49 protein-coding genes and 1 pseudogene (2 of these 50 only partly in view) are annotated in these 56,765 nt (G+C 67.7%); 17 read left to right on the top strand and 33 right to left on the bottom strand.

Annotation, left to right across the window (positions count from 1 at the left end; all coding sequences use genetic code 11):
* The 3 genes from AC06FA_RS10445 to AC06FA_RS10435 all read right to left on the bottom strand — a co-directional run.
* A protein-coding gene (locus AC06FA_RS10445) for an ATP-binding cassette domain-containing protein (protein ID WP_478068226.1) crosses the window boundary here: on the bottom strand, positions 1 to 1,015 show its 5' portion. Its footprint begins 869 nt before the window's first position; 1,015 of the gene's 1,884 nt are visible here — the first part of the coding sequence; its start codon is at positions 1,013 to 1,015; its stop codon lies off the left edge, out of view.
* A 174-nt stretch (positions 1,016 to 1,189) separates the two neighbouring features.
* A complete protein-coding gene (locus AC06FA_RS10440) occupies positions 1,190 to 1,567 on the bottom strand; it encodes a hypothetical protein (protein WP_478068225.1) in 378 nt (125 codons plus the stop codon).
* Positions 1,555 to 2,472, bottom strand: a complete 918-nt coding sequence (locus tag AC06FA_RS10435; protein WP_478068224.1) for a LysR family transcriptional regulator — start codon at positions 2,470 to 2,472, stop codon at positions 1,555 to 1,557. Before AC06FA_RS10435 ends, AC06FA_RS10440 begins: the two co-directional genes overlap by 13 nt.
* A gap of 100 nt (positions 2,473 to 2,572) precedes the next feature.
* On the opposite strand from AC06FA_RS10435, the gene AC06FA_RS10430 reads away from it, so the two are divergent.
* Both AC06FA_RS10430 and dbpA read left to right on the top strand, forming a co-directional pair.
* Positions 2,573 to 3,652 (top strand): YeiH family protein, encoded by a 1,080-nt coding sequence (locus tag AC06FA_RS10430; RefSeq protein ID WP_478068223.1) that lies wholly within the window; start codon positions 2,573 to 2,575, stop codon positions 3,650 to 3,652.
* Between the two features lie 134 nt (positions 3,653 to 3,786).
* Positions 3,787 to 5,163, top strand: a complete 1,377-nt coding sequence (dbpA, locus tag AC06FA_RS10425) for an ATP-dependent RNA helicase DbpA (protein ID WP_478068222.1) — start codon at positions 3,787 to 3,789, stop codon at positions 5,161 to 5,163.
* Positions 5,164 to 5,580: 417 nt separating this feature from the next.
* Here the strand turns inward: dbpA and AC06FA_RS10420 are convergent, their stop codons facing one another.
* Positions 5,581 to 6,120: an adenine phosphoribosyltransferase gene (locus AC06FA_RS10420; protein ID WP_478068221.1), complete on the bottom strand. Its 540-nt coding sequence runs from the start codon at positions 6,118 to 6,120 to the stop codon at positions 5,581 to 5,583.
* A 298-nt stretch (positions 6,121 to 6,418) separates the two neighbouring features.
* Between AC06FA_RS10420 and AC06FA_RS10415 the strand changes: the two genes are divergently transcribed.
* Together AC06FA_RS10415 and AC06FA_RS10410 are read left to right on the top strand one after the other, a co-directional pair.
* Positions 6,419 to 8,842 carry a membrane-bound PQQ-dependent dehydrogenase, glucose/quinate/shikimate family gene (locus AC06FA_RS10415; RefSeq protein WP_478068220.1) on the top strand — a complete coding sequence of 808 codons (2,424 nt, stop codon included), beginning with the start codon at positions 6,419 to 6,421 and terminating at the stop codon, positions 8,840 to 8,842.
* Between the two features lie 101 nt (positions 8,843 to 8,943).
* Entirely contained in the window at positions 8,944 to 9,798 is an 855-nt protein-coding gene (locus AC06FA_RS10410; protein WP_478068219.1) for an IclR family transcriptional regulator domain-containing protein, read from the top strand.
* Positions 9,799 to 9,906: 108 nt separating this feature from the next.
* Here AC06FA_RS10410 and pcaC read toward each other — a convergent pair whose 3' ends face one another.
* The 15 genes from pcaC to AC06FA_RS10335 form a co-directional block, all read right to left on the bottom strand.
* Positions 9,907 to 10,290: a 4-carboxymuconolactone decarboxylase gene (gene pcaC, locus AC06FA_RS10405; protein WP_478068218.1), complete on the bottom strand. Its 384-nt coding sequence runs from the start codon at positions 10,288 to 10,290 to the stop codon at positions 9,907 to 9,909.
* A gap of 22 nt (positions 10,291 to 10,312) precedes the next feature.
* Complete coding sequence (gene pcaD / locus AC06FA_RS10400; protein WP_478068217.1) at positions 10,313 to 11,101, bottom strand: 3-oxoadipate enol-lactonase; 789 nt, start codon at positions 11,099 to 11,101, stop codon at positions 10,313 to 10,315.
* A 25-nt stretch (positions 11,102 to 11,126) separates the two neighbouring features.
* A complete protein-coding gene (locus tag AC06FA_RS10395; RefSeq protein WP_478068216.1) occupies positions 11,127 to 12,470 on the bottom strand; it encodes a 3-carboxy-cis,cis-muconate cycloisomerase in 1,344 nt (447 codons plus the stop codon).
* A gap of 78 nt (positions 12,471 to 12,548) precedes the next feature.
* Positions 12,549 to 13,112 (bottom strand): protocatechuate 3,4-dioxygenase subunit alpha, encoded by a 564-nt coding sequence (gene pcaG, locus AC06FA_RS10390; protein WP_478068215.1) that lies wholly within the window; start codon positions 13,110 to 13,112, stop codon positions 12,549 to 12,551.
* Between the two features lie 4 nt (positions 13,113 to 13,116).
* The gene (pcaH, locus tag AC06FA_RS10385) at positions 13,117 to 13,827 is read right to left on the bottom strand and encodes a protocatechuate 3,4-dioxygenase subunit beta (protein ID WP_478068214.1); all 711 of its coding nucleotides are present in this window, start codon (positions 13,825 to 13,827) and stop codon (positions 13,117 to 13,119) included.
* A gap of 78 nt (positions 13,828 to 13,905) precedes the next feature.
* Positions 13,906 to 15,120, bottom strand: a complete 1,215-nt coding sequence (pcaF, locus tag AC06FA_RS10380) for a 3-oxoadipyl-CoA thiolase (protein ID WP_478068213.1) — start codon at positions 15,118 to 15,120, stop codon at positions 13,906 to 13,908.
* Between the two features lies 1 nt (position 15,121).
* Positions 15,122 to 15,769, bottom strand: coding sequence for a 3-oxoacid CoA-transferase subunit B (locus AC06FA_RS10375; RefSeq protein ID WP_478068212.1), 648 nt, complete (start codon positions 15,767 to 15,769; stop codon positions 15,122 to 15,124).
* Positions 15,766 to 16,446 carry a 3-oxoacid CoA-transferase subunit A gene (locus tag AC06FA_RS10370; RefSeq protein ID WP_478068211.1) on the bottom strand — a complete coding sequence of 227 codons (681 nt, stop codon included), beginning with the start codon at positions 16,444 to 16,446 and terminating at the stop codon, positions 15,766 to 15,768. The genes AC06FA_RS10375 and AC06FA_RS10370 overlap by 4 nt, the downstream gene beginning before the upstream one ends.
* A 171-nt stretch (positions 16,447 to 16,617) precedes the next feature.
* Positions 16,618 to 17,937 (bottom strand): MFS transporter, encoded by a 1,320-nt coding sequence (locus AC06FA_RS10365; RefSeq protein ID WP_478068210.1) that lies wholly within the window; start codon positions 17,935 to 17,937, stop codon positions 16,618 to 16,620.
* A 52-nt stretch (positions 17,938 to 17,989) separates the two neighbouring features.
* A complete protein-coding gene (gene aroD / locus AC06FA_RS10360; protein ID WP_478068209.1) occupies positions 17,990 to 18,877 on the bottom strand; it encodes a type I 3-dehydroquinate dehydratase in 888 nt (295 codons plus the stop codon).
* Positions 18,877 to 20,169, bottom strand: a complete 1,293-nt coding sequence (locus AC06FA_RS10355) for a carbohydrate porin (RefSeq protein ID WP_478068208.1) — start codon at positions 20,167 to 20,169, stop codon at positions 18,877 to 18,879. The genes aroD and AC06FA_RS10355 overlap by 1 nt, the downstream gene beginning before the upstream one ends.
* 22 nt (positions 20,170 to 20,191) lie before the next feature.
* Positions 20,192 to 21,703 (bottom strand): right-handed parallel beta-helix repeat-containing protein, encoded by a 1,512-nt coding sequence (locus AC06FA_RS10350; RefSeq protein WP_478068207.1) that lies wholly within the window; start codon positions 21,701 to 21,703, stop codon positions 20,192 to 20,194.
* Positions 21,704 to 22,557: 854 nt separating this feature from the next.
* On the bottom strand, positions 22,558 to 24,123 hold the full coding sequence (locus AC06FA_RS10345; RefSeq protein ID WP_478068206.1) for a protein adenylyltransferase SelO: 1,566 nt from the start codon (positions 24,121 to 24,123) through the stop codon (positions 22,558 to 22,560).
* Between the two features lie 31 nt (positions 24,124 to 24,154).
* Entirely contained in the window at positions 24,155 to 24,844 is a 690-nt protein-coding gene (locus AC06FA_RS10340) for a glutathione S-transferase family protein (RefSeq protein ID WP_478068205.1), read from the bottom strand.
* A gap of 156 nt (positions 24,845 to 25,000) precedes the next feature.
* Positions 25,001 to 25,210 (bottom strand): cold-shock protein, encoded by a 210-nt coding sequence (locus AC06FA_RS10335; RefSeq protein WP_004153307.1) that lies wholly within the window; start codon positions 25,208 to 25,210, stop codon positions 25,001 to 25,003.
* Between the two features lie 303 nt (positions 25,211 to 25,513).
* Between AC06FA_RS10335 and AC06FA_RS10330 the strand changes: the two genes are divergently transcribed.
* A complete protein-coding gene (locus tag AC06FA_RS10330) occupies positions 25,514 to 26,002 on the top strand; it encodes a YaiI/YqxD family protein (RefSeq protein WP_478068204.1) in 489 nt (162 codons plus the stop codon).
* A gap of 14 nt (positions 26,003 to 26,016) precedes the next feature.
* On the opposite strand, the gene AC06FA_RS10325 is transcribed toward AC06FA_RS10330, so the two are convergent.
* A complete protein-coding gene (locus AC06FA_RS10325) occupies positions 26,017 to 26,895 on the bottom strand; it encodes a pseudouridine synthase (protein ID WP_478068202.1) in 879 nt (292 codons plus the stop codon).
* Between the two features lie 121 nt (positions 26,896 to 27,016).
* Between AC06FA_RS10325 and AC06FA_RS10320 the strand changes: the two genes are divergently transcribed.
* The 3 genes from AC06FA_RS10320 to AC06FA_RS10310 all read left to right on the top strand — a co-directional run bounded on the left by AC06FA_RS10320 (position 27,017) and on the right by AC06FA_RS10310 (position 30,907).
* Entirely contained in the window at positions 27,017 to 27,565 is a 549-nt protein-coding gene (locus tag AC06FA_RS10320) for a YaeQ family protein (protein ID WP_312710344.1), read from the top strand.
* Positions 27,562 to 28,746: a BaiN/RdsA family NAD(P)/FAD-dependent oxidoreductase gene (locus AC06FA_RS10315; RefSeq protein ID WP_478068201.1), complete on the top strand. Its 1,185-nt coding sequence runs from the start codon at positions 27,562 to 27,564 to the stop codon at positions 28,744 to 28,746. The genes AC06FA_RS10320 and AC06FA_RS10315 overlap by 4 nt, the downstream gene beginning before the upstream one ends.
* Positions 28,747 to 28,837: 91 nt before the next feature.
* Positions 28,838 to 30,907 (top strand): EAL domain-containing response regulator, encoded by a 2,070-nt coding sequence (locus AC06FA_RS10310; RefSeq protein ID WP_478068200.1) that lies wholly within the window; start codon positions 28,838 to 28,840, stop codon positions 30,905 to 30,907.
* A 38-nt stretch (positions 30,908 to 30,945) separates the two neighbouring features.
* Here AC06FA_RS10310 and fabV read toward each other — a convergent pair whose 3' ends face one another.
* The 6 genes from fabV to queA form a co-directional block, all read right to left on the bottom strand.
* Positions 30,946 to 32,205 (bottom strand): enoyl-ACP reductase FabV, encoded by a 1,260-nt coding sequence (fabV, locus tag AC06FA_RS10305; RefSeq protein WP_478068199.1) that lies wholly within the window; start codon positions 32,203 to 32,205, stop codon positions 30,946 to 30,948.
* Positions 32,206 to 32,991: 786 nt separating this feature from the next.
* Positions 32,992 to 33,972: a protein translocase subunit SecF gene (gene secF, locus AC06FA_RS10300; RefSeq protein WP_108749354.1), complete on the bottom strand. Its 981-nt coding sequence runs from the start codon at positions 33,970 to 33,972 to the stop codon at positions 32,992 to 32,994.
* 16 nt (positions 33,973 to 33,988) lie between these two features.
* On the bottom strand, positions 33,989 to 35,845 hold the full coding sequence (gene secD, locus AC06FA_RS10295) for a protein translocase subunit SecD (protein WP_478068198.1): 1,857 nt from the start codon (positions 35,843 to 35,845) through the stop codon (positions 33,989 to 33,991).
* 61 nt (positions 35,846 to 35,906) lie between these two features.
* Positions 35,907 to 36,251 carry a preprotein translocase subunit YajC gene (gene yajC / locus AC06FA_RS10290; protein ID WP_108749352.1) on the bottom strand — a complete coding sequence of 115 codons (345 nt, stop codon included), beginning with the start codon at positions 36,249 to 36,251 and terminating at the stop codon, positions 35,907 to 35,909.
* A gap of 134 nt (positions 36,252 to 36,385) precedes the next feature.
* Positions 36,386 to 37,516, bottom strand: a complete 1,131-nt coding sequence (gene tgt, locus AC06FA_RS10285; protein WP_478068197.1) for a tRNA guanosine(34) transglycosylase Tgt — start codon at positions 37,514 to 37,516, stop codon at positions 36,386 to 36,388.
* Positions 37,517 to 37,639: 123 nt separating this feature from the next.
* Positions 37,640 to 38,671 (bottom strand): tRNA preQ1(34) S-adenosylmethionine ribosyltransferase-isomerase QueA, encoded by a 1,032-nt coding sequence (gene queA, locus AC06FA_RS10280; protein WP_478068196.1) that lies wholly within the window; start codon positions 38,669 to 38,671, stop codon positions 37,640 to 37,642.
* A gap of 246 nt (positions 38,672 to 38,917) precedes the next feature.
* On the opposite strand from queA, the gene AC06FA_RS10275 reads away from it, so the two are divergent.
* Together AC06FA_RS10275 and AC06FA_RS10270 are read left to right on the top strand one after the other, a co-directional pair.
* Positions 38,918 to 40,414: an aminotransferase class III-fold pyridoxal phosphate-dependent enzyme gene (locus AC06FA_RS10275; RefSeq protein ID WP_478068195.1), complete on the top strand. Its 1,497-nt coding sequence runs from the start codon at positions 38,918 to 38,920 to the stop codon at positions 40,412 to 40,414.
* A gap of 241 nt (positions 40,415 to 40,655) precedes the next feature.
* On the top strand, positions 40,656 to 41,249 hold the full coding sequence (locus AC06FA_RS10270) for an LOG family protein (protein ID WP_108749348.1): 594 nt from the start codon (positions 40,656 to 40,658) through the stop codon (positions 41,247 to 41,249).
* Positions 41,250 to 41,268: 19 nt separating this feature from the next.
* On the opposite strand, the gene AC06FA_RS10265 is transcribed toward AC06FA_RS10270, so the two are convergent.
* On the bottom strand, positions 41,269 to 44,115 hold the full coding sequence (locus tag AC06FA_RS10265; protein WP_478068194.1) for a bifunctional diguanylate cyclase/phosphodiesterase: 2,847 nt from the start codon (positions 44,113 to 44,115) through the stop codon (positions 41,269 to 41,271).
* Positions 44,116 to 44,333: 218 nt separating this feature from the next.
* On the opposite strand from AC06FA_RS10265, the gene AC06FA_RS10260 reads away from it, so the two are divergent.
* The 5 genes from AC06FA_RS10260 to AC06FA_RS10240 all read left to right on the top strand — a co-directional run bounded on the left by AC06FA_RS10260 (position 44,334) and on the right by AC06FA_RS10240 (position 48,514).
* Positions 44,334 to 44,888, top strand: coding sequence for an RNA polymerase sigma factor (locus AC06FA_RS10260; RefSeq protein WP_478068238.1), 555 nt, complete (start codon positions 44,334 to 44,336; stop codon positions 44,886 to 44,888).
* A complete protein-coding gene (locus AC06FA_RS10255; RefSeq protein ID WP_478068193.1) occupies positions 44,885 to 45,853 on the top strand; it encodes a hypothetical protein in 969 nt (322 codons plus the stop codon). Before AC06FA_RS10260 ends, AC06FA_RS10255 begins: the two co-directional genes overlap by 4 nt.
* A 34-nt stretch (positions 45,854 to 45,887) precedes the next feature.
* Complete coding sequence (locus AC06FA_RS10250) at positions 45,888 to 46,484, top strand: IMPACT family protein (RefSeq protein WP_108761790.1); 597 nt, start codon at positions 45,888 to 45,890, stop codon at positions 46,482 to 46,484.
* Positions 46,477 to 48,249: an ABC transporter transmembrane domain-containing protein gene (locus tag AC06FA_RS10245; RefSeq protein WP_478068192.1), complete on the top strand. Its 1,773-nt coding sequence runs from the start codon at positions 46,477 to 46,479 to the stop codon at positions 48,247 to 48,249. Before AC06FA_RS10250 ends, AC06FA_RS10245 begins: the two co-directional genes overlap by 8 nt.
* Before the next feature lie 70 nt (positions 48,250 to 48,319).
* Positions 48,320 to 48,514, top strand: coding sequence for a hypothetical protein (locus AC06FA_RS10240; RefSeq protein WP_108761788.1), 195 nt, complete (start codon positions 48,320 to 48,322; stop codon positions 48,512 to 48,514).
* 206 nt (positions 48,515 to 48,720) lie between these two features.
* Here AC06FA_RS10240 and AC06FA_RS10235 read toward each other — a convergent pair whose 3' ends face one another.
* From AC06FA_RS10235 to AC06FA_RS10225, 3 genes are all read right to left on the bottom strand, one after another.
* Positions 48,721 to 49,845 carry a prephenate dehydrogenase gene (locus AC06FA_RS10235; RefSeq protein ID WP_478068191.1) on the bottom strand — a complete coding sequence of 375 codons (1,125 nt, stop codon included), beginning with the start codon at positions 49,843 to 49,845 and terminating at the stop codon, positions 48,721 to 48,723.
* Positions 49,842 to 50,750: a pyridoxal kinase gene (gene pdxY / locus AC06FA_RS10230; RefSeq protein ID WP_478068190.1), complete on the bottom strand. Its 909-nt coding sequence runs from the start codon at positions 50,748 to 50,750 to the stop codon at positions 49,842 to 49,844. Before pdxY ends, AC06FA_RS10235 begins: the two co-directional genes overlap by 4 nt.
* 731 nt (positions 50,751 to 51,481) lie before the next feature.
* The gene (locus tag AC06FA_RS10225) at positions 51,482 to 52,681 is read right to left on the bottom strand and encodes an MFS transporter (RefSeq protein WP_478068189.1); all 1,200 of its coding nucleotides are present in this window, start codon (positions 52,679 to 52,681) and stop codon (positions 51,482 to 51,484) included.
* A gap of 73 nt (positions 52,682 to 52,754) precedes the next feature.
* Between AC06FA_RS10225 and AC06FA_RS10220 the strand changes: the two genes are divergently transcribed.
* A complete protein-coding gene (locus AC06FA_RS10220; protein WP_478068188.1) occupies positions 52,755 to 53,552 on the top strand; it encodes an AraC family transcriptional regulator in 798 nt (265 codons plus the stop codon).
* 32 nt (positions 53,553 to 53,584) lie between these two features.
* Here AC06FA_RS10220 and AC06FA_RS10215 read toward each other — a convergent pair whose 3' ends face one another.
* Complete coding sequence (locus AC06FA_RS10215) at positions 53,585 to 54,472, bottom strand: hypothetical protein (RefSeq protein WP_478068187.1); 888 nt, start codon at positions 54,470 to 54,472, stop codon at positions 53,585 to 53,587.
* A gap of 48 nt (positions 54,473 to 54,520) precedes the next feature.
* On the opposite strand from AC06FA_RS10215, the pseudogene AC06FA_RS10210 reads away from it, so the two are divergent.
* Positions 54,521 to 54,676, top strand: a pseudogene (locus tag AC06FA_RS10210) (helix-turn-helix domain-containing protein); the annotation flags it as partial.
* A gap of 151 nt (positions 54,677 to 54,827) precedes the next feature.
* Here the strand turns inward: AC06FA_RS10210 and dnaJ are convergent.
* Complete coding sequence (dnaJ, locus tag AC06FA_RS10205) at positions 54,828 to 55,955, bottom strand: molecular chaperone DnaJ (RefSeq protein WP_478068186.1); 1,128 nt, start codon at positions 55,953 to 55,955, stop codon at positions 54,828 to 54,830.
* 154 nt (positions 55,956 to 56,109) lie between these two features.
* A protein-coding gene (dnaK, locus tag AC06FA_RS10200; RefSeq protein ID WP_478068185.1) for a molecular chaperone DnaK crosses the window boundary here: on the bottom strand, positions 56,110 to 56,765 show its 3' end. The gene runs 1,267 nt beyond the window's last position; the window shows 656 of its 1,923 coding nt (coding positions 1,268–1,923); the start codon falls outside the window, past its right edge; it ends in the stop codon at positions 56,110 to 56,112.

Raw genomic sequence — 56,765 nt, 5'->3', positions numbered from 1 at the left:
GCAGGATGGTGGTGGTGAAGTCGCGGACCATGGTGCGCTCGCCGAAGGCGAACGAAATGTCCTTGACGTCGATGACCTTCTTGCCGGAGCTGACGCCCTGCGCCGCTTCCATCTTGACGTTGCCGCTGAGGTCGCGGCGCTGCGAACGCTCGGTGCGCATCGCCTTCAAGCGGCGCACGCGGCCCTCGTCGCGGGTGCGGCGGGCCTTGATGCCCTGGCGGATCCAGACTTCTTCCTGCGCCAGCAGCTTGTCGAAGCGGGCGTTTTCCTGCGCCTGCGCGTTCAGGCGCTCTTCGCGGCGGCGCTCGTAGTTGGCCCAGTCGCCCGGCCAGCTGGTGACCTGGCCACGGTCGATCTCGACGATGCGGGTGGCCAGCGCGCGCAGGAAGCGGCGGTCATGGGTGACGAACACCACGCTGCCGCTCCAGCCCTTCAGGAAGGCTTCCAGCCAGTCGATGGCTTCGATGTCCAGGTGGTTGGTCGGTTCGTCCAGCAGCAGCACGTCCGGGCTGGATACCAGCGCGCGCGCCAGCAGCACGCGGCGCTTCATGCCGCCGGACAGGCGGCCGAATTCGGCCTCGCCGTCCAGGTCGAGCTTGGTCAGGGTTTCGCTGACGCGCTGGTCCAGGCCCCAGCCGTTGGCGGCGTCGATCTTGGCCTGCACGTTGCCCAGCGCTTCGCCGTCGAATTCCTCGGCATGGCTGAGGTGGTGGAACTCGGCCAGCCACTGGCCCAGTTCGCCCAGGCCGTCGGCCACGACGTCGAACACCGAACCGGCGGCGCCGTGCGGCACTTCCTGTTCCAGGCGGGTGACGCGCACGCCCTGCTGCACGCGCACTTCGCCGTCATCGGGCTTGTGGTCGCCGGACAGCAGCTTGAGCAGGGTGGATTTGCCGGCGCCGTTGCGGCCGATCAGGGCGATGCGTTCGCCCGGCTCGATCGACAGTTCGGCCTTTTCCAGCAACAACGGGCCGCCGACGCTGAAGTCGACGTTCTGCAGAGTAATCAGAGGCATCCCTATAGTGTAAGGGTTGGGGAGGTCAGCCGGAATCTCGGCGGGTAGAGTCGACGGGTAGAGTCGACTGTCAGTCGACTGCTCTCTGACGCCCGCGCTGCCCGCGATAGTCGACCAACGGTCGACTCTACCGCCCCGGCGCCGGCAGCGTCCGGCGCCCGGTCGGGGCGGGGCTCAGCGTGCAGCCTTGATCTTTCTGACCTCAGGGGTCAAGGCAAAGCAGTCGTCGAATGGTTCCCCCTCCAGCGCCCAGTACTCGATCAGGGCGTGGTGCTCGTGACGATCCTGACGCAGCGCGGCGAGTACGGCGGCAATGCTGCGATCATCCGGCCTGGCACCCGCGCCAAGCAGATCATTGCTTACATCCAGGGCCAGGGTCATCAGCGCATGCCTGACGTCAGGGGGATAGCCGCTGTCGTGATATGCCGCTATGTACCGGTCCAGCCAGGCGTCGGTCCGATACGGGTCGGGCAGTTCGTAGGCCCAGTCCTGGCTATGGCTGTCAGCAGGTGGCAGGCCCAGGTCGCGGCTGAGTTTCTCTATCGCTCGCATGATCCGTTCGGGTTGCCAACACGCGGTGGCAGGGTTGCATCCCCCAGCAACGCCTGCAACCCCGGCAGCCAGCGCTTGCCGGGATGGCGTACCAGCCACAGCGTGCGCTGCAGGGCCGGCAGCGGGGTGGCCAGCACCTGCAGGCGGCCCAGGGCCAGAGGCTCTTCCACCGCGTGGCGCGACAGGCACGCCACGCCCAGCCCGGCGATGGCGGCCTGCTTGATCGCTTCGGTGTTGCCCAGCTGCAGGGTCTGCGCAAAGCCGTGCAGGTGCGGCAACAGGGCCTGTTCAACGGCCTCTCGGGTGCCGGAGCCCGGTTCGCGCAGCAGCCAGCGGGCAGCACGCAGCGCGGCCAGCGACCAGCGCGCCGGGGCGTCGGCGGCGGCCACGATCACCAGCGGGTCCTGCTGCCAGGGGGTGACCTGCAGACCGCGTTCGTGGCACGGGCCTTCGATCAGCCCGGCATCCACGTCCAGCCGCTGCACTGCGGCCACCACCCCGGCGCTGTTGTCGATGCGCAGGTCGACTTCGGCCTGCGGGGCCTGCCGCAGCAATGCCGCGATGCGCGCCGGCAGCAGGTAGTTGCCGATGGTGGTGCTGGCCGCCAGCACCAGGCGCAACGGCGCGCCCTGCCCCGGCGTGCCGCCCGCCGCCAGGTGGCGCTCCAGATCGGCGGCGTTGACCAGCAGGGCCCGGGCCGGTTCCAGCAAGGCGCGGCCGTGCCCGTTCAGCACCAGGCGGCGGCCGATGCGGTCGAACAACGGCGTGCCGAAGTGGGCTTCCAGCTCCTGCAGGGCCGCGCTGCTGGCCGATTGCGACAGGGCAATGGCCTGCCCGGCCGCCGTGGTGCTGCCGTGGTCGGCAACAGCAACGAAGACCTGCAGCTGGCGAAGGGTCAGGCGCATGGATCTACCTGCTTTATGGGTACGTTTCACCCATACTATTCGTTTTACAGGTAATCAGCGCGGGCGCAGGCTGGGCCCACCTTCTCAGTGCCCACCCACCATGAACGCCCCTGCCCTGTCTCCCTGGTCCCTGCCCGCCCTGCGCCAACGCTGGCAGCCACGCCTGCCCGGCCTGCTGCTGGTCGGCCTGGTGGCGGCACTGTCGATGTACCTGGCCGAGCTGCCCTGGCTGCAGGCACACGGGCTGAGTGCACTGACCGTGGCCATCGTCGCCGGCATCGTGGTCGGCAACACGTTCTACCCGCAGCTGGCGCCCCGCAGCGGAACCGGCGTCGGCTTTTCCAAGCACTGGCTGCTGCGCGCCGGCATCGTGCTGTACGGCCTTCGCCTGACCTTCCAGGATATCGGCCAGGTGGGCGTGGCGGGCGTGCTGATGGATGCGCTGGTGGTGGCCAGCACCTTCGGCCTGGCCTGCTGGCTGGGCGTGCGCGTGTTCAGGATGGAGCGCGAGGCGGCAATGCTGATCGGCGCCGGCAGCGCGATCTGCGGCGCGGCAGCGGTGATGGCCGCCGAGCCGGTGGTGCGTGGTCGGCCCGCGCAGGTCACCGTGGCGGTATCGACCGTGGTGGTGTTCGGCACGCTGGCAATGTTCCTGTACCCGGCGCTGTTTGCGCTGGCGCAGTCGCACGGTTGGCTGGCCATGGACGCACGCCAGTACGGGCTGTTCACCGGCGCCACTGTGCACGAGGTGGCGCAGGTGGTGGCCGCGGGGCGCGCGGTAAGTGAAGCAGCCGCCGATACTGCCGTCATCACCAAGATGGTGCGGGTGATGCTGCTGGCACCGTTCCTGGTCGCGCTGTCGCTGTGGCTGGCGCGCGGCGGCAAGGCCGCCGGTGAAAGTACGGCCCCGCGCATCGTGGTGCCGTGGTTTGCGTTCGGGTTCGTGGCGGTGGCCGGATTCAACTCGCTGCACCTGCTGCCGGCGGGCCTGCAGGCCGCGCTGGTGCAACTGGATACGGTGCTGCTGGCGATGGCGATGGCCGCGCTGGGCCTGACCACTCACGTCTCGGCGCTGCGCCAGGCTGGGCTGAAGCCGCTGCTGCTGGCCCTGATTCTGTTTGTCTGGCTGCTGCTGGGTGGCCTGGCGATCCACCAGGGTGTGCTGGCGGTCCTGGGCTGAGGGGAGTGCCGACCAACGGTCGGCACCCGCCAGTGGATGGCGGCTCCCATTGGGGGTCAGAGCCCTTTCCTGCGGAAAGGGATCCGACCCCGCCCATCAGGCGGGCGCTGCCGCGCAGACAGGTACAATGCGCCATGACTGACTTCTCGACCCTGCCGCTGAGCCCGGCCCTGCAGCCCGGCCTGGACGCCCTCGGCTACACCACGCTTACGCCCATCCAGGCGCAGAGCCTGCCCGCCATTCTGGACCGCCGCGATGTGATCGCGCAGGCACCGACCGGCAGCGGCAAGACCGCGGCCTTCGGCCTGGGCCTGCTGCAGGCCATCGATCCCAGCCTGATCCGCGTGCAGGCGCTGGTGCTGTGCCCGACCCGCGAACTGGCCGACCAGGTCGGCAAGCAGATCCGCAAGCTGGCCACCGGCATTCCCAACCTGAAACTGCTGACGCTGGTCGGCGGTGTGCCGCTGGGCCCGCAGCTGGCCTCGCTGGAAGGCCACGACCCGCACGTGGTGGTGGGCACGCCCGGCCGCGTGCAGGAACTGGCCCGCAAGCGTGCACTGAATCTGGGCGCGGTGCGCACGCTGGTGCTGGACGAAGCCGACCGCATGCTGGACATGGGTTTTGAAGAGCCGATCCGCGAGATCGCCGGCCGCACCCACAAGGACCGCCAGAGCCTGCTGTTCTCGGCCACCTTCCCCGACAGCATCCGCGCCATCGCCCGCGACCTGCTGCGCGATGCGGTGGAAGTCACCGTGGAAGGCGCCGACCAGGCCCCGGCCATCCGCCACCTGTTCTGCGAAGTGGAACCGGCGCACCGGCAGAAGGCGCTGGCCGGCCTGCTGCTGAAGTACACGCCGGAATCGGCGGTGGTGTTCTGCAACACCCGCAAGGACGTGGACGAAGTGGCCAACTCGCTGCAGCAGTTCGGCTTCTCTGCACTTGCCCTGCATGGCGACATGGAACAGCGCGACCGCGAGGAAGTGCTGCTGCGCCTGGCCAACCGCAGTTGCAACGTGCTGGTGGCCAGCGACGTGGCCGCACGTGGCCTGGACGTGGAAGAACTGGCGGCGGTGATCAACTACGAACTGCCGACCGACGTGGAGAGCTACCAGCACCGCGTGGGCCGTACCGGCCGTGCCGGTGCCAGCGGCCTGGCGATCAGCCTGGTGGCGGGCCGTGAAAAGCACCGCGCCGAGGCGATCGAAGCACAGATGGGTCAGCCACTGGATTGGCAGAAGACCCCGTTGGCGACCTCGCGCCCGGCCGAACTGCCGCAGGCGGCCATGCGCACGCTGCGCATCGATGGCGGCAAGACCGACAAGCTGCGCCCGGGTGACATCCTCGGTGCACTGACCGGCGATGCCGGGCTGTCGGGCAAGTACATCGGCAAGATCGCGATCTTCCCCACCCGTTCGTACGTGGCGATTGCCCGCGAACAGGTGAACAAGGCCGTGGCGAAGCTGGAAGCCGGCAAGATCAAGGGCCGCCGGTTCCGCGTGCGGATGATGTGATCGGGTAGGCGCCAACCGGCGCCCACCAAAGCGAAGCACCGCGATCTGGTAGTCGCCAACCTTGGTTGGCGCTCCACAGGTCGCGCGAACAGCAGTGCCAACCAAGGTTGGCACCTACCACAGCAGATCACCGCGATCTGGTGATCGCCGACCGGTGTCAACCAGAGCAGATCGCCACGATCTGGTAGTCGCCAACCTTGGTTGGCGCTCCGTAGGACGCGCGAACAGCAGTGCCAACCAAGGTTGGCACCTACCACAGCAGATCACCGTGATCTGGTGATCGCTAGCCGGTGCCAACCAGAGCAAATCGCCGCAATCTGGTAGTCGCCAACCTTGGTTGGCGCTCCACAGGTCGCGCGAACAGCAGTGCCAACCAAGGTTGGCACCTACCAAAGCCTACCGGCTCAGGCTCCCCGCTCAGAACACCAGTTCGGTGTGCAGCGGCAGATCCGCTTCCCAGCGGGCGCGACCGCCCAGGCCGTCCAGTTCCACCAGCACGCCGGCGCCAACCACGTCCACGCCCAGGCGGCGCACCAGCGACAGCGCAGCCACCAGGGTGCCGCCGGTGGCCAGCACGTCATCGATGATGGCCACGCGCGCACCGGCCTGCAGCGCATCGGCGTGCACTTCAATGCAGTCGCTGCGGTACTCCAGCGTGTATTCCTCGCGCAGCACCTTGCCCGGCAGCTTGCCCGGCTTGCGCACCGGCACGAAACCCACGCCCAGCTCCAGCGCCATGGCCGCGCCCAGGATGAAACCACGCGACTCGATGCCGACCACCGCATCCAGCTTCTGGTCGCGCCAACGGTCGGCCATGGCGGTGATCGCGCCGCGGAAGTCTTCGCCGTGCGCAAGCAGCGGCATGATGTCCTTGAACAGGATACCGGGCTTGGGGAAATCAGCGATATCGCGCAGGCGCGAAGCCCAGGCGGGGACGGCCACGGTGGCGTCGGTCATTGCAGCTACCAGCTTGTATGGCGGCATAGGGTAACCGGTTCGCCTGAACGCTGCCCGTTCCCGGCACTGGCGCGCCGCAATGTTCCATTGGTGACCCGCCCAAGCTCACGCCAAAATCGCACACACGTGCGATAATCGCCCTAACCGGCCATTCACTCCGCCTGCGCCATAAGCAGGTCACTGCCTGCCCGCCCGCTGGACGGCCCGCAGCCAGGGATGCCGAACGGTCCCCGCCACGCCTGGCGCGCGCGGGCCTTCCCCACGGCCGTGGGGTTTTTCGATACGAGGTTCATGCAACGTGGACGAGACGACGAAAGTTCCGGCTCTGTGCCGGGTGCTGCTGGTCCTGCTCGGCATTCTGGTGGCACTGTTCGGCCTGGCTCTGCTGGTCGGTGGTGTGCGCCTGGCCCAGCTGGGAGGCAGTTGGTATTTCCTGCTGATGGGTCTGGCATCGGCATTGGCCGGTGCCCTGCTGCTGGCACGCCGCCCGGCCGGTGCGCTGCTGTACGGCGCCGCCTTCGTGGCCACCCTGGCATGGGCGCTGGTCGATGCCGGCTGGAATTTCTGGCCGCTGGTTTCGCGCCTTGTGATGCCAGCCGTGCTGGCCCTGCTGGTGGCGCTGGCCTGGCCGCTGCTGCGGCGCAGCCGTGGCGCGACGGCGGGCCGCGGCGCCTACGGCGTTGCAGCCGTGCTGCTGGTGGGCCTGCTGGCCACTGCCGTTTCGGCCTTCCAGCCGCGCCCGGTGGTGTCGGCCGCAGGCGATGTGCCGCCGGTGGTGCCGGTGGCCAAGGGCAGCGAGCAGCGTGACTGGATGCATTGGGGCAACACCACCGCTGGCACCCGCTTTGCCGCGCTGGACCAGATCACCCCGGACAACGTGCAGCAACTGCAGGTAGCGTGGACCGCGCGCACCGGCGATGTGCCGGAAAGCAACGGCTTCGGTGCCGAAGACCAGAACACCCCGCTGCAGATCGGCGACACCCTGTACCTGTGCACCCCGCACAACCAGGTAATCGCCATCGACGCCGATTCGGGCACGCAGCGCTGGGCGTTCGATCCCAAGGCCACTGCGCCGAACTGGCAGCGCTGCCGCGGCCTGGGCTACTTCGACAGCAGCACCGCCGTCGCCGCGCCCGCCGCTACGGTCGAGCCGTCGGCACCGGCCCCCAGCGTCGCCGCAGCCGCAGGCACGCCGGCGATCTGCGAAAAGCGCATCCTGATGACCTCCATCGATGCCCGCCTGTTCGCTCTGGATGCGAAGACCGGCGCGCTGTGCCCGGACTTCGGCAGCAACGGCGTGGTCGATCTGAAGGTGGGCATGGGCGAGATCAAGCCCGGTTTCTACACCCTGACCGCCGCGCCGCTGGTGGCCGGTGACCTGATCGTGGTGGGCGGCCGCGTGGCCGACAACATTGAAGTGGGCGAACCGTCCGGCGTGGTGCGTGCGTACAACGTGCGTACCGGTGCGCTGGCCTGGGTCTGGGATCTTTCCAAGGAAACCCCGGACGTACCGCTGGATCCGTCGATCCACTACACCCGCGCCACGCCGAACGTGTGGACGTCGATGGCCTACGATCCGCAGCTGGGCCTGGTCTACCTGCCCACCGGCAATACCACGCCGGACCAATGGGCAGGCGAGCGCACCCCGCAGGATGACAAGTACAGCTCGGCCGTGGTCGCGCTGGACGTGGCCACCGGCAAGGAGCGCTGGGTCTACCAGACCGTGCGCCATGACTTGTGGGATTATGACCTGCCCGCGCAGCCGACCCTGACCGATGTGCCCGACGGCAAGGGCGGCACCCTGCCGGCCCTGCTGCAGATCACCAAGGCCGGCCAGATCTTCATGCTGAACCGGCAGACCGGCCAGCCGATCACCGAAGTGCGCGAGATTCCCGCACCGCAGGGCAATGCCCAGGGCGAACGCTACGCCGCCACCCAGCCGCTGTCGGTGGGCCTGCCGCAGATCGGCGCGCAGACGCTGACCGAATCGGACATGTGGGGCGCCACGCCGATCGACCAGATGCTGTGCCGCATCCAGTTCAAGCAGTTCCGCTACGACGGCATGTACACCCCGCCGGGCGAAGACCTGGCCCTGCAGTGGCCCGGCTCGCTGGGCGGCATGAACTGGGGCAGCGCCTCGGTCGATCCGACCACCGGCTATCTGTTCGTGAACGATATGCGCCTGGGCCTGTGGACCAAGCTGATTCCGCGTGCGCAGATGACCAGCGGCGATGGTGGCGTGGAAATGGGTGCCGCCTCGCAGACCGGTACGCCGTATGGCTCGCTGCGCGACCGCTTCCTGTCCAAGCTGGGCATTCCGTGCCAGCAGCCGCCGTTCGGCACGATGTCGGCCATCAACCTGGCCACGCACAAGCTGGTCTGGCAGGTGCCGGTGGGCACGGTGCAGGACACCGGCCCGATGGGCATCAAGATGCACCTGCCCATTCCGATCGGCATGCCGACGCTGGGCGGTTCGCTGGCCACGCAGTCGGGCCTGCTGTTCTTCGCCGGCACCCAGGATTATTACCTGCGCGCCTACGACAGCCGCAGCGGCAAGGAAGTCTGGAAGGCACGCATGCCGGTGGGCAGCCAGGGCACGCCGATGACCTATGTCTCGCCGAAGACCGGCCGCCAGTACGTGGTGATTTCCGCCGGTGGCGCGCGCCAGTCGCCGGACCGCGGCGATTACGTGATCGCCTACGCGTTGCCGCAGAGCAAGTGAACCGTGCCCACGCCGTGGCCGATCGTGGCCACGGCGTGCGGGTACCGATCCTGCTGCCCAGCGCTTACCATGCAGGGCTTACGTAGATGAAACCGGTTGCCATGCCCGCTGTTCCTCCCAGCCGTCGCCCCAAGCGTTCCCCGGCCCCGCCACAGGAGCGCGGGCTGGCCCATGAGTTGATGCAGCAGATCCAGGACAACCAGGGCGATCCGGATTTCATGACCTCGCTCGGCCGCGGTCTGGCCGTGCTGAGCGTGTTCTCGCAGCACCCGCGCGAAGTGACCATGTCACAGATCAGCAGCGACACCGGCATCTCGCGTGCGGCGGTGCGCCGCGTGCTGTACACGTTGGAAAAGCTGGGCTACGTGGGTGAACAGGGCCGCGGTTATGTGCTGTTGCCGCGCGTGCTGGGCCTGGGTGGCGCCTACGTGGCGTCCTCGTCGATGACCGCCGCTGCACAGCCGGTGCTGGATGCGCTGCGCGACGACGTGCACGAGTCGTGCTCGCTGGGCGTGCTCGATGGCGACGACATTCTCTACATCGCGCGTGCCGAGACCGTGCGCATCATGTCCATCGGCCTGCGTGCCGGCAGCCGCCTGCCGGCCTACTGCACTTCGATGGGCCGGGTGCTGCTGGCGGCCCTGCCGCGCGACACACTGGAAGGTTACCTGGACCGCACGCCGCTGCGCCCGCGCACCGAGCGCACCGTGACCCGCATGGAAGATTTCCTGGAAACGCTGGAAAAGGTGCGTCGCGAAGGTGTTTCGCTGGTGGACCAGGAGCTGGAGATCGGCCTGCGCTCGATTGCCGTGCCGGTGCGTTCGCGCAGCGGCGAGGTGGTGGCCGCGTTGAACATCGGCACCCAGGCCGGCCGTGTGAGTCTGGGCGTGATGCAGTCACAACTGCTGCCGCGCCTGCGCGAGGCCGCGCAGCAGCTGGGCGCGCTGCTGCATTGATGCTTGTTCGCCGGGGCCGGATCCCTTTGCAACGCAAAGGGCTCCGACCCTGACTTCTGAGCGTTGGGGTCAGAGCCCTTTCCTGCGGAAAGGGATCCGACCCCGATCTCAGTCGGCGGCCTGCTCTTCCAGGATCGGCTTGGCCAGTGCAAAGGCATGGTTGGCCGCCGGCACGCCGCAGTAGATCGCGGCCTGCAGCAGCACTTCCTTGATCTCTTCCGGCGTTACGCCATTGTTGCGCGCGGCACGGATGTGCAGCTTGAACTCTTCGTCATGGCCGAGCGCCACCATCATCACGATGGTCAGCAGCGAGCGCGTGTGGCGCGGCAGACCCTCGCGGGTCCACACCGTGCCCCACGCCGTGCGGGTGATGAATTCCTGGAATTCAGTGGTGAAGTCCGTGCGCGCCTGCAGCGAGCGTTCCACATGGGCTTGGCCCAGTACCTGGCGGCGTACCGCCAAGCCGGCTTCGTAGCGTTCCTGTTCGTCCATCGTCGTCTACCTGTGCAGTGTGTCAGTGCGTGGCCTGCGCAAGATGCGCTGCCAGTACATCGGTGAAGGCCTGCGGCGATTCCAGGTTGCAGATGTGCCGGCCCGGCACCTGCGCATACGCGCCGTGCGCCGCGCCCTGGGCAATGGCCTGCAGATCGGCGGGCACGCAGACCGGGTCGTCATCGCCGGCGATGGCCAGCAAGGGCACCTGGATGCGCGCAAGCGCGCCGTGGAAGTCGGCGGTGCCCACCGCATTGCAGCAGCCCACATAGCCCTCGACCGCCGTGGCCAGGAAGCGCTGCAGGATGTCTTCCACCAGGCTGGCATGGGTCTGCGCGAAGCCGGCGGTAAACCAGCGCTCGCGCGTGCCATCCACCAGCGGCAGCAGGCCATCGTGCTGCACCTGTGCCATGCGTGCCTGCCAGCTTTCGGCGGTGCCGATCTTCGCTGCGGTGGCGGCCACGGTGAGTGTGCGCAGGCGGTTGCCGGCATGCACGCCCAGCCACTGCCCGGTCAGCCCGCCGATCGACAGGCCGCAGAAGTGGCTGCGCTCGATGCCCAGGTGGTCCCACAGCGCCAGCACGTCGGCGCCCAGGTCGGACACGCGGTACACGCCCGGGGGCGCACTGGACTGGCCATGGCCGCGACGGTCATAGCGCAGGATGCGGTACTGCGATGACAGCGCCTGCACCTGCGGCGCCCACATCTCCAGGTCGGTGCCCAGCGAATTGCAGAACGTCAGCCAGGGGCCGTCTTCACGGCCCTCGGTCTGGAAGTGCAGGCGATGCTGCGGAAGCTCGAGAAACGGCATGCTGGCTCCAGCGAAGTGCGGGGGATCAGGCGCGCGCAAGCACGCGGTCGATCCAGGTATCGGCCATGCCGCGCCAACTGTCGGCGGCGAACAAGGCATCGAGTTGTTCAGCGGAAAGCTGCGCGGTGACCTCGGGCATCTGCGCCAGTACCGCACGCAGGTGCTGCGATTGGCCCAGCGCGCGCTGCGCGGCCTGTTCCACCAGCGCATGCGCGGCGGCCTTGCCGATGCGCTCGCCCAGCGTGACCGCTACGGCTTCGGCGTAGAGCAGGCCGCCATGGCTGTCCAGGTGCCGCAGCATGCGCGCGCGATCCAGCTGCAGGCCCTGCACCACCACGGTGACCTGGGCCAGGCTGCCGGCACACAGGCGCACGATCTCCGGCACGGTTTCCCATTCGGCATGCCACTGCCCGGCCGCACGTTCGTGCGGTTGCGGCATGGCGCTGTACAGCGTGGACAGCAGGCCCGGCACACGGGTGGCGGCGGCAATGGCAGCCACGCAGCCTACCGGGTTGCGCTTGTGTGGCATGGCCGACGATCCGCCCTTGCCCTCGCCTGCCGGCTCGAACGCCTCGGCCACTTCGGACTGCATCAGCAGCACGATGTCGGTGGCGATCTTCCCCAGGCTGCCGGTCAGCAATGCGAACGCGCTGCCCAGCTCGGCCACGCGGTCACGCGCGGTGTGCCAAGGCAGTGCCGGCACCGGCAACTGCAGTTCCTCGCCCAGCGCCTGGGCGACGTCCAGGCCGCGCTGCTGCAACGACGCCAGGGTGCCTGCGGCACCACCGAACTGCAGCACCAGTGTGTCGTCTCCCAGGTCCTGCAGGCGGCGCAGGCTGCGCTGCAGCGCATCCAGCCAGCCGGCGGCCTTCAGGCCGAAGGTGACCGGTACCGCCTGCTGCAGCAGCGTGCGGCCCGGCAGTCCGGTATCGCGCTCGGCGTCGGCCAGCCGCGCCAGCGCCGTGCACAGCGTCTGCAGGCGCGTCAGCACGTGCTCGCGCGCAGCGCGCAACTGCAACACTGCACCGGTGTCGATGATGTCCTGGCTGGTGGCGCCCCAGTGCACCCAGCGCGCCGCCTCGGCGTCGTTCGCCTTGACCCGCGCGGTCAGTGCCTTGACCAGCGGGATGGCCGGGTTGCCGGCCAGCGCAGTCGCCGCCGACAGCGCACTGACATCGTAGTGGGCCGCGCTGCATGCCGCTTCGATCGGCGCCACCGCGGCCTGCGGAATCACCCCGCAGCGCGCCTGCGCGCGCGCCAGCGCAGCTTCCACATCCAGCATGCCCTGCAGGCGCGCGACATCGGTGAACGCCGCGTCCACGGCAGGCTCACCGAACAGGCCGCCAAGCAGCGAAGGAGTCTGGTTCATCAAAGAAGATCCTGCCGGGGTTGCCCCAGCTTACCCGCGCCGGCGGTGACCGGCGTGGGCAAGCGACCGCCCGGGCGTTCAGTAGGCAAAGAACACGGTTTCATCGGGGCCCTGCATGCGCACGTCCCAGTGGTACACGCCCTGGCCCTGGGCCTGCGCGATCAGGGTGTGGCGGCGCTCGGCCGGCACCAGCGCCAGGATCGCATCGTCGCCAGTGCTGGCTTCGTCACTGAAGTAGATGCGCCCGCGCGTGGCCTGCAGCAGGCCGCGCATGAAGACAAGCACCACCAGGTGCGGCGCCTGCGCCTCACCGCGCAGACCCGGCACGCGGCCCGGCTTGACCGTGGTGAAGGCAAAGCGGCCCTGGTCGTCGGTCGGCACGCGGCCCCAGCCATCGAAGCTGGGATCGTGGTCATCGCGGCGCGGGTCTTCGGCGTGCGCATAGATGCCCTGCGCGTCGGCCTGCCAGATTTCCAGCACGGCATCGGACACCGGCACACCGTTGCCGTCGAACACCTGGCCCTGCACCTGCACGCGCTCGCCCTGCGCCTGGGCCGGCGCGATCTCGACGCGGTACAGCGGTTCGAGCCCCAAACGGTAGTACGGGCCAACGGTCTGCCACGGAGTGGATTGGAAGCTCATGGTCTTACTCCCACACGGTCATCTTGCGACCGCGCAATACGATGTCGAAACGATAGCCCAGCGCGAATTCATTGGCGGTGGTTTCCCAGTCGAACGAGGACACCATGCGCTCGCGGGCCTTGGCGTCATCCACGCAGTTGTAGATCGGATCGAACGCCAGCAGCGGGTCGTTGGGGAAATACATCTGCGTGACCAGGCGCTGGCCGATGCCCTCGCCATGCAGCGAGAAATGGATATGCGCCGGCCGCCAGGCGTTGTAGTGGTTGCGCCACGGGTAGGCGCCCGGCTTGATGGTGGTGAAGCGGTAGCGGCCTTCGCTGTCGGTCAGCACCTGGCCGGTGCCCTTGAAGTTCGGGTCCAGCGGCGCGTCGTGCTGGTCGCCCTTGTGCAGGTAGCGCCCGGCGGCGTTGCACTGCCAGACTTCGACCACCGAGTTGCGCACCGGCCGCCCGTTCTCGTCCAGCACGCGGCCGCTGACGATGATGCGCTCGCCCTGCGGCTGGCCGGGGAACCCCGCGGTCAGATCGGCCGCATGCGCACCCAGGGTGATGCGGTTGATGCTGGGGCCAGTCACTTCGGAAAGGGTGACCGGAATGGCAATCGGATCGGTGCCGGGGCCACGCTTGGCGGTGCTGGCATACGGCAGGTGGATGCGCGGCGGCTGGCTGCCGGGATACGGCTTGCGGTAGCCGCGCAGTTCGGTGGGATCGCTCATGGCGTACTCCTGTTGGCGAGCGGCCCGAGGGCCGCGGCTGTCATGCTGGTTACGGGCAGATTACGGAATGCGAGGGGGTCACACGCGCTCGATGGCCAGGGCCACGCCCTGCCCCACGCCGATGCACATTGTGGCCAGGCCGCGCCGGCCGCCGCTGGCTTCCAGTTGGCGCAGCAGGGTCAGCGCCAGGCGCGCGCCGCTCATGCCCAGCGGATGGCCCAGCGCAATGGCGCCGCCGTTGGGGTTCACGTGTGCAGCATCGTCGGCCAGGCCCAGTTGGCGCATGCAGGCCAGGCCCTGCGAGGCGAAGGCTTCGTTCAATTCGATGGCATCGAAATCGGTGATCGACAGGCCCAGGCGTGCCATCAGCTTCTGGCTGGCCGGCACCGGGCCCATGCCCATGATGGCCGGCTCCACGCCGGCGCTGGCGAAGCCGAGGATGCGCGCGCGCGGGGTCAGCCCCAGCGCCTTGACCTGCGTGCCCGACGCCAGCAGCAGCGCGGCCGCACCATCGTTGATGCCCGACGCGTTGCCGGCGGTCACGCTGCCCGGCTGGCGGAACAGCGGCTTCAGCTTGGCCAGGGCCTCGGCGGTGGTATCGCCGCGGGGGTGTTCGTCGCGGTCGACGGTCACGGTCTCGCCGCGCTTGCGGCCCGGCACGTCCACCGCCACGATCTCGCCATCGAAGAAGCCGCGCGCCTGCGCCGCGGCGGTGCGCTGCTGGCTGCGCAGGGCGAACGCATCCTGGTCGTCGCGGCTGATGGCGTAGCGCTCGGCCACGTTCTCTGCGGTCTGCCCCATCGTTTCCACGCCATGCAGCTCGCGCAGGCGCGGGTTGATGAAGCGCCAGCCCATGGTGGTGTCTTCGATCTGCTGGTCGCGGGCGAACGGCGACGCCGCCTTGCCCATCACGAACGGTGCGCGCGACATCGATTCAACGCCGCCGGCAATGGCCAGGCCCAGCTCGCCGGCGGCAATGCCGCGGGCGACGGTACCGATGGCATCCAGGCCCGAACCGCACAGACGGTTGATCGTGCTGCCCGGCACGCTTACCGGCAGGCCCGCCAGCAGCAGGCTCATGCGCGCCACGTTGCGGTTGTCTTCGCCGGCCTGGTTGGCGCAGCCCAGGTAGACATCCTCGATCAGCGCCGGGTCCAGCTGCGGGTGCCGCGCCAGCAGCGCCTTCAGCGGAATCGCGCCCAGGTCATCGGCACGCACGCCGGACAGTGCACCGCCGTAGCGGCCGATCGGGGTACGGATGCCATCGACGATGTAGGTGTCGTGCAGGCTCATCTCAGACTCCCTCGGCCAGCGCCAGCGGCAGGCCGGTCAATTCACGCAGTTGGGCGATGTCCATGCCTTCCACCATCTCCAGCACGGTAGCGCCCTCGGGGCCGAGATCGAATACCGCCACATCGGTGTAGACGCGCGACACGCAGCGCAGGCCCGTCAGCGGGTAGCTGCAGTCGGCCACCAGCTTGCTCTCACCCTTCTTGGTGAACAGGTCCATCATCACGAAGACCTGCTTGGCGCCGATGGCCAGATCCATCGCGCCGCCCACGGCGGGAATGGCGTCGGCCGCACCGGTGCTCCAGTTGGCCAGGTCGCCATGCACCGACACCTGGAAGGCGCCCAGCACGCAGATGTCCAGGTGGCCGCCACGCATCATCGCGAACGAGTCGGCATGGTGGAAGTAGCAACCGCCGGTGAGCAGGGTGACCGGCTGCTTGCCGGCATTGATCAGGTCGGGGTCTTCGTGGCCGGGCGCCGGCGCCGGCCCCATGCCCAGCAGGCCGTTTTCCGACTGCAGGAAGATTTCCTTGTCGGCCGGCAGGAAGTTGGCCACCGTGGTCGGCAAGCCGATGCCCAGGTTCACGTAGGCACCTTCGGGAATATCGCGGGCCACGCGCGCGGCCATCTGTTCGCGGCTGAGCTTGTTCATGCCTGTCCTCCTGCTGCGGCCACCGGCACCACGCGCTGCACGAAGATGCCAGGCGTCACCACCGCTTCCGGGTCGAGTTCGCCCAGCGCCACCACCTCACGCACCTGCACGATGGCGCAGCGCGCGGCCATCGCCATCAGCGGGCCGAAGTTACGCGCGGTCTTGCGGTAGACCAGGTTGCCCCAGCGGTCGCCGCGGTCGGCCTTGATCAGGGCGAAGTCGGCGTGCAGCGGATATTCCAGTACGTAGTGGCGGCCGTCGATCTCGCGCGTCTCCTTGCCCTGGGCAAGTTCGGTGCCGTAGCCGGTAGGGGTGAAGATGGCGCCCAGGCCGGAACCGGCGGCATGGATGCGCGCGGCCAGGTTGCCCTGCGGCACCAGCTCCAGTTCGATCTCGCCAGCGCGGTAGGCCGCATCGAAGTGCTGCGAATCGGACTGGCGCGGGAACGAGCAGACGATGCGGCGCACGCGCTTGTGCTTGATCAGCGCGGCCAGGCCGGTATCACCGTTGCCTGCATTGTTGTTGATGATGGTCAGCTCGCGCGCACCCTGCGCGATCAGCGCATCGATCAGCTCGTCGGGCATGCCGGCGGTGCCGAAACCACCGATCATCACGGTGGCTCCATCGTGGATATCGGCCACCGCTGCTTCGGCGCTGGCCACGGTCTTGTCGATCACTGCATTGCTCCTTGCCCTGCCCGTGGCTGGCATTGACCAGCACGGCGCACGGCCATTGCGACGGGAAAACATGACGCGGACATGGTGGCCACAGGCCCCGTCCCGGTCAATCCGATATTCGGCCATTCAATCCGATAATCGCACATTGCCTGACATGCTCCGGAAAGCGGTTCAACGCCGGTTCTGGCCCACGCCCACGCGCAGCCCCAGGCACGCCCAGGCGGCTAGCAGCAGCGGCAGCGCGCACAGCACATACAGCGCCGACGGCGGCCAGTGCCCATCCACCAGCACGCCCACGGTGAGCGGCGACAGGATGGCACCGACCCGGCCGATGCCGATCGCCCAGCCCAGGCCGGTGGTACGCACCTGCGCTGCGAACACCACCGGTGCGGCGGCATACAGCCCTGCCATGGCGGCAAACAGCGCGGCACCGATCACGAAGGCCAGCGGGAAGGCCACGTTCAACTGGGTGTTGAATGCCGCAAAACCCAGCATTGCCACCATCGCCAACAGCAGCGCACCAGCGGTCAGGCGGGACAGCGACCAGCGCGAGGCCAGCCAGCCGAACAGGCTGCCGCCGACGATGCCGCCCAGGTTCAGCAGCACGCCGCCGGTGATGCCCTGCTGCGCCGAAACACCTGCAGATACCAGCAGCTTCGGGGTCCAGCTCAGCACGAAATAGAACGCGAACATGTGCAGGAAGAACGCCAGCGCGATCAGCAGCGCAACCCGGCGCAGATCGCCCACGAACAATGCGGCATAGCCCTGCGGCTGGCCCTCACGCACCGGCGCAGGCGGCAGCGCCTGCAGTGCAGGCATCTGCATGCCCGACAGCAGCGCGTTCAAGCGCGGCAACGCATCGGCCGGGCGCCGCGCCACCAGGAAATCCAGCGATTCGGGCAGGCACTTGAGCACCAGCGGAATGCACAGCAGCGAGGCCGCCGCACCGATCAGGAACACGCTGTGCCAGGACCAGTGCTGCAGCATCCACGCCGCCAGCACGCCGCCGGCGGTGGCACCGATGGGATAGCCGGTGGCTTGCAGGGCCACGGCGGTGCTGCGCCATTTGGCGTTGGCATATTCAGCGGTGATCACTCCCACGCCGGCCAGCATGCCGCCAATGCCGACGCCGGTGAACACGCGCAGCACGCCCAGCTGCCAGGCATTGCCGGCCAGTGCCGACAGCGCCATGCCCGTGGTCAGGATCAGCAGGCAGCACACGATCATCGGCCGCCGCCCCCAGCGGTCTGCCAGCGGCGCCAGCAGGAACGAGCCCAGCGCCATGCCGACCAGGCCGGCACTGAGCATCAGCCCCAGCACCTTGCCCGACAGTGCCCAGTCCGCCGATACGTGCGGCGCGGTGAAGGCCATGACCATCACGTCGAAGCCATCGAGCATGTTCAGCAGCACGCAGATCGCGATGGCGGTCCATTGAAAAGGGGTCATCCGTTCCAGGACGAGCGGCGGTGCAGCGGCGGAGGCGTGGCTCATGGTGCGGTTTCCTGCAACAGCGTGAAGCGGCGGAACGTCCGGCGTGGTGGTCTCAGCGACCGGCCTGGCTGGAAGCGTGGATGACCTGCAGGACGTCCTGCAGTTGTTCGACTTCAACCTGGCCCGGCGCCGACGGCGTGCCGATCATGCCGAAGGTCAGGGCCTGGCCGAAGGTCTCCCCGGCCAGACGCGAGACCACGCCGGTGCCGCCCATCGACATGGTCAGCAGCGGCTTGTCGCTGCGCTGGCGTACCTGCCAGGTGGCGTCCAGCAGCGCCAGCACATCGCCGGCGTCGCGCGGCATCACCGCGATCTTCAGCACGTCCGCGCCCATCGCCTGCTGCTTCAGCAGGCGCGCAACGATCTCCTCGCGCGGCGGCGTGGCCTGGAAGTCATGGTTGGACATCACCACTTTCACGCCGGCCTTGTGCGCCTGCGCCACCAGCGCCTGCACCACCGCCGGGTCGCGGAACATTTCCACGTCGATCAGCTGGGCAAAGCCACCGCGCAGCAGCGTGGCGTACAGCGCGCCGTAGTCACGGTCACTGATCGCCTTCGCACCGCCTTCGGCCTTGGTGCGGAAGGTGACGATCATCGGCTTGCCGCCCAGCGTGGCCTGGATGCGCTTGCCCAGTGCCACCAGCTTGCTGCCGTCGGTGGCGATATCCAGGTAATCGATGCGCCATTCGGCCAGGTCGGTGGGGGTGCTGGCAGCGATGGCCGCGGCCTGCTGCAGGGCGAGCTCGGCGGTCGCGCCGGTGATCGGCACGATGGTGCGCGGGCTGCCCTCGCCGATGCGCAGCGAGCCCACCTGCAGCACCGCCGGCGGCGGTGCGGCCAGGGCCAGTACGGGGGAGGTGCACAGCGCACCGGCGAGGACAAGAGAAGCAAACGGAATGCGCATGGCAGTCACCAGAGCGTGGAAGGGGCGCGCGGCCATCAGAAGGTCACCTTGGCCTGGACACCGACGGCCCAGGCGTTGTCGGTGCCGCTGTAATTGAACGTGCCGGGATTGACGATGTACTGCACGTCGGGGCGGATCATCAGCCACGGGTTCACCTGGAAGCTGTAGGACAGTTCGAACAGCTCCTCGGCCTGGCTGAGGTTGTACAGCGGCGAATCAACCGGCACGCCACCGGCAGCCAGCGAGGCACGGCGCGCATCCACCAGGCGGTCGTTGATGTCAGCGCCGACGTAACCCAGCGCGATGCTGTCCTGCGCGCGCGAACCGATGCCCTGGTAGACGCCACCCACTGCATACCAGCGCTTGATCTGCGCGGTATCGGCATCGGACACCATGTACTGCGCGAAGGCCGTCAGGCCGCGGCTGGGGTCGGCCGACTCCTGGGTCAGGCGCTGCTCGGCCAGCACATAGGCGCCGTGGCGGCCGGTGGTGGGCGAGGTATCCAGGCCGCGCTGGTCCACGCGCGAGGTGTCGTAGTAGCCGCCGAACTTGTAGACGCCGGCGTAGCGGCTGCGCTTGGCCGGCGTCCAGGTCACTTCCACCGGGAACAGCGAACCGGTGGTGCCCGAGGCGAACGGGCGGAACGCATTGCGTTCGATGTTGCCGCCCAGGTTCGGGTTCACCTGGAACCAGCCGGTGCGCACGTTCAGCGCCGGGCTGACCTGCTGCGCCACTTCACCGCCCCAGCGCGCCACCGGGTAGTTGTACCAGCCGCTGTTGCCGGACATCGCCAGCGGGTGCGCGCAGAACGCCGCGTTGACGAAATGGGTCAGCAGGCTGTGCAGGCCGAACTGGTTGCCCATCGCGTAGTAGCCCAGCTTGTAGTACGACTGGCCACCGTTGAAGGTCTGGTCATAGCTCAGCTCGGTCAGCCGGGTGTACTGGCCGCCGTAGGCTTCCTGGATCGGGAAGCGGTTGCCGACCAGATCGGCCGAGGTACTGCGCCCGCGGCGATCGTTCAACGTGAAGTGGAAGGCACCGCCGTCCCAGCCGGCCAACTTGCCCATGTCCAGGTCCATGCCCACGCGCACCTGCTGCGCATAGCGCGCACCGGTTTCACCGTAGCCGCCATCCACCACGCCTATGGCCTCGCCCACGTAGTCGCCGCGGAAGGCGATGCCGCGCTCGTACAGATCGGTGCGGGTACCGCCCCAATCGCCGGTGAGGGTCTTGCCCGCATAGCGATTGCTGGATTGCGCGCTGGCGACGGCCGGCAGCAGCGCCATCGCGGCCAGCACGGTCAGGGAAACAGGCTTTGCAGGAATCATGGTCAGGGTCTCGGGAAGGTGATCAGCGCAGCGACAGCGGCGCGCTCAGGGGGGAGGTGGCGCCCTGCGGCGAGGTGACCGTGGCGGTCACGCCGCCCAGATCGGCAGCATCGGCGCCCTTGCCCAAGGGGAAGGTGAAGGTGCCGTTACCCTGCCCATCGGTGCGGGCCTGCACGGTGCCCAGCACACGCTCGGCTTCGCTGCCGTTGGCCGCGCGGTTGCCGAACACTTCCACCTGGTAGTGGCTGTCCGGCTGGCCTTTGAAGTTCCCGGTCACGGCGCGCTGGGCGCCCTTGCCCTGCACGGCGGTCAGCTGCGGCGCCGCCTGCCCCAGGTTGGCCAGCGGCTGGCAGTCGGCCTGCCCGGCAGCGCTGCAGATGCGGGCGCGCTTGGCCGGATCGGTGTCCACGCCGCGCCCGCGCGAGCCGACGAAGCTGGCATGTTCCAGCCCCGGCACACCGAACACGATCGCGCCGCGCGGCTGCCCCTTCACGCAGGCGCCGCCCGCTTCGCACCGTTCAATCGGCAGACCGTTGCCGAACATGCGGTTGGCGCTGAAGCGGTTCGGCGCACTGACCGGCTGCGGGCGCACGCCGATGCCGATGCCGTTGCCGGTGATGGTGTTGCCATCGACCACGTTGCCGCTGCCGGTGATGCTGAGCCCGATCGAGTTGCCGATGAAGGTGTTGGCCGCGATGTAGTTGCGGTTGCCCCAGTTGATCTGCAGGCCGTCGGAGTAATCGACGAAGCGGTTGTGCACCACGCTGTTGTCGTTGCCCCACAGGATCTCGATGCCCTGCGAGGGTTCCGGGTTGGCCGTGGTGGACTGGAACAGGTTGTCGGCCACCAGGTTCCAAGCCGCGCCGCGGGTCAGTTCCAGGCCATCGCCGTTGTCGAGGAACACGTTGCGCACGATGCGGTTGTGCACGGTGGTGGTGGCGGTGGACTGGCCCTTGCCATCGTCGCCGGTGAGCATGATGCCGGCGCCGCCCTTGTTGGCGACGATGCGGTTGTCATGGATTTCGCTGTGGCTGGCGCGGTTGATCAGCACGCCGATGCAGAAGTTGCGGATCTCCAAGCCGGTCAGTTCGACACCCTGCGTGTCACGCAGCACCAGGCCGGGCAGCGTGGTGGTGCGCACATTGGTACCGGACTGGCCCGGCTCGGCACCCGGGCAGGCATCGGTGCCGGTACCGGTCACGTAGGCCGAGCCATCGATGGCGACGAACTGGCCGTCGCGCGCCCACGGCGTGCCGACGATCTGCACCGGGCCCTTGATTTCCGGCAGCGGCGAAGCCGGCTTGATCACATACGGCGCGTTGCCCACCGCATCGATTTCAATGCGGTAGCGGCCTGGCTGCGCGTTGGCGGTGTTGATGGCCCAACGCAGCGAACCGGCATTGCTGTCGTCGGCGTAGCGATCGACACGCAGCACCTGCGGCGCTTCACGCGGGGGTTCGGCCTGGTAGGCCAGCGCCAGCGACGGCAGCACGGCAAGCAGGGACAGGGAAACGATAGACAGACGACGGCACATGCGATCACTCCGCACAGGTGAAAGAGATCCAACGGTCTTCCCCTGCACCTGGCTTCAGCACCGTGGTCGATGCTGCCCTCGCCCCGCCAGGGGTGGATCGCTTGGACTGCTATGAAACTGCGGAAGTGAAATTAGGTTTATCGCACCGCACCATTCAAGTGCGGTAATCGACTGCGCGTGCGAATATCGCACTGAATAGGTAATACGTTGGTTGTAGGGGGGTCTTTGCAGGGCTTGCAGCCCTGCACCTGCTCAATGGAACAGCAACGGCCAGAGCAACAGCAAGAGCAGGCTCTGCGCGTTGGCGGGGCGGTGTCGGATTGCGGGGACGCCGCAAGTACGTCCTTGTAGGCTTGGCAGCCGCATCCATGCGGCGGACACCCCGCAATCCGACACCGCCCCACCTTCGACAGGTTCCCGCGATCTGTCGGAATGGCATGGGGTCGGATCCCGTTGCTGCGCAACGGGCTCCGACCCCGCATTCTTTTTGATATCTGACAATTTCATCCACGCATGGCGTGGATCTACCGACGAATGCCGACCCCGTGCATTCCCGACAGATCGCGGGAATTGTCAGAGGCGGGGCGGTGTGGGTGGGCAGGACCGCAGGCGCCATGGGCCCGAGGCATGCCTCGGGCGGGTTGGGCAGGACGCCCAACCCCGGTCTTGCCGGGCGCGCAGGATTGCGCGCGCGAGCAAGGCGCCTACGAGCCTACATGGACGTACTTGCGGCGTGTCCTGCCCGCCCACACCGCCCCGCCATCCCACGAAATGCAGCTGTTGCTGTTGCTTCAGTCGAGCATGGCTCGACTCTACAGCAGGTGCAGGGCTGCAAGCCCTGCAAAAGAAACCCCCTACGAACTGCAGGACAGCATCGAGCAGCCGGCGCGGTGTTCGGCCCAGGCCGGGCGCTTGCCCGCGTAGTGCTCCAGCCCCGGCCGCTGCGTATACGGATCGCGCAGCACTTCCTGCAGCGCATGCACGCCACCCAGGTCGCCCTGCTCGGCGCGATCGATGGCCTCCTGCGCCAGCCAGTTGCGCAGCACATACAGCGGGTTGGCCGCGGCCATCTTCGCCTGGCGTGCTTCGGCCGACAGCGGGTCCACACGCAACCGCGCTGCGTACGCCTGCAACCACTGCTGCAACGGCGCCTGCACCGCCTGCCGGCGCGCCTCGTCGTAGTACACATCACCCAGCGCGGCCACATCCGGCGCGGCCACATCCACGCCCATCAACGCACGCCACGCCAGGGTCATGTCCATGCCGCCTTCCTGCAGCAACTGCTGCCAGCGCAGGTACAACTGCAGGTCTTCGTCATCGGCGGCGGCCAGCCCCAACTTCGCCGCGGCATCACGCCGCGTGCAGGCCACGAAGGTGGATTGGAATGCGGCCAGCCCGGCCTGCAGCGGCTGCACGTCGGCAAACAACGGCGACAGCGCCTGCGCCAACCGGTTGAGATTCCAGTACGCCACCTGCGGCTGGGTGCCGAAGCGGTAGCGGCGCCCCTGCGCGTCGGTGGTATTGGGCGTCCAGTCCGGGTCGTAATCTTCCACCCAGCCGTAGGGACCGTAATCGATGGTCAGGCCGAGCACGGACAGGTTGTCGGTGTTCATCACCCCATGCACGAAGCCGACGCGCATCCAGTGCGCCATCAGTTCGGCGGTACGCACGGCAATCTGCGCGAACCAGTCGCCGTACAGTGCCTCCCCTGCCCCTTGCAGTTCGGGGAAATCGCGGGCGATGCAGACATCGGCCAACTGTTTCAGCAGCGTCGTCTCGCCGCGCGAGGCAGGCAGTTCGAACGTGCCGAAGCGCATGAACGACGGCGCCACGCGGCAGACGATCGCGCCGGGCTCGGCACGCGGGTGGCCGTCGTAGAACATGTCGCGCACCACGTCCTCACCGGTGCCCACCAGCGACAGCGCACGCGTGGTCGGCACGCCGAGGTGATGCATGGCTTCGCTGCACAGGAACTCGCGGATGGAGGAGCGCAGTACGGCGCGGCCATCGGCCCCGCGCGAGTACGGGGTCGGCCCCGCGCCCTTCAACTGAAGCTCCCAATGGCGCCCGTCGGCGGCCACCAGCTCACCCAGCGATATCGCGCGCCCGTCGCCCAGCTGCCCGGCCCAATGGCCGAACTGGTGGCCACCGTAGTTGGCCGCCCACGGCCGCATGCCCGCGTACAGCGCATTGCCGCCGAACACCTGGGCGAAGTCCGCGCCCTGCACATCGGCAGCGTCCAACCCCAGCAGTGCGGCCACTTCGGGCGACCAGGCCAGCAGGGTGGGCGCCGCCACCGGGGTCGGCATCACCGACGACCAGGCCGCCTCGCGCACCTCACGGCGGCGCGGGCCGGATTCGGGATCGCCCGGCAGGGCGGACAACAAGCGATTGTCGAAACGGGGGGCGTGGGTATCCATGCCAGCAGGATGGGGGCGGCCGGCCCCGGCCTCAATCGCCGCGCAGGGCCTGCAGCGCCCCGCCCTGGGCCTCGGCGCGCTGGTAGGCCGGGCGCTGGCCGATGCGCGCCAGGAAGCTGCGTAGGGCCGGCTTGTCATCCAGGCCGCCACCACGGGCTGCCGCGGCCTGGATCGGGAAACTCATCTGGATATCGGCCGCACTGAACCGTTCACCGGCAAACCACGGGCTGTCGGACAGGCGCCGTTCCATCCACTCCAGGTGCAGGCGGCGCTGCGGCCCGATGAAGCTGCGCTCGGCCTTGTCGGCGATGCTGCGCGCGATCGGGCGGGCGAAGAACGGCATCGGTGCGCTGCGGATGCGCCCGACCACCAGGGTCAACAGCAGCGGCGGCATGGCCGACCCTTCGGCGTAATGCAGCCAGTAGCGATACGCGATGCGCTCGGCACTGTCGGCCGGCAACGGCGGCGGCGACAGCAGGCGATCGGTGTCGTAGCGATCGGCCAGGTAATCCAGGATCGCACCGGATTCGGCCAACACCTGGTCGCCATCCTGCAGCACCGGCGCCTTGCCCAGCGGATGGATCTGGCGAAGTTCGGCCGGCGCCAGCAGTGTCTTCGGGTCGCGCGGGTAGCGCCGCAGCTCGTAGTCCAGCCCCAGTTCTTCCAGCATCCACAGCACGCGCAGCGAACGGGAATTTTCCAGGTGGTGGACGATGCGCATGCGAAAACTCCTGAGGGACATGACGGATTGTAGAGTCGAGCCATGCTCGACTGCCTTCACGCCGCAGTCGAGCATGGCTCGACTCTACAAGAAGCAAAAAAAAACGCCGGAAGCTTTCGCTTCCGGCGTTCTGGCTACCCAACGGTAGCAGACGGATTAGACCGCCTGCACCTGGTCAGCCTGCATACCCTTCTGGCCCTGGACGGCGATGAAGGTAACCTTCTGGCCTTCCTGCAGGGTCTTGAAGCCGGTGCCCTGGATCGCGCGGAAATGCACGAACAGGTCCGGGCCGCTTTCCGGGGTGATGAAGCCGAAGCCCTTGGCGTCGTTGAACCACTTGACGGTGCCGGTCTGACGATCAGACATTTGACTAACTCCTGAAACACATGTTGAAAAAAATCGCAGCCACCGGGTATCGGGGCCGAGACTGAGTTGCAGGCGTTGGTAAAGCGGATCGATGAGCGGATCGTGAGATCAACTGCACCAGGCCACGATTCACGGTGACCCTAGCAAACACAGTGGATCGAACGATACGCGTGTTTTCGGCAAAAAGCGATAGCCCCGGCATTCAGCGGCAGGACCCCGCCCGCTAGGCGTGACAAGGGCTGGGCCCAGATCGGCGCTAAACCCGAGTCCCTATTCAGGTTTTTCCTACCCTACACTGGGTTGATGACTGAAGCTGAAACCCCCGCTGAACACGCCCGACCGCGCATCTGGGTCGATGCCGACGCCTGCCCGACGGTCATTCGCGACATCCTGTTCCGGGCGGCCGAACGGGTCGGCCTGGAACTGACCCTGGTCGCCAACCAGTGGCTGCGCACCCCGACCTCGCGCTGGATCCGCTCCCTGCAGGTCCCGCAGGGCCTGGACGTGGCCGACAGCGCCATCGTTGAACGGGTGGCCGCCGGTGACCTGGTGGTCACCCAGGACATCCCGCTGGCCGCCCTGGTGCTGGAAAAAAAGGCGGTGGTGCTGAACCCGCGCGGCCAGCTGTACACCGCCAACAACATGGCCGAGCGCCTGTCCATGCGCAATTTCATGGAGGAACTGCGCGGTGCCGGCGTGCAGACCGGGGGCCCGCCGCCGCTGGGTGCGCGTGATCGCCAGCTGTTCGCCGCCGAACTGGACCGCTGGCTGGCCCGGATCAAACCACGCTGATCACGCCGCGATGATCATGCCCGCTCTTCCGGGTCCGGCGGCCAGCGCAGCGAACGCTCGCTGCGGAACACACGGCGCTCCCCGCTCAGCGGGTCCTGGAAGGCCAGCGCCCGGGCCAGCAGCTGCAGCGGCGGCGCATCGTCCATCGGCCGCAGGTGCGGGTACAGGTCATCGCCCAGGATCGGCGCCCCCAGCGCCGCCATGTGCACGCGCAGCTGGTGCTTGCGCCCGGTTTCCGGCCACAGCCGGTAGTGCCAGGCCGCGCCGTGCGCGGCAATCACCTCGATGCGGGTGCGCGCATTGGGCTCGCCCTGCGCTTCGGCCATGCGGAAGAAGGGCTCGCCGGGCACGATCCGGCTCAGCCGCTGCAGCGGGAACTGCTGGCCCGGCAGCGCCGGCGCCAGTGCTTCGTAGACCTTTTCGATGCGCCGCTCGCGGAACAGGCGCTGGTAGGCGTCGCGGGTGTCGGGCCGCTGCGAGAACAGCACCAGCCCGGCAGTGAGCCGATCCAGCCGATGCAGCGGCACCAGATCGGCATTGCCGGTGCGCGCCACCAGCCGCGCCAGCAGCGTCTCGCGTACGTAGCCACCGGCCGGGGTGACCGGCAGGTAATGCGGCTTGTCGGCCACCAGCAGGTGCGCATCCTCGTACAGCACGGTTTCATGGAACGGAATGGCCGGCTCGTCGCCCACTTCGCGGAAGTAGCGGATCTCCAGGCCGACCTGCCAGGGTTGGTCCGCTGCCAGTGCCCTGCCCTGCGCGTCCTGCACCCGGCCGCGGGCGAAACGGCCCAGCCACTGGCTGCGATCAATGCGTGGGAATCGCGCGCACAGACCGTCCAGCAGGGTCGGCCAGTCACCGGGGGGCAGCTGCAGGCGGCTGGGCAGGCTCATCGAGTACGCACGCGGGGAAGACGCGGCCAGAGTGCCATCGTTGACACCGCGCAGACACCCCTGCCACGGACACCCCGCCGGCAAACCTCTATCATGGGCGGTCTTTGCCCCCGGAACGCCCATGGCCCTTACCGCCACCATCCGCAAGGCCGAACTGCAGATCAGCGACATGGATCGCGGCTATTACGCGACCCACAACCTGACCCTGGCCCAGCACCCGTCCGAGACCGACGAACGCCTGATGGTGCGCCTGCTGGCCTTCGCCCTGAACGCCGATGACCGCCTGGAGTTCGGCCGCGGCCTGAGCACCGACGACGAGCCGGACCTGTGGCAGCACGATTACACCGGCGACATCCTGCAGTGGATCGACCTGGGCCACCCCGACGAATCGCGCATCCGCAAGGCCAGCAACCGCAGCCGTTCGGTGCAGGTGGTGAACTACGGCGGCAACGCTTCGGATATCTGGTGGACCAAGCAGGGCAAGGGCCTGGCCCGGTTCGACAACCTGTCGGTGATCGATCTGGATGGCGCCTTCGTTGAGCAGTGGGGCCAGCAGATCCAGCGCGCCATGCGCTTCAGCGTGCTCATCCAGGATGGCGAAGTGCAGATCCTCAATGACCAGATCCAGCTGGACGTGATTCCCAGCTGGCGCAAGCGCGCCAAGGCATGAGCATCACCCGCTGCGACGTGGTGGTCATCGGCGCCGGTGCCGCCGGGCTGATGACCGCGCTCACCGCCGGCCGCCGCGGGCGCCAGGTGCAGGTGCTCGACCACGCCAACAAGGTGGGCAAGAAGATCCTGATGTCCGGTGGCGGCCGCTGCAACTTCACCAACACCGGCACCACCCCGGCCAACTTCCTGTCGGCCAATCCGCATTTCTGCAAATCGGCGCTGGCCCGCTATTCACCGTGGCACTTCATCGACATGGTGGAAAAGCACGGCATCGCCTATCACGAAAAGGAACTGGGCCAGCTGTTCTGCGATGTTTCGTCGAAACTGATCGTGAAGATGCTGGTGGAGGAATGCCAGGCCGCCGGCGCGCAGATCCGCACCCAGTGCAGCGTCGAGCGCATCGAGCACGGCAGCGATGGCTTCCGCGTGCACACCACGCACGGGCTGTTCCATTGCGCGTCGCTGGTGGTGGCGACCGGCGGCCTGTCCATTCCCAGCCTGGGCGCCACCGGTTTCGGCTACGAACTGGCCCGCCAGTTCGGCCACACCGTGCTGCCTACCCGCGCCGGCCTGGTGCCGCTCACCCTCAGTGGCAAGCACCAGGAACGCCTGGCCGAGCTGAGCGGCGTGGCCCTGCCGGTGCAGGCGCGCTGCAATGGCACCAGCTTCCAGAACTTCATGCTGCTCACCCATCGCGGCGTCAGCGGGCCGGCCATCCTGCAGATCTCCTCGTTCTGGCAGCCCGGCGACACCCTGGAACTCGACCTGCTGCCCGGCCAGGATGCGACCGAGTGGCTGCGACAGATGAAGCGCGAGCGGCCTGCAGCCGAACTGCGCACGGTGCTGGGCGAGGTGCTGCCCAAGCGGCTGGCCCAACGCCTGTGCGAACACTGGCTGCCGGACCGCCCGGTGCGCCAGCTGGACGAACCGGTGCTGCGCCAGGCCGGGCAGCTGCTGGGCGCCTTCCCGCTGGTGGCCAGTGGCACCGAGGGCTACCGCACGGCCGAAGTCACCCTGGGCGGAGTGGACACGGCCGAAGTGTCGTCTTCCACGTTCGAGTCCAAGCGGGTGCCCGGCCTGCATTTCGTCGGCGAGGTGCTGGATGTGACCGGCTGGCTGGGCGGCTACAACTTCCAGTGGGCGTGGGCCAGCGGCCACGCCGCCGGCAGCGTGGTGTGAACCGCATCGCCGTTCGGCGCTCGCCGGGGGCCAGCGCATGGACGCGCCGCCGCGCATCGTGTATCTAGGTTCGCAGATTGGGGAGCAGTGCATGCAGAACGCGAACGACATCACCATCCGCCTGCTGATCGTGGACGACAGCGGCGAGAACGCAGAAGCCATCGTCAGCGCCCTGCGCAACAGCGGCATCGCGGTGCGCCCGTGGCGCCCGCAGGATTCGGCCGAACTGTCGCAGGTGCTGGCCAGCCAGGCCATCGATCTGGTGCTGGCCTCCCCCTCGCAGGGCATTCCGCTGCCCTTGGTGGCCCAGCACATCGCCGCCAGCGGCAAGGACATTCCGCTGGTGCTGCTGGCCGACCGCATCGACGAAGACGAACTGGTGCAGGCCAGCAGCAACGGCGTGCGCGCCCTGGCCCTGCGCCAGCGCAACGAGCACCTGCTGGCCGTGGTACGCGACCAGTGGGTGGACCTGCAGGCACGGCGCGGCCTGCGCCGCATCGAAGCGCAGATGCGCGAGACCGAACGCCGCTGCGATGCGCTCATCGCCTCTTCCCGCGACCCCATCGCCTATGTGCATGAAGGCATGCACATCCGTGCCAACGACGCCTACCTGGGCATGTTCGGCTACGACGAATTCGACGACATCGAAGGCATCTCGCTGCTGGACATGGTGGCCACCCAGCACGTGGACGGCTTCAAGCAGCTGCTGAAGTCACTCAGCCGCGGCGAGGCGCCGCCACCGCAGTACCAGCTCGATGCCCGCCACCAGGACGGCAGCGTGTTCCCGGCCACGATGGAGTTCACCGCCGCCACCTACGAGGGCGAGGCCTGCCTGCAGGTGGTGTTCCGCCGCCGCCTGGAGCTGGACACCGAACTGGCGCGCGAAGTGGAAGACCTGCGCCAGCGTGACCAGGTGACCGGGCTGCTGAACCGCCCCACCTTCATGCTGCAGGTGGAAGACGCGGTGGCCCAGGCCGGCCGCAGCGAAGGCCAGTTCGGCCTGCTGCTGGTCGAGCCGGACCATTACGCGCGGCTGATCCCCGATATCGGCCTGGACTCGGCCGACACCCTGATCGGCGCCCTGGCGGCACTGCTGGCCGAGGTGGTGGGTGACCAGGCCCAGCTGGCACGCTTCGGCGAGCACAGTTTCGCGGTGCTTCAGGCAGGCCCCTACGCACAGACCGAGGCCCTGGCAGAACGCATCCGTGCCGCGTATGCCGCGCATGTGTTCAGCATCGGCGCGCGCTCGGCCACGGTCACCGTCAGCGTGGGCGGCGTACAGGTGGGCGAGAAGATCGCCAGCATCGGCCAGGTGCTGGCCCGCGCCAGCGAATGCACCCAGGCCGCCGCAGCGCTTGGCAACACCTGCCGCATCTTCGACCCGGCCGCCGCTGACCGCGTCGAAGAAGAACGCGTGCAGCGCTGGGTGGCGCGCATCCGCGAAGCCCTGGCCGGTGATGGCTTCCAGCTGCACTACCAGCCGGTGTTGAACCTGCAGGGCGAGCCACACGAGCTGTATGAGGCCTACCTGCGCCTGGAACACAACGGCGAACTGCTCAGCCCCACCGCCTTCCTGGGCATTGCCGAGGAACACGGCCTGCTGGCAGACATCAACCGCTGGGTGGTGGCGCGCGCGATCAGCGTGCTTGGCGCGCGCGCACGCGAGGGCCATGCCACGCAGATGCTGGTGAAGGTCACCCCGGAATCGTTCGACGATCCGAAGATGATCGCCACCCTGCGCCAGGAACTGCAGGCACACGGCGTGCCCGGCGAGCGCCTGTGGCTGCATGCCCCCGAAGCCAAGGTGTTCACCCATCTGCGCGCCGCGCAGCAGTTCCTGGCGGCCGTCGCGCCGCTGGGCTGCCGTATCGGCCTGGAGCAGTTCGGCTCGGGGCTGGATTCGTTCCAGCTGCTGGCGCACTTCCAGCCGCAGGTGCTGAAGCTCGACCGCAGCTTCACCAGCGACCTGGTGTCGACCCGCGAGAACATCGACCTGATCAGCCAGATCACGGCGCGCGCGCAGGAAGCCGGCATCCGCACCGTCGCCGAATTCGTCAGCGACGCCAACTCCATGACCCTGCTGTTCAGTGCAGGCGTGGACTACGTGCAGGGTGACTTCGTCGGCCCTGCCCTGCCGGTGATGAACTTCGAGTTCGGTTGAGCAGCAGCGCCGGGCCTGGCCCGGCGCTGCCATTGATCTCAGGTCAGATCGACCAGATTGGCGATCTTCACGTCCGGATTGACGTCGGCCTCGTAGTCCACGCCTTCCACGCCGAAACCGAACAGGCGCAGGAAATCGGCCTTGTAGCCGGCCAGATCGCTGATCTCGTACAGGTTCTCGTTGGTCACCTGCGGCCACAGCTCCAGCACCTTGCCCTGCACTTCCGGCGCCATTTCCTTGTAGTCGGCGCGCAGGCGGCCTTCCTCGTCCACCAGCGCAACCGTGCGACCCTGGTCATCGACCAGATCGTGGCGCAGGCGATCGACGGCCACGCCGTCGGCCTTGCCGCCGTACAGGATGTCGTACAGCACATCAAGCTGCTCGATGCAGCCCTCGTGCGTGCCCTGTGCCTTCATCACCTTGAACAGCAGCGACAGGTACAGCGGCATGGTCGGAATGGCCGAGCTGGCCTGGGTGACCACCGCCTTGAGGACCGACACGCGTGCGTCGCCACCGATCTTTGCCAGCGTTTCGCGCAGGCCCAGCACCTTGTTGTCCAGGTCCTTCTTGGCCGCGCCAATGGAGCCGTTCCAGTAGATGGCCTGGGTGATCTCCTCGCCCACGTAGGTGAAGGCGGTGGTGGTGCAGCCCTCGGCCAGCACGCCGGCATCGGCCAGCGCGTCGATCCACATCTGCCAGTCTTCGCCGCCCATCACCGCTACGGTGCCGGCGATTTCTTCCGGGGTGGCCGGCTGCAGGGTGGTTTCGGTGATCACTTCCTTGTCGGTGTCCAGGCCACGCAGGGTGATCTGTTCACCGATCGGCTTCAGCGTGGAGCTGATGATCTCACCGGTCTTGGGGTGCTTGCGGCGCGGCGCAGCCAGGCTGTAGACCACCTGGTCGACCTGGCCCAGATCGGCCTTGATCATCTCGATGGTCTTGGCCTTCACCTCATCGGAGAAGGCATCGCCGTTGATGCTCTTGGCGTACAGGCCGGCTTCGTCGGCGTACTTGTGGAAGGCGGCCGAGTTGTACCAGCCCGCGGTGCCCGGCTTGGTTTCGCTGCCGGCGCGCTCGAAGAAGATACCCAGGGTTGCAGCGCCACTACCGAAGGCAGCGGTGATGCGCGCGGCCAGGCCGTAGCCGGTCGACGCACCGATGACCAGCACGCGCTTGGGACCGTTCTGGATGGGCGGACGGGCGCGGATGTAGTCGATCTGCTGCTTGACCGCGGCCTCGCAGCCGGTCGGATGGGTGGTGACGCAGATGAAGCCGCGGACGCGCGGTTTGATGACCATGGATACCTCGGGTTGGCAGATGCGGCGCACGCGGGCGCACGCGAACCGCAGGATCGTAGTGCGCGGGGGGCGATTGCACAACCGACGCAGGCGTAGGGTGGGGTTTCTCTTTTGCAGGGCTTGCAGCCCTGCACCTGCCGAAGCAATTGCCAGAGCCGAGGCAACAGCCAAAGCCGGTTCCTGAGGATTGGCGGGGCGGGTCCGGTTGCGGGGGACGCCGCAAGTACGTCCGTGTAGGCTTGGCCGCGGCATCCATGCCGCGGACACCCCCGCAACCGGCCCCACCCCGCCTTCGACAGTTTCCTGCGATCTGTCAGAACAGCACGGGGTCGGATCCCGTTGCTCCGCAACGGGCTCTGACCCCAGGTGGATTTCGATATCTGACAGATGTGTCGACCAAGGTCGACACCTACCAACAACCTGTCGGAGCAGCGCTCTGCTCTGGTAGGTGTCGACCTTGGTCGACACAGTAGAGCCACGCCATGCGTGGACGATTCATTCGATATCTGAACGATGTGTCGACCAAGGTCGACACCTACCAACAGCCGCGTGAACCTATCAGAGGTGGGGCGGTGTGGGTGGGCAGGACCGCAGGCGCCATGGATGGCGCCTACGAGCCTACAGGGACGTACTTGCGGCGTGTCCTGCCCACCCACACCGCCCCGCCATCCCACGGACACCCCGCTTTTGCCGTTGCCGTTGCTCCAAGCAGGTGCAGGGCTGCAAGCCCTGCCCACAAAAAACCCCGCTTGCGCGGGGTTCTCTGTGTGCTGCGTGCCGCAAGGATTACGGGCGACGCTCCAGGGCTTCGATGTCCTTGGCCTTGGGCAGCAGGTCCTGCTTGCTCACGCGCAGGAAGCCGATCGTCAGCATCGGCACGGCCACCAGGATCGAGGACAGCACCACGATCACCGCACCGATCATGTGCGTCTCGGCCAGGCCTTCCATCGAGCTGCCACCGTACAGGTACAGGGCAAGGGCGGACAGGAAGAACATCACCGCCGTGATCACCGTACGCGACAGCGTCTGGTTGATCGAACGGTTCAGCACTTCCATCGGCTCCACGCGCAGGCTGCGGAAGTTCTCTCGCACGCGGTCGAACACCACGATGATGTCGTTGATCGCAAAACCCATCACCGACAGCAGACCGGCCAGCACCGTCAGGTCGAACTCGCGACCCAGCAGCGAGACGTAGGCCACGGTGACCAGCAGGTCGAACAGCGCCACGATGCTGGCGGTGACGGCGAACTTCCACTCGAAGCGCACGGCGATGTAGATCAGGAAGCCGGCCAGCATGAAGATGGTGGCATACAGGCCATTCATCGCCAGGTCCTTGCCGATCTGCGGACCGACAAATTCATTGCGCAGCACGGTGGCCTGGTTGTCGGCCGAAGAGACCGCCTTGACCACGGCGGCCGCGGTGGCCTTGTCTTCAGCCGACGCGCCACCGGTGCCCGGAGCGTGCTCGCCGTGCGGGGCCAAGCGGATCAGAAGGTCGGTGTTGCCACCCACGCTCTGCACCTGTGCGCCGTCGAAGCCGTTCTGCTCCAGCTTGGTACGGACGTCCTCGACGTCCACCGCTTTGTCGAAGCGGGCTTCGATCAGGGTGCCGCCAGTGAAGTCCAGCGCGTAGTTGAAGCCCTTCACGCCGATGATGGCAATCGAGGCAATGAACACGGCGATCGTGACCACCATGGCGACATGGCGCCACCGCATGAAATCGATCTTGGTGTCGTTCGGGAGGATGTGCAGCGGAAACAGTTTCATTGTGCGTGTCGTCCCGTCAGATGGCCACGTTCTGGAGCTTCTTGCGACCGCCGTAGATCAGCGTCGCCAGCGCGCGCGACACGGTGATCGCGGTGAACATGGAGGCGAAAATACCGATGATCATGGTCAGCGCGAAGCCCTTCAGCGGGCCGGTGCCGAAGGCGAACAGGGCCACGCCCACGATCAGGCCGGTCAGGTTGGCGTCCAGGATGGTGCCCGAGGCGCGGTCGTAACCGGTCACGATGGCGGTCTTGCCCGGCACGCCGGCACGCAGTTCCTCGCGGATGCGCTCGTTGATCAGCACGTTGGCGTCCACCGACAGGCCCACCGACAACGCCAGACCGGCAAAGCCCGGCAGGGTCATGGTGGCACCGAACAGCGACATCACCGCCACCACGATCAGCAGGTTGAACAGCATCGCGATGGAGGTGATCAGACCGAACACGCGGTAGTAGATGCTGAAGAACACCAGGGTGAACAGGAAGGCGTAGACCACCGCGGTGATACCGTTCTTCACGTTCTCGGCGCCCAGGCTGGGGCCGACCACGCGCTCTTCCACGAAGTCCATCGGCGCAGCCAGCGAGCCCGACTTCAGCAGCTTGGCCAGGTCCTCGGCTTCCTTCTTCTGCAGACCGGTGGTCTGGAAGTTCTTGCCGAACACGCCGTTGATGTTGGCCACCGAGATCACTTCCTCGTTGACCTTGAAGCCACGCACTTCCTGGCCGTCGACCACGGTCACCGTCGGCACGCGCTCGGTGTAGACCACGGCCATCGGCTTGTTCACGTTGGCGCTGGTGAAATCGAACATGCGCTGGCCGCCGACATTGTTCAGCGTCACGCTGACCGCCGGCGAACCGCTGTTCGAATCGGTCACCGCCTGCGCGGCCACCATCTGGTCGCCGGTGACGATCACACGCTTGTTCAGCAGGATCGGGCCGCGGCCGTCACGCTGCTGGTAGACCTTGGCTTCCGGCGGGATGCGGCCCGACGCGATGGCGTCCTGCGCGTTGCCTTCCACCACCGCACGGTATTCCAGGGTGGCGGTGGCACCGATCATGCGCTTGGCTTCGGCGGTGTCCTGCACGCCGGGCAGCTGCACGACCACGCGGTCGGCACCCTGGCGCTGGATGATCGGCTCGGCCACGCCCAGCTGGTTCACGCGGTTGCGCAGGGTGTTGATGTTCTGCTCGATCGCGCCGTTGGCAATCTGGGTGATCTCCGCTTCCGGCACGGTCACGGTGATGCGGTTGCCCGACACGTCATAGCCCAGGGTCGGCTGCGCCGTGCCCAGCGCCACGCGGGCACGGCTGGCCGCATCGGCACCGGCCGACGGGCTCAGGTTGGCCACGATGGTGTTGTCGGCGCGGCGTTCCACCGACTGGTAGGCGATGCGCGCATCACGCAGGGTGCTGCGCACGTCTTCGGTATAGGCATCCAGGCGCTTTTCCAGCGCGGCCTTCTGGTCGACCTGCAGCACGAAGTGCACGCCACCCTGCAGGTCCAGGCCCAGCACCATCGGGCGACCGCCCAGGTTGGCCAGCCAGTCCGGCACGGTGGAGGCCAGGTTCAGGGCCACGGTGTAGTTTTCGCCCACGCTGTCGCGCAGCGCATCGCTGGCGGCCGACTGCGTCTTCAGGTCCGGCAGGCGGACGATCAGGCTTTCCCCTTCCTTCTCCGCGCCGATCGTGTTGATGCCGGCCTTCTTCAGGTCGGCCAGCACACGGTCGCGCAGCGCATCGTCGATCTGCCCGCCACGGTTGGCGGTGATCTGGATGGCCGGGTCCTTCTGGTAGATGTTGGGCAGCGCGTACAGGGTGCTGAGCGCCAGTACGATCAGGATGACGACGTACTTCCAGCGTGGAAATTCGAGCATTGCTTGGGTCCCGCGCGGCGCCATCCCCGGCGCCGCGGTTGTGCATCGGAAAGGGAGTGGCTTACTTGGCCGAGTTCAGGGTACCGGCCGGCAGCACGTTGCCGACAGCGCCCTTCTGCACGCGGATGCGCACGTTGTCAGCCACTTCGATGGTGATGAAGTTGTCGCCGATGTCGGTGACCACGCCGGCGATGCCGCCATTGGTCAGCACTTCGTCGCCACGCTTGATCTTTTCCAGCATGGCCTTGTGCTCCTTCTGCCGCTTCATCTGCGGGCGGATCATCAGGAAGTACATGATGGCGATCAGGATGATCGGGAACAGCAGCGTGGTCAGGCCCATGCCCTGCGGTTGGCCGCCGGCGGCCTGGGCGTGGGCGGCGGGAATCAGGAAGGCAAGCAGGTTCATCGTTGGTCCTTTGGTTGGGCGGCGCTCCCGCTCGTTCACGGGCGGGGGTGTCGACCGCGGATCTGGGTCAGCCTTGAAGTATGCCACGGCCCCGGACGTTCGTCCTTGGGCCGTTCGGCAGGGGTACCACGGGGTTACAGCGGGGGCGCAACCGCCCCACGGGCCGCATAGAAGGACTCGCGGAAGGCCTGGAAGGTTCCCGCCTCGATGGACGCGCGGATGTCGGCCATCAGTTTTTCGTAATAGAACAGGTTGTGCAGGGTGCCCAGCATGGGCGCCAGCATCTCGTTGCAGCGGTCCAGGTGGCGCAGGTACGAGCGGGTGTAGCCGCCGGTGCAGGCCACGCAGCCGCAGCCCGGCTCGATCGGGTCCATGTCGCGGGCGTACTGCGAATTGCGGATGCGAACGGTGCCGAACGAGGTGAAATAGTGGCCGTTGCGGGCGTTGCGGGTCGGCATCACGCAATCGAACATGTCCACGCCGCGGGCCACGCCTTCCACCAGGTCTTCCGGTCGGCCCACGCCCATCAGGTATCGCGGGCGGTCGCTGGGCAGCTCCGGGTCCAGGTGGTCCAGCATGGCGTTGCGCTCGTCTTCCGGCTCGCCCACGGCCAGGCCGCCAATGGCGTAACCGTCGAAGCCGATGGCCTGCAGGGCGTCGGCCGAACGGCTGCGCAGGTCGGTATGCACCCCACCCTGCACGATGCCGAACAGGGCCGCGTCGTTGCCCAGCTCGTCATGGGCGTTGCGACTGCGCTGGGCCCAGCGCAGGCTCAGCTCCATCGAACGGCGCGCCACCTCTTCGGTGGCCGGGTACGGCGTGCACTCGTCGAAGATCATCACCACGTCCGAATCGAGCACCTTCTGGATCTTCATGCTCTCTTCCGGGCCCAGGAACACGCGGGCGCCGTCGGTGGGCGAGGCGAAGGTCACGCCCTGCTCGGTGATCTTGCGGCGGTGGGCCAGCGAGAACACCTGGAAGCCACCCGAATCGGTCAGGATCGGGCCATCCCAGCGGCAGAAGCCGTGCAGGCCGCCGTGGTCGGCGATGATGTCCAGGCCCGGGCGCAGGTACAGATGGAAGGTGTTGCCCAGGATGATTTCCGCGCCCAGCGCGCGCACCTGGTCCGGCAGGATGCCCTTGACCGAGCCATAGGTCCCCACCGGCATGAAGGCCGGCGTTTCCACCGTGCCACGCGGGAAGGTCAGGCGGCCGCGGCGGGCACGGCCGTCACGGGTCTGGAGCTGGAACTGCAATCGGGACATGGAGCGGTCATTCGGGCAAATAGTTGCCTATTGTCTCCCAAAGCGGCCGATGCCGGTAGCGCCGGGCCATGCCCGGCGACCGTTGCACCGCCCCGTCCCGCCGGGCATGGCCCGGCGCTACCGTTATTGTTCCTGCGGGAACAGCAGCATCGCGTCGCCGTAGCTGAAGAAGCGGTAACGCTGCTCGATCGCGTGCTGGTAGGCCTGGAACACCCGCTCGCGGCCGGCGAAGGCCGAAATCATCATCAGCAGCGTGCTTTCGGGCAGGTGGAAGTTGGTCACCATCGCATCGACGCTGCGGATGCGGTAACCCGGGGTGATGAAGATCTGGGTCTCGCCGGCGAACGGCAGCAGTTCGCCGTCGCGCATGGCGCTTTCCAGCGCGCGCACCACGGTCGTGCCCACGCCGATCACCCGCCCGCCGGCCTCGCGCGTACGCCGCACCTCCTGCACCAGTTCAGCGCCCACGTTCAGCCACTCGCGGTGCATCACGTGGTCCTTCAGGTCATCCACGCGCACCGGCTGGAAGGTGCCCGCACCCACGTGCAGGGTCACGTGACCGAACGCCACGCCCTTGTCCTTCAGCGCCGCCAGCAAAGCCTCATCGAAATGCAGGCCGGCGGTCGGTGCCGCCACAGCACCCACTTCGCGGGCGAACACGGTCTGGTAGCGCTCGCGGTCATCCTGCCCCGGCTCGCGCTGGATGTACGGCGGCAGCGGCAACCGGCCGGCATGCAGCAGCCACTGCTCCAGCGACTCGGGCACATGGAACTGCAGCAGGTAGAACTCGCCGTCACGGCCCAGTACTTCGGCCTCGCCACCGGCATCCAGAGCGATGCGGCTGCCGGCCTTGGGCGACTTGCTGGCGCCCACCTGGGCCCGCACCTGCTGACCGCCCAGCAGGCGCTCGATCAGGATCTCCACGCGCCCGCCACTGGCCTTCTGCCCGAACAGGCGGGCCGGGATGACCCGGGTATCGTTGAACACCAGCAGATCGCCCGGCTGCAGCAGCGAGGGCAGATCGCGCACCTGCACGTCAGTGAAGGCGGCGGGGGCCGGCGGCACCACCATCAGGCGGCTGGCCGAACGCTCGGCCAGCGGCGCCTGGGCAATCAGTTCGGCCGGCAGGTCGTAATGGAAATCGGACTTCTTCAAGGCGGTGGCGGCATCAGGTCGACAATGGCGCGCATTGTACGTCCAGCGCCCACCAGCCAGCGTGCATCGTGGCGAACGTCGGGCATTATGCTGCTATGCAGCAGGTTTCTGCGGGGTTATCGCGCAAAAAAACAAGTGCTAGCATCAGGTAGGAAGTCCGCTGCACGAGCCTGCCCCAAAGCGCGCGTGATGACGCGCGTTCTGCATTTTCAGGCCCGTGTGAACCATCGTTTCAGGAGATCTGCAATGAGCTTCATCGAACGTCTTGCCCCCCTGCGCACCCAGCCCGGCACCCGCCTGACCACCGGTCTGGACGATGCCACCCTGACCGCCCTGGCCGACCGCCACCCGCAGCTGGTCGCCGCGGTGGACGCCGCCGCCGCGGAGTTCGCGCGCGTGCAGGGCGAACTGGGGCCGCTGCTGGCCCAGGACGAGCAGGCCCAGATCGAGGCCATGCAGGACGGCTTCGTGAACTTCTATGCAGATGATGCGGTGACCCCGTACGTGGCGCTGGCCGCACGCGGCCCGTGGGTGGTCACCCTGAAGGGCGCGGTGCTGTACGACGCCGGTGGCTACGGCATGCTCGGCTTCGGCCACACCCCCGATGCCGTGCTCGAAGCGATGGCCCGGCCGCAGGTGATGGCCAACATCATGACCCCCAGCCTGTCGCAGCAGCGCTTCATCACCGCCCTGCGCGCCGAAGTCGGCCACCGCCGCGGCGGCTGCCCGTATGCCCGTTTCATGTGCCTGAACTCCGGCTCCGAAGCGGTCGGCCTGGCCGCGCGCATCGCCGATGTGAACGCCAAGCTGCAGACCGATCCGGGTGCGCGCCATGCCGGCGCCGCCATCAAGCGGGTGGTGATCAAGGGCAGCTTCCACGGGCGCACCGATCGCCCGGCGCTGTATTCCGATTCCAGCCGCAAGACCTACCTGCAGCACCTGGCCAGCTACCGCGGCGAGGACTCGGTGATCACCGTGGCGCCCTATGACGAGGCCGCCCTGCGCCAGGTCTTCGACGATGCCGCGCGCAACCAGTGGTTCATCGAAGCGGTGTTCCTGGAACCGGTGATGGGTGAAGGCGACCCGGGCCGCTCGGTGCCGCCGGCCTTCTATGCCCTGGCCCGCGAACTGACCCGTGCCCACGGCAGCCTGCTGCTGCTCGATTCGATCCAGGCCGGCCTGCGTGCGCACGGGGTGCTGTCGGTGGTCGATTACCCCGGCTTCGAAGGCCTGGACCCGCCGGACATGGAAACCTATTCCAAGGCCCTGAACGCGGCCCAGTACCCGCTGTCGGTGCTGGCGGTGACCGAACATGCCGCCCAGCTGTACCGCAAGGGCATCTACGGCAACACCATGACCAGCAACCCGCGGGCGCTGGATGTGGCCTGCGCCACCCTGGCCCAGCTGACCCCGCAGGTGCGCGCCAACATCGCCGAGCGCGGCGCCGAGGCCGTGCGCAAGCTGGAGCAGCTGAAGAACGAGCTGGGCGGTCTGATCACCAAGGTGCAGGGCACCGGCCTGCTGTTCTCGTGCGAGCTGGCCCCGCAGTTCAAGTGCTATGGCGCCCAGTCCACCGAGGAATGGCTGCGCCAGCACGGCATCAACGTGATCCACGGTGGCGAGAACTCGCTGCGCTTCACCCCGCACTTCGGCATGGACAGCGACGAGCTGGACCTGCTGGTGGGCATGGTCGGCCGTGCATTGCGTGAAGGCCCGCGCCGCCAGCAGGCCGCCGCCGCCTGATATGTAGCGTCGAGCCATGCTCGACTGCGCTTCGTTCGGATCCTGGCAACGGCCCAGTCGAGCATGGCTCGACTCTACAAAGGGCCAGTCGAGCATGCTCGACTCTACGCAGCAGGACGGACAGCGCGCAGTCGGGCAGAACCCGGCCCAAGGCCTCATACTCCCTGCACACCCCGCCCGCAGCCGCTGATCCGGCTGCCGGCGGGGCGTTTTCGTTTCCGCATCAAGAGACAGGCACACCATGAAGTCGATCTGCGTCTACTGTGGCTCCAACGCCGGCAGCAAGCCGGCCTATACCGAACGCGCCATCGCGCTGGGCGACCGCATCGCCCGTGACGGCATGCGCCTGGTGTATGGCGGCGGCAACGTCGGCCTGATGGGCACCGTGGCCAATGCGGTGCTGGCCGCTGGCGGCGAAGTGACCGGGGTGATCCCGCGCCAGCTGGCCGACTGGGAAGTAGCCCACCGCGGCCTGACCGAACTGGAAATCGTCGGTTCCATGCACGAGCGCAAGTCGCGCATGTTCGATCTGTCCGATGGCTTCGTCGCCCTGCCCGGCGGCTTCGGCACCATGGAAGAAATCTTCGAAATGCTGACCTGGCGCCAGCTGGGCATCGGCAACAAGCCCTGCGCCTTCCTGGACGTGGACGGCTTCTACGCGCCGCTGATCGGCATGATCGATCGCATGGTCGAAGAGCGCTTCCTGCACCCGGAGCAGCGCCAGGACCTCTGGTATGGCTCGGACATCGAGGAAATGCTGGTCTGGATGAAGAACTACCAGCCGGCCCAGGCCTCGAAGTGGATCGACGAAAAGCGCCGCGCCGCGCTGCGTTGATGCACCCGCGCGCGGCGGCTCAGGCCACCGCGCGCGTCCACGGCGCCGGGCGCCCCAGCAGGTAGCCCTGGCCGTAATCGCAGCCCAGCTCCAGCAGGCTCTGCCGCTGCGGCTCGGTCTCGATGCCTTCGCCGATGGTTTCAATGCCCAGCGTGCGCGCCAGTGACAGCACGCCTTCCACCAGTGCGCGCGTGCTCTGCGCTTCCGGCCCATGCAGACCGGCAATGAAGCTCTGGTCGATCTTCAGCGTGCTGATCGGGAACCGGTGCAGGTAGGACAGTGCCGAGAAGCCGGTGCCGAAATCGTCCAGCTGCACCTGGATGCCGCGCTCACGCAGGCCTTTCAGCGTGCGCAGCGTGTGCGGACCGTCGTCCAGCAGCGCCACCTCGGTGATCTCCAGGCGCAGCCGCCGCGGATCGGCATCGCAGGCTTCCAGCAGCCCAAACAGACGCGCACTGAAATCGGCCGAGCGGAAGTGCCGCGGTGACACGTTCACCGAAACATAGCCGCGACCCCCATCGGCCAGGCCGGCGATCACCTGCTCGTAGATCAGCCAGTCGACCTGTTCGATCAGGCCGCTTTCCTCACCCAGCTCCAGGAACGCGCCGGGCAGCAGCAGCCCACGGCGCTCGTGCTGCCAGCGCAGCAGCGCCTCGTGGCCGACCACTTCGCCGTCGGTCAGGCGCACGATCGGCTGGTAGAACGGCACGAAATCGCGGTTGTTGATCGCGCGCCGCAGGTCCGCTTCCAGGTCCAGGCTGCGCATGGCCTGCTCGCGCATGTCTTCGTCGAAGATCGCACAGCGGTCATGGCCCTGCGCCTTGGCCCGGTACATGGCCGCGTCGGCGTCACGCAGCAGTTCTTCACCGGTGCGGTAGTGGTTGTTCCACAGGGCGATGCCCAGGCTGCCCGAGGGGAACAGTTCGCGGCCGGCAATCCACACCGATTCCTGCAGCGCCAGCAGCAGCCGCTGGCCGAAATCCAGGGCCTGCGACAGGCCGCTGGGGCATTCCAGCAGCACCGCGAACTCGTCGCCGCCCAGCCGCGCCACCACGTCATTGTCACCGGCCATCGAGACGATGCGCTTGGCTACTTCCACCAGCATGCGGTCGCCGGCGGCGTGGCCGATGCTGTCGTTGACCAGCTTGAAGCGGTCCAGGTCCAGGAACAGCACCGCGAACACCGGGCCGCCCTCGCGCCGCGCGCGCGCCAGTGCGTCCTGCAGCCGATCCAGCAGGTGCAGGCGATTGGGCAGGCCGGTCAACGCATCGTGCATGGCCTGGTGGGTCAGTCGCTGTTCGGCGCGCAGGCGTTCGGCAATCTGGCCCAGCAGCTTGTCGTTCACCTCGCCCAGCTCGCGGGTGCGCTCTTCCACGCGCTTTTCCAGCTCGGCGTGGGCCAGCCGCAGGTTCTGCTGGTCGCGCTGGCGGGCCAGCCCGGTACCGATGTTCTGCGCCACGAACGTCAACAGGCGCTGGTCATGCACGCTGAAGGAAATCTGCGCGCTGTAGCTCTGCACCACGATCGCGCCAACCACTTCGTCATCGCGCAGCAGCGGCACGCCCAGCCAGCACTGCGAACGCGCGCCGTGCTCGCGCACTTCGCCCGCTTCCAGCAGCGCGTCGATCTGCGCCCGCGATGCCAGCAACGGGCGCCGATGGCGCACCACGTACTCGGTCAGGCCGCGGCTGAACGCGCGCGGTGCGCGGCTGGCGTTGTGCTCGTCCACTGAATAGACAAAGTCCAGGCCGTCGCCACGCCCATTGACCAGCGCGATGTAGAAATTGCGCGCATCCAGCAGGCGCCCGACCACGCCATGCACCTGGCCATAGAACTGCGCCAGGCTCTCGGCGGACATCGCCAGTTCGGCAATGTTGTACAGCGCGGTCTGCAATTGTTCGGCGCGGCGGCGCTCGGCCACTTCATCCTGCAGGCTGCGATTGGCCCGCTGCAGCTCCAGCGTGCGGCGCTCCACCTGCTGCTCCAGCCGCACCTGGGCCTGGCGGCGGTCCATCGCGGTCTGCACATGCTGGGCGACAAAGCCCAGCAGCGCACGCTCGGCCTCGCCATAGCGCGCGCCGGATTCATAGCTCTGCACCACGATGGCGCCACAGACCCGGCCGTCACGCAGCATCGGCACGCCCAGCCAGTCCTCGCTTTCCGGCCCGCGCTGCGGGTCGTGTTCCAGCCCCCCGACCTGCGCCAGCAGGGCACGCGAGGGACCACTGAGCGGCCGGCCATGCTGCAGCAGCGCAACCGTCAGGCTGTGCGGCATGTCGTCGGTGGCATAGGCGCGTGCCGGATCGGCAACGAAATCGTCCAGCTGGTCGGCAAAGTACAGGAAGCGGATCTGCCGGCGCACATCGTCATACTCGACGATGTAGCAGTTCTCGGCGTACATCAGCGACCCCAGCACGCCGTGCACGTGGCGCAGCATTTCGCCCATTTCCAGATCGGCGCCGGCCAGGTCGGCAATCTGGAACAGCGCCTGCTGCAGCCGCTCGGCCTGTTCCAGCGCACGGATCTGCCCGGCCTGGCGGCCGCGCTGCAGCGCCAGTTCCATCGCCTGCCGGGCCATGGCCCACCAGGCAGCCGATGGCGCAGCGCCCTGCACCTGCAACCGCAGCTGCGCACCATCGTGGTCCCACTGCTGGCAACCGCCATCCACCGCACACGGGCCCAGCCACAGCGACGCCTCGCCCTCGCCCCCTGCCGGCCAGCCATCCTGGCCACGCCCCAGCTGCGGGTCGTCCCAGCCCACGCGCACGCAGGCTTCGGCCGGCAGCAGCGCGTGCAGCGCGCGCACCAGCGCCGTGCTCAGCACGGCCTCGTGTGGTGGTTGCAGCTGCACGCGTTCGGCTTGCATGGACACAATTGCGATCTCTTGGCGCCGCAACGCAGCGCCTCCCCTGAGTCACCGAGCATAGCGCGCCACCGGGGGGGCAATGGAAGCCCGCCAACCCCGATTCGCAGACCGGGCCGTTATTGCGTGCACATTCCAACGTAACGCGCCCTTTGAACGTCGCCCTGCCCCTGCCCGTCACCGGCTATGCGCCATCGCCTACAGGGCTTACCCTGTACGGCGTGGACGCTACTGCCCTGCCAACCGACGAAGCGCTGATGCTGGCCTGGGCCGGTGGCGACCTGCATGCGTTCGAAAGCCTGTACGCGCGCCATCGCAAGCGCCTGTTCGGTTTCCTGCTGCGGCAGCTGCGCGACAACGCGCTGGCCGAGGAAATCTTCCAGGACGTCTGGCAACGGGTGATCAGTGCGCGGGCGGGCTGGCAGCCCGATGCCGCATTCAGCACGTGGCTGTTCCGCATCGCGCACAACCGGTTGAACGATCACTGGCGCGCGGCGCGCCACCGGCCATCGGCACCGGCCGACGCGGACCTGCGGTTGGCGGCGCTGGAAGATGGGCAGACACCGGAAGCGGAGCTGTCCGAATTCGAGCAGCGCCGGCGCGTCCAGCGCGCCATGGAAGACCTGCCGCCCGAGCAGCGCGAAGTGCTGCAGCTGCGGCTGGAACAGGAACTGAGCCTGGAGGAGATCGGCCAGATCACCGGCGTTGGCCGGGAAACCGTGAAATCGCGGCTGCGCTATGCGATGGACAAGCTGCGTGCGGGACTGAGCGCATGAACCGAGACGATCCACTGACCCCGGAAGAACGCGCACTGGCAGGCCTGCTGGGGCGTCGCAGCGAGCAGGCGCCGCCGGCATCGCTGGACGCGACCATCCTGGCCGCCGCGCGCGCCGCCGTGCACGACACCGCGGCCCCGGCGCCGGATGCTGCCGCCGGGGCCAGCCACCCGATTGATCGGGCCCGGCGCGCACGCACTGGCCGGCGCTGGCCGGCCGTGTTCGGCATCGCCGCATCCACGGTGCTGGCGGTCGGTATCGCCTGGCAGATGCGCCCGGAACCGCCGTCACCCCCGCCGATGGAATCCAGTGCCCCGGCCCGCCCGGAAACCGCCGCAGCGGACGCCGCGGCACCCGCGCCCGTGGCCGAGCCCGCTGCGGTCGGCGCCACCACCGCACCTGCGCCGACGAACGAATCCGCACCCGCACCGGCCGAAGCGGCACCTGCCCCGGTCATGTCCCGCCGCGCACCTGCGCCTGCGCCGGCCGCACCCGAACCGCAACCTGCCGCCGCGCCGGTGGTCAGCGATGTCGTGGCGCCACCTGCGCCGCCCGCCCCGCCGGCACCGCCTGCCCCGGTTGCGTACTCCGCGCCTGCGCCTGCAGCGGCGGCCGCCATGGCCGATACCGCCGAAGTGGCCGCCGAAGCCGCACCCGCCGCACGCCCGCAGCAGCGCGAAGCCGCTTCCGCTTTCAAGGCCAGCCCGGCACCGGCCAGTGCGCCGGCCGCGCGCGCGCCCGGAGTGATGCTGCGCCGCTCCAGCGATGCCGGGCTGAGCGCACAGGACGTGCACGCCGAAGTACTGGCCGATGCCAAGCTGCCACGCCGGCAATGGCTGCAGAAGATCCGCGAGCGCCGCGATGCCGGCCAGCGCGATCTGGCCCGCATCAGCCTGGAACGCTATCTGCAGCAGTACCCCGAATCGCGCCTGCCAAAGGATCTGCGCCCGCTGCTGGACGACTGAGGCAAGCCGGTGGCAACGCCGTAGAATGGGTGCAATGCCCGATACCCTCGCCCAGCCCGTCAGCCATACGCTGGAGATCAAGCACAGCCGCTTCACCGCCCATGCCGCGCCCATCGACGGTGCCGCGGCGGCGCTGGCGTTCCTGCAGCAGGTGGCCGTGGCCGACGCCACCCACAACTGCTGGGCCTACCGGCACGGCCAGGATTACCGTTCCAGCGACGATGGCGAACCGGCCGGCACGGCCGGTCGGCCGATCCTGGCGGCCATCGATGGCCAGGGCTTTGATCGGGTGGTGGTGGTGGTCACGCGCTGGTACGGCGGCATCAAGCTGGGCGCCGGTGGTCTGGTCCGCGCCTATGGCGGTACTGCCGCAGAATGCCTGCGCACCGCGCCACGCCAGCCCCTGGTGGAACTGGCACGGCTGCAACTGGCCGCCGGCTTCGAGGATCTGGGTGCCCTGCACGCCGCCCTGCCCGCGCACGGGGCCGAAAAACGCGATGAACAGTTCGACAGCCACGGTGTGCGGCTGCGGGTGGAATTGCCCGCAGAGCAGGTGGAAGCATTGAAAACGCGCCTGCGCGACGCCACCCGTGATCGTATCCGCATCTACAACGATGACCTGCATGACTGACAAGGACGACGCCACCGCCTCGACCCCGCCGCTGCGCCGCCTGGGCAGCCTGCGCACGCTGTGGCCTTTCGTGCGTCGCCACCGCGGCCTGTTCAGCGCCTGGCTGGTGGCGCTGGCGATCTCCTCGGCGGCCACGCTCAGCCTGCCGCCGGCGGTCAAGCAGATGATCGACCATGGCTTCAGCAGCGGCGGCCAGATCAACCGCGCCTTCGCGCTGTTGATGCTGGTGGCCGTGGTGATGGCCCTGGCCACCGCCGCACGCTTCTACTTCGTATCGCTGCTGGGCGAAAAAGTGGTGGCCGACCTGCGCAGCAAGCTGTACGCGCACCTGATCCAGCTGGGCGCCGGCTTCCACGACCGCAGCCGCAGCGGCGAACTGGTCTCGCGGCTGACCGCCGACAGCGAGCTGCTGCGCAGCGTGGTCGGCTCCACCATGTCCGTCGCCCTGCGCAGCAGCGTGACCGTGGTCGGCAGCCTGGGCATGCTGTTCGTCACCAGCCCGCGCCTGGCGGCGTGGTCGCTGCTGGGCATTCCGCTGGCGGTGCTGCCGATCATCATCGGCGCGCGCAAGCTGCGCACGGTGGCGCGCAACAGCCAGGACCGCATTGCCGACGCCAACAGCCTGGCCAGCGAAACACTGGGCGCGGTGCGCACGGTGCAGGCGCATGCGCGCGAACCCTACGAGCGTGGCCGCTTCGACCACGCGCTGGGCGATGCCATCCACGCCGCACGGCGGCGCATCGGCGCGCAGTCGCTGGTCACCGCCAGCGCCATCCTGCTGGTCTTTGGTGCCATCGTCGGCGTGCTGTGGCTCGGTGCCCACGATGTCATTGCCGGCCGCCTGAGCGCCGGCACCCTGGGCCAGTTCGTCCTGTACGCCCTGATCGGCGGCGGTTCGGTGGGTGCGCTGGCCGAAGTCTGGAACGAACTGCAGCGTGCCGCCGGTGGCATGGGGCGCATTGGCGAGCTGCTGCAGGAAGACATCGAAATCCGCGCGCCGGCCCAGCCGCGTGCGCTGCCGCAGCCGATGCGCGGCGAGATCCAGTTCGACGATGTGGTGTTCCACTACCCGCAGCGCCCCGACCAGGCAGCACTGCAGCATTTCAGCCTGCACGTGCGTCCTGGCGAAACCGTGGCCCTGGTCGGCCCTTCCGGCGCCGGCAAGAGCACGGTGCTGTCGATGCTGCTGCGCTTCCACGACCCCGAGCAGGGCCGCGTGTGCGTGGACGGGATCGACGTGCGCGAGGCCGATCCGGCCGCACTGCGCGCGCAACTGGCCCTGGTGCCGCAGCAGCCCACGCTGTTTGCCGCCAGCGCGCGCGACAACATCCGTTACGGCCGCCTGCAGGCCAGCGATGCCGAGGTGGAGGATGCCGCCCGCGCCGCCGAGGCTGACACCTTCCTGCGCGCCCTGCCGCAGGGCTACGACAGCGAACTGGGCGAGCGCGGTGCGCGCCTTTCCGGTGGCCAGCAGCAGCGCGTGGCGATTGCCCGTGCGTTGCTGAAGGACGCGCCGATCCTGTTGCTGGACGAAGCCACCAGTGCCCTGGACGCACAGAGTGAGCACGGCGTGCAGCAGGCGCTGGAACGGCTGATGGCCGGACGCACCACGCTGGTGATCGCACACCGCCTGGCCACCGTGCTGAAGGCCGATCGCATCGTGGTAATGGACCATGGCCGCATCGTGGCCGAGGGCACGCATGCACAGCTGCTGGCCGAAGGCGGTCTGTATGCTGAACTGGCGCGCCTGCAGTTCATCGATTGATGACGTCCTGCTAACGCGGGGCGGCCCACGCTGGCACCGCAGCGAACCGGCTGCACACAGGAGCTGGGCGATGTCGTTCCGTCAGTTTCCCGCCGTGGACAACCACGGCGAAACCCATGTCATCATCGAATTCAAGCCCGACGCCGACGGCAGCGGGCACGCGTCAGAGGCCACCCCGCGCTACGAACTGGACGATGGCCGGCACCTGGTGCGCAACGGCCGCGAGTTCACCACCACCGGCGGTGAGCTGCATCTGACGATCTGATCGGGCCGCCCGGATTGGCCCGGGCCGACCACCGGTAGGTGTCGACCTTGGTCGACACAGGGCGTCAGTCGAGCATGGCTCGACTCTACAAGAAGGTGTGGCCAATTTTTCGCCAATCGTCTTGACAGCATTGCCTGCCAAGGCCTGCGCGCGGTTATCCACACCTTTACGCAGAAACCATCCACATCCCCTGTGGATGAATGCGGCTATGCGAGCACCCGCCCGATGCCGCTGGCATCGACGTCGGCCGCCGCCAGCGCAATGGCCCCGGCATCGCTGCCGGCCACGAAGCCGATGCGGAAGTGCACCTCACCGGCCGGCGTGCGCGAGGAATGGATCGAGGCCAGGCTGATGCCGTGCTGCTCGAAGACATTCAGCAGTTCGCGCAGCGAACCGGGGCGATCCTCGGGCAGGTGCACCGACAGCGCATTGCGTTCGGTCAGGTCGGCCAGCAAATACCCCACCCGCTCGAAGGTGTAGTTGCCGGCGGCCAGGGCCGGTTCGCCGAAGGCGGCGTGGTTGGCGGAAAGTGACTGCTCACGGAAGGCCCCGCGCGCCGCATCGTCGCCCTGCCCGACCTGCACCTGCAGGCGCTGCAGATGGCCGACCAGCTTTTCCAGCATCGGCGCCACATACGGGTTGCCGAACTGGATGTCCTCGTAGATGGACGGGTTCAACGACAGGATGCGCGAAATGATTGCCGTATCCAGTTCGAAGGACGCCGAGCGGTACGGCATCATCGCCGCCAGGTCACCCAGCTGCGGCTGGTACTCGCGCAGCACACCGGCCTGGGCCAGATGCGTGGCGTGCACCATCGCCTGTACCAGCGCCATCATCTGGTCGTGGTGCTGCGGCGTGGCACGCACGCACTCGGCCTGCAGCGCACTGCACAGCGCATTTACCCAGGGCTGCCACTGCTGCAGGCGCGCCTCGCACACCACCATCACCCGCCCCTTCAGGGTGGGTGCCTTTGGCGGCGCGGTCATCGGGTGCAACCCGACCACCTCGGCCTGTGACGCCAGCATGGCCTGCACCGGCCCCTCTTTCACCGAGGTCACGTCCAGCCACAGTCGCCCGGCCTCACGCCCGCCCGACTGTTCCACGTAGCGGGCAATCAGCGCCGGCGTATGCCGGATCGGTGCAGAGAACACCAGCACATCGGCCTGCGCCAGCAGTTGCTCCGGCGAATGCGAGGTCGGGTCGGCCGGGTCATGGCCGATCACCTGCAACTGCATGTGCTGCTGGAAGAAACGCGTCAGCCAGCGCCCGTAGGCACCGGCGCTGCCAACGATGCCGACCGTGCGCGGCGTGCGTGCCTGCAAGGACGTCATGCCAGTCGCTCGGCCTGGAAGCGGGCGCCGTCAGCCAACGCGGCCGGGGCCGCGGCAATCACATCGAACTCCTCGAAGCCCTGCGCCAGCGTGGCTTCCAATGCGGCATGGGTGCCGGCCACGGCGCGCGAAATCGCCTGCTGCATCGATTCACCGCGCAGCAGGAACGACACCACCAGGGCCATCAGCACATCGCCGGTGCCGGCCACATCCACCGGCAGCAGCGGCGAGGTCCAGCGCCAGGTTTCCTCGCGCCCCACCGCCAGGGTGACCAGTTCACCCGGATTGCCGCCCACGCTGTGCGCGATCACCCAGTGCGGGCCGCGATCAAGCAGCGTGCGTGCGGCGGCGATGGCATCGGCCTCGGCCAGCGCGGGCATGCCGGTCAGGCGATTGAGTTCGAAAGCATTGGGGGTAACCAGCCAGGCGTGCGGCAGCAGCCGTTCGGCGAAAATGGCCTCCAGCCCCGGTTCCACATAGGGACCGGTATGGGTATCGCCGATCACCGGGTCCAGGCAGTAGCGCAACTGCGGGCAGGCCGGCAGCAGGGTATCCAGCCAGTCGGCGAACGCCGCACCATTGGCGGCGCTGCCGAAATAGCCCGACACCAGCATCTTCGCCCGCTGCGGCAGGCCACGTTCGGCGGTGCCGCGCAGCAGATCGGCGAACCAGTCGGCGGGGAGCACGCGGCCACGGGTGGTGTCGTAGAACGGCGCATTGCTGAGCAGCACGGTCGGTATTTCCGCCACGCGCAGACCCAGCGCGCGCATCGGCGGCACCGCGGCGCTGTTGCCGGCGTGGCCGTAGACCAGTTGCGACTGGACCGAGATGACATCGATCGGCGAGGGCCCGTCGGGCCGCTGGCGACGACCGTGGAGCAAGTGGTTTTCGAGGGATTCGCTCATGCCCGCATTCTACGCCCAGGGAGTTTTCGGCAGGGCTTGCAGCCCTGCACCTGCCCAATGCAACGGCAACGGCAACGACCAAAGCGACAGCAACAGCGGCTATCCGTGGGTAGGCGAGGTGGGTCCGGTTGCGGGGGACGCTGCAAGTCCCCCTCCGGGGCCCGGCCCAGCCGCTGGCGGCTGTGCGTTCGGGCGCTTGCGAAGCAGTGCTTCGCAAGCAAAGCGCCCTCACCCATGTAAGCTCGGTCGCCGCATCCATGCGGCTCACGCCCCCGCAACCGGACCCACCCCGCCTTCGACAGTCCCCCGCGGCTGTTGGTAGGTGTCGACCGTTGGTCGGCACATCTGTCGGATATCGAAGGAATTCATCCACGCATAGCGTGGATCTACTGGGATGCGCGGCTGTTGGTAGGTGTCGACCTTGGTCGACACGATTTTTCTGTCAGATATCGAACCAATTCATTCGTGTCGACCAAGGTCGACACCTACCAGAGCAGAACGCCGTTCCGACAGATAGCGGAAAACTGTCGAAGGCGGGGTGGTGTCGGATTGCGGGGTGTCAGCGGCATGGATGCCGCTGCCAAGCCTACAAGCACGTACTTGCGGCGTCCCCGCAATCCGACACCGCCCCGCCTACCCTCAGGAAACCCGCTTTTGACGTTGCTTCAGTCGAGCATGGCTCGACTCTACAGCAGGTGCAGGGCTGCAAGCCCTGCAGACCAACACCCCCCTCAGTGTGCAGCCGGGCGAGACGGTGGCAGCCAGGCCGCGACGATGCCCAGCAGCGGCAGGAACGCCGTCAACTGGTAGACGAACTCAATGCTGGTCTTGTCCGCCAGCAGCCCCAGCACCGCCGCGCCCAGCCCGCCCATGCCGAAGGCAAAGCCGAAGAACAATCCCGACACCATGCCGATCCGGTGCGGCATCATTTCCTGCGCGTAGACCACGATCGCCGAGAACGCCGACGACAACACGAAACCAATCAGCACCGCCAGCACCGTGGTCCACAGCAGATCGGCATGCGGCAGCGCCAGCGCGAACGGCGCCACGCCCAGGATCGACGCCCAGATGATCGGCTTGCGGCCGATGCGGTCACCCAGCGGCCCGCCCAGGAATCCACCGGCCGCCGATGCCACCAGGAAGGCAAACAGATGCAGCTGCGCCTGCGCCACCGGAATGCCGAAATGGTGGATCAGGTAGAAGGTGAAGTAGCTGCCGATGCTGGCCATGTAGAAGTACTTGCTGAAGATCAGCACCAGCAGGATCGCCATCACCCGCGCCACCGTGCGCGTGGGATGACGCGGGGCGACCGTGCCCTGCCCGGCCGGTCGCGGCGTGCCCAGGTGCAGCGCGTACCAGCGGCTGACATAGGTCAGCAACGCAATCCCGATCAGCGCGGCGCCGGCAAACCACGATGCCGCGTGCTGGCCATACGGCACGATCACCGCCGCCGCGATCAGCGGGCCCAGCGCGGTACCGAAATTGCCGCCGACCTGGAACACCGATTGCGCGAAGCCATGACGGCCGCCCGACGCCAGGCGCGCGATGCGTGAGGCTTCCGGGTGGAAGATGGCCGAGCCGACGCCCACCAGCGCCGCGGCCAGCAGCACCATCGCGTAGTTCGGTGCGAAGCCCAGCAGCAGCATGCCGCACAGGGTCGAGGCCATGCCGATCGGCAGCGAATACGGCGCCGGCTTGCGGTCGGTGGCCAGGCCGACCAGCGGCTGGAAGATCGACGCGGTCAGCTGGTAGGTGAGCGTGATCAGGCCGATCTGGGTGAAGCTGAGGTTGAAACCGCCCTTGATGACCGGGTAGATGGCCAGGATCAGCGACTGCATCATGTCGTTGACCACGTGGGAGGTGGAAATCGCCGCCAGCACGCCCGGGGACGTGCTGCGGGTGCTGGGGACAGGGGTAGCCAGGCTGGACATGGTGCGCAGTCAGGATGGGGGCGAGCCACGCATGCTACGGTGCCCCTCCCCTCCCTTCCGCCGCGTTCTGGTCATGCCATATCGCAAAAAGGACACGTCCTGCACGATCCGCGAGTCCGCGCCCTGGAACGAGGTGCCCGGCCATCGACCGGTGACCTGCCGGGTGAAGGATTATCCAGCGGGCACCCGGGTGTCACCGCACCGGCACCGCCGGCACCAGCTGGTCTATGCCATGTCCGGACTGATGGTGGTGCGCTCGGAAGTAGGCCGCTGGGTAGTGCCGTCCACCCGCGCGATCTGGATGCCGGCCGGCATGGCGCACGGGGTGGACTGCATTGCCGATGTGCACATGCGCAGCCTGTATATCGATCCTGCCTTCGCCCCGCAGCTGGCCACCGAACCCTTCGCGGTGCAGGTCGCGCCGCTGCTGCGCGAGCTGCTGCACGCGGCCAGCCAGATCGAAGGCGAGCACCACGACGACAGCCGCGATGGCCGCGTGGTGCGCCTGCTGCTGGACGAACTGCATCGCATGGATGTGCTGCCGCTGCACCTGCCAACGCCGGTCGACCCGCGCCTGCAGCGCATCTGCCAGCACATCCAGAAACACCCCGGCGACGAGGCCACGCTGCAGGACTGGGCGCAGGCGCTGGCGGTGGACGTGAAGACCATCCAGCGCCACTTCGCCAGCGAACTGGGCATGACCTTCGGCCAGTGGCGGCAGCAGGCCCGGCTGCTGGCGGCGATGGAGCGCCTGGCGGTGGGCGAAAAGGTGATCGATGTGGCGCTGGCGATGGGCTATGACAGCCCCAGCGCGTTCACCAGCATGTTCAAGCGGCAGCTGGGGCAGACACCGGCGGCGTTCTTCCGATGATCGCCTGCGGGTCCCGCAGGCAGCTCCACGCGCTAACGATCCACGGATACGGCCGGCACATGCTGATGACGAATCAACAGGAATTCCCATCTGTCGTTGAACATCAGGGGGTAATTCAGCGGTGGCAGATCATCAGGCACACGTGCCTGGGTGGGAGCTGCTTCGACGCGGCAGCCATCGGGGCGCTGGAAACCGACCAGCTCGGTGACCATCAGATGGCGACTGTCGTTTTCCGCAGTCGGGTGGTGGCGATAGTTTGGATTGGCCTTGATGCTTCGTCGCAACACCACCCGCCCAACGCTTGGCGCGTACCAACTGATGCTGCGTTCCATTCCGTCCACCGCACCACTACCGTCCAGGCGCATGCGTTTCATGTCATCCGAGCGGGGATTGGATTTGTGCCACCGCGCATCTCTCTCGATCCGGTAGGCATTTACGTCACCCAGCGCAGTCCGTACCGTCTCGACGGCCACGACTCGGCTGCTGCTCTCCTCCGCATAGTCATAGCGATAGCTGCCAAACGAACCGCGGATTTCGCCCGGCTCCTCGAACCTGTCCTGCCACTGCGCGCCGACGGATAACGGGAAGCGCAGCAGGATCTTTTCCCCTTTGCGCAGCGGATTCACGTCTGCATAGGTCTCTCGCCATTCGTGCCGAACGGCCTCTCCATCAATCGAAAGCGCCAGCTGCTGCGGTTCCACCGTCTGCAGCTGCAACGTCAGTTCTGGACGCGATGCGCCGACGGAGTAGGTCCAGCGTGTACCAGGCAAAGGCGTAGGGGCTTCCTGCGGATCGACGATCGGCTCATCGAAGCCGCAAGCCGGTGCTGCCGAGACATGGGGTACGGTCAACGCCGCCACCAGCATCGAAATGCCGATGGCGCCCCGACAGCGCAGTCTTTTCAGGATGGATGGATTCATGCTTCCATCTTAGGCGGCAGGAATCGCACAGACAAAACGCCGGGCGTGAGGCAGCAGGCCCGGCTGCTGGCGGCGATGAAGCGCCTGGCGGTGGGCGAAAAGGTGATCGATGTAGCGCTGGCGATGGGCTATGACAGCCCCAGTGCGTTCACCAGCATGTTCAAGCGCCAGCTGGGGCAGACACCGGCGGCGTTCTTCCGCTGATTCCTCGAACCACATCCACGCATGGCGTGGATCTACCAGAGAACAGCCCCCCTGGTAGCGCCGGGCCATGCCCGGCGGAATGCGTGCGATGTCCACAAACAGAAACGCCGGGCATGGCCCGGCGCTACCGTTCAACGCTTGCGTTGGTAACTCAGGACGTCATCCGGTCCCAGAAGCCCTTCACGCCGTCCATGAAGGTGGCCGACTTCGGCGAGTGCTTGCGCGCCTCTTCACCGTTGAAGGTCGCCTCGAACTGCTCCAGCAGCTTGCGCTGGTCGGCGGTCAGGTTCACCGGGGTTTCCACCACCACGCGGCAGTACAGGTCGCCTTCGCTGCGGCTGCGCACCGAACGCACGCCCTTGCCGCGCAGGCGGAACAGCTTGCCGGTCTGGGTCTCGGCCGGAATGCGGATCTCCGCTTCGCCGCCCAGGGTGGCCACGCGCACGGTATCGCCCAGCGCGGCCTGCGAAATACGGATCGGCACTTCGCAGTGCAGGTCGTCGCCGTCGCGCTGGAAGATCGCATGCTCGCGCACGCGCACTTCCACGTACAGATCGCCCGGCGGCGTACCGGCCGGACCGGCCTCGCCTTCGCCGGACAGACGGATGCGGTCGCCGGTGTCGACACCGGCCGGCACCTTCACCGACAGCACCTTGTCTTCTTCCACACGGCCGTTGCCGTGGCAGGTCTTGCACGGCTTGGCGATGATCTGGCCGCGGCCGTTGCAGTTGTGGCAGGCCTGCTGCATGGCGAAGATGCCGCGCTGGATGCGCACCTGGCCGCGGCCATGGCAGACATTGCAGGTTTCGACCTTGCCGTCTTCCGAGCCGCTGCCATCGCAGTCGCCACATTCGGCCAGGGTCGGAATCTCGATGCGGCGCTCGATGCCACGCACCGCTTCTTCCAGGTCCAGCTCCATCACGTAGCCGATGTCGGCACCGCGACGGGCCTGGCGCGGGCCACCGCCGCCGCCACCAAAGATATTGCCGAAGATATCGCCGAAGATATCGTTCATGTCCGGGCCGCCCGGACCACCGCCACCGCCCATGCCGTGCTCGAACGCGGCGTGGCCGTGGGCATCGTACATGCGGCGCTTGTTGCCGTCCGACAGCGTTTCGTAGGCTTCCTTGCACTCCTTGAAGGAGGCTTCGGCCGCCGCATCACCCGGGTTGCGGTCCGGATGGAATTTCATCGCGCAGCGACGGTAGGCCTTCTTCAGCTCTTCATCGGTGGCGGTGCGGGCAACGCCCAGCACTTCGTAGTAATCGCGCTTGCTCATAGGGTGAATCAGCTTCCGGAAAGTCGGGATTCGTCAAAGCGGAAGAGCGGAACCAGGTCCGCTCTTGCGTCGGGCGCCCCGACACGCCGGGCGGCGGTCAGGACCCTGATGCGACAACGGGACGCTGCCAGGCAGCGCCCCGTGTCGGTCCGGATCAGGACTTCTTGTCGTCCTTGACTTCGGTGAACTCAGCGTCCACCACGTCATCCTGCGCCTTGCCTGCATTGCCGGCGTCGGCACCCGGGGTACCGCCCTGGTCGGCCGAAGCGGCAGCGAACAGCGCCTGGCCGGCTTCTTCCAGCACCTTCGACTTGGCTTCGATCTGTGCCTTGTCGTCGCCCTTCATCGCGGTTTCCAGATCGGCCAGCGCCGCTTCCACCTTGCCGATGACATCGCCGCCGACCTTGCTGCCGTGCTCGGTGATGGCGCTGCGGGTGCCGTGGATCAGGGCATCGGCCTGGTTACGGGCCTGCACCAGTTCCTGGAACTTCTTGTCTTCTTCGCGGTTGGCTTCGGCGTCAGCCACCATGCGCGCGATTTCTTCCTCGGACAGACCCGAACCGGCCTTGATCTCGACCTTCTGTTCCTTGTTGGTCTTCTTGTCCTTGGCCGACACGTGCAGGATGCCGTTGGCGTCGATGTCGAAGGACACTTCCACCTGCGGCAGGCCGCGCGGGGCCGGCTCGATGCCGGACAGGTCGAACTTGGCCAGCGACTTGTTGAAGCGGGCCTGCTCGCGCTCACCCTGCAGCACGTGCACGGTCACGGCCGACTGGTTGTCCTCGGCGGTGGAGAACACCTGCGAGGCCT

The sequence above is a fragment of the Stenotrophomonas sp. Steno-C17 genome (genome assembly GCF_056393165.1).
This window is presented reverse-complemented; position numbering and strand designations above follow the sequence as displayed.

Coding starts and splice junctions, on each gene's coding strand:
- AC06FA_RS10440 (WP_478068225.1), bottom strand. CDS start 1,567: ATGCGAGCGATAGAGAAACTCAGCCGCGACCTGGGCCTGCCACCTGCT.
- AC06FA_RS10435 (WP_478068224.1), bottom strand. CDS start 2,472: ATGCGCCTGACCCTTCGCCAGCTGCAGGTCTTCGTTGCTGTTGCCGAC.
- AC06FA_RS10430 (WP_478068223.1), top strand. CDS start 2,573: ATGAACGCCCCTGCCCTGTCTCCCTGGTCCCTGCCCGCCCTGCGCCAA.
- dbpA (WP_478068222.1), top strand. CDS start 3,787: ATGACTGACTTCTCGACCCTGCCGCTGAGCCCGGCCCTGCAGCCCGGC.
- AC06FA_RS10420 (WP_478068221.1), bottom strand. CDS start 6,120: ATGACCGACGCCACCGTGGCCGTCCCCGCCTGGGCTTCGCGCCTGCGC.
- AC06FA_RS10410 (WP_478068219.1), top strand. CDS start 8,944: ATGCCCGCTGTTCCTCCCAGCCGTCGCCCCAAGCGTTCCCCGGCCCCG.
- pcaC (WP_478068218.1), bottom strand. CDS start 10,290: ATGGACGAACAGGAACGCTACGAAGCCGGCTTGGCGGTACGCCGCCAG.
- pcaD (WP_478068217.1), bottom strand. CDS start 11,101: ATGCCGTTTCTCGAGCTTCCGCAGCATCGCCTGCACTTCCAGACCGAG.
- AC06FA_RS10395 (WP_478068216.1), bottom strand. CDS start 12,470: ATGAACCAGACTCCTTCGCTGCTTGGCGGCCTGTTCGGTGAGCCTGCC.
- pcaG (WP_478068215.1), bottom strand. CDS start 13,112: ATGAGCTTCCAATCCACTCCGTGGCAGACCGTTGGCCCGTACTACCGT.
- pcaH (WP_478068214.1), bottom strand. CDS start 13,827: ATGAGCGATCCCACCGAACTGCGCGGCTACCGCAAGCCGTATCCCGGC.
- pcaF (WP_478068213.1), bottom strand. CDS start 15,120: ATGAGCCTGCACGACACCTACATCGTCGATGGCATCCGTACCCCGATC.
- AC06FA_RS10375 (WP_478068212.1), bottom strand. CDS start 15,769: ATGAACAAGCTCAGCCGCGAACAGATGGCCGCGCGCGTGGCCCGCGAT.
- AC06FA_RS10365 (WP_478068210.1), bottom strand. CDS start 17,937: ATGAGCCACGCCTCCGCCGCTGCACCGCCGCTCGTCCTGGAACGGATG.
- aroD (WP_478068209.1), bottom strand. CDS start 18,877: ATGGCCGCGCGCCCCTTCCACGCTCTGGTGACTGCCATGCGCATTCCG.
- AC06FA_RS10355 (WP_478068208.1), bottom strand. CDS start 20,169: ATGATTCCTGCAAAGCCTGTTTCCCTGACCGTGCTGGCCGCGATGGCG.
- AC06FA_RS10350 (WP_478068207.1), bottom strand. CDS start 21,703: ATGTGCCGTCGTCTGTCTATCGTTTCCCTGTCCCTGCTTGCCGTGCTG.
- AC06FA_RS10345 (WP_478068206.1), bottom strand. CDS start 24,123: ATGGATACCCACGCCCCCCGTTTCGACAATCGCTTGTTGTCCGCCCTG.
- AC06FA_RS10340 (WP_478068205.1), bottom strand. CDS start 24,844: ATGCGCATCGTCCACCACCTGGAAAATTCCCGTTCGCTGCGCGTGCTG.
- AC06FA_RS10335 (WP_004153307.1), bottom strand. CDS start 25,210: ATGTCTGATCGTCAGACCGGCACCGTCAAGTGGTTCAACGACGCCAAG.
- AC06FA_RS10330 (WP_478068204.1), top strand. CDS start 25,514: ATGACTGAAGCTGAAACCCCCGCTGAACACGCCCGACCGCGCATCTGG.
- AC06FA_RS10325 (WP_478068202.1), bottom strand. CDS start 26,895: ATGAGCCTGCCCAGCCGCCTGCAGCTGCCCCCCGGTGACTGGCCGACC.
- AC06FA_RS10320 (WP_312710344.1), top strand. CDS start 27,017: ATGGCCCTTACCGCCACCATCCGCAAGGCCGAACTGCAGATCAGCGAC.
- AC06FA_RS10315 (WP_478068201.1), top strand. CDS start 27,562: ATGAGCATCACCCGCTGCGACGTGGTGGTCATCGGCGCCGGTGCCGCC.
- AC06FA_RS10310 (WP_478068200.1), top strand. CDS start 28,838: ATGCAGAACGCGAACGACATCACCATCCGCCTGCTGATCGTGGACGAC.
- fabV (WP_478068199.1), bottom strand. CDS start 32,205: ATGGTCATCAAACCGCGCGTCCGCGGCTTCATCTGCGTCACCACCCAT.
- secF (WP_108749354.1), bottom strand. CDS start 33,972: ATGAAACTGTTTCCGCTGCACATCCTCCCGAACGACACCAAGATCGAT.
- secD (WP_478068198.1), bottom strand. CDS start 35,845: ATGCTCGAATTTCCACGCTGGAAGTACGTCGTCATCCTGATCGTACTG.
- yajC (WP_108749352.1), bottom strand. CDS start 36,251: ATGAACCTGCTTGCCTTCCTGATTCCCGCCGCCCACGCCCAGGCCGCC.
- tgt (WP_478068197.1), bottom strand. CDS start 37,516: ATGTCCCGATTGCAGTTCCAGCTCCAGACCCGTGACGGCCGTGCCCGC.
- AC06FA_RS10275 (WP_478068195.1), top strand. CDS start 38,918: ATGAGCTTCATCGAACGTCTTGCCCCCCTGCGCACCCAGCCCGGCACC.
- AC06FA_RS10270 (WP_108749348.1), top strand. CDS start 40,656: ATGAAGTCGATCTGCGTCTACTGTGGCTCCAACGCCGGCAGCAAGCCG.
- AC06FA_RS10265 (WP_478068194.1), bottom strand. CDS start 44,115: ATGCAAGCCGAACGCGTGCAGCTGCAACCACCACACGAGGCCGTGCTG.
- AC06FA_RS10255 (WP_478068193.1), top strand. CDS start 44,885: ATGAACCGAGACGATCCACTGACCCCGGAAGAACGCGCACTGGCAGGC.
- AC06FA_RS10250 (WP_108761790.1), top strand. CDS start 45,888: ATGCCCGATACCCTCGCCCAGCCCGTCAGCCATACGCTGGAGATCAAG.
- AC06FA_RS10245 (WP_478068192.1), top strand. CDS start 46,477: ATGACTGACAAGGACGACGCCACCGCCTCGACCCCGCCGCTGCGCCGC.
- AC06FA_RS10240 (WP_108761788.1), top strand. CDS start 48,320: ATGTCGTTCCGTCAGTTTCCCGCCGTGGACAACCACGGCGAAACCCAT.
- AC06FA_RS10235 (WP_478068191.1), bottom strand. CDS start 49,845: ATGACGTCCTTGCAGGCACGCACGCCGCGCACGGTCGGCATCGTTGGC.
- pdxY (WP_478068190.1), bottom strand. CDS start 50,750: ATGAGCGAATCCCTCGAAAACCACTTGCTCCACGGTCGTCGCCAGCGG.
- AC06FA_RS10225 (WP_478068189.1), bottom strand. CDS start 52,681: ATGTCCAGCCTGGCTACCCCTGTCCCCAGCACCCGCAGCACGTCCCCG.
- AC06FA_RS10220 (WP_478068188.1), top strand. CDS start 52,755: ATGCCATATCGCAAAAAGGACACGTCCTGCACGATCCGCGAGTCCGCG.
- AC06FA_RS10215 (WP_478068187.1), bottom strand. CDS start 54,472: ATGAATCCATCCATCCTGAAAAGACTGCGCTGTCGGGGCGCCATCGGC.
- dnaJ (WP_478068186.1), bottom strand. CDS start 55,955: ATGAGCAAGCGCGATTACTACGAAGTGCTGGGCGTTGCCCGCACCGCC.